Origin of the sequence: Paraburkholderia sp. CNPSo 3281 (assembly GCF_024206515.1) — a bacterium.
Lineage (GTDB): Bacteria > Pseudomonadota > Gammaproteobacteria > Burkholderiales > Burkholderiaceae > Paraburkholderia > Paraburkholderia nodosa.
Window position 1 is genome coordinate 1 of sequence record NZ_JAMBPS010000039.1, and the last position, 56,272, is coordinate 56,272.

General features: G+C 64.8%; 54 protein-coding genes and 1 tRNA gene (1 of these 55 cut by a window edge). 27 read left to right on the plus strand and 28 right to left on the minus strand.

Annotation, left to right across the window (positions count from 1 at the left end):
* From ilvA to queF, 3 genes are all read left to right on the plus strand, one after another.
* Positions 1-834: threonine ammonia-lyase, biosynthetic (ilvA, locus tag M3I56_RS28680; protein ID WP_254356842.1), on the plus strand; the 834-nt coding region annotated here is incomplete at its 5' end.
* A gap of 12 nt (positions 835-846) precedes the next feature.
* Positions 847-1,767 (plus strand): 5'-nucleotidase, encoded by a 921-nt coding sequence (locus M3I56_RS28685; protein WP_254356843.1) that lies wholly within the window; start codon positions 847-849, stop codon positions 1,765-1,767.
* On the plus strand, positions 1,764-2,588 hold the full coding sequence (gene queF, locus M3I56_RS28690) for an NADPH-dependent 7-cyano-7-deazaguanine reductase QueF (RefSeq protein ID WP_254356844.1): 825 nt from the start codon (positions 1,764-1,766) through the stop codon (positions 2,586-2,588). The genes M3I56_RS28685 and queF overlap by 4 nt, the downstream gene beginning before the upstream one ends.
* 99 nt (positions 2,589-2,687) lie before the next feature.
* Here the strand turns inward: queF and mtgA are convergent, their stop codons facing one another.
* From mtgA to mpl, 5 genes are all read right to left on the minus strand, one after another.
* Entirely contained in the window at positions 2,688-3,461 is a 774-nt protein-coding gene (gene mtgA, locus M3I56_RS28695; RefSeq protein WP_254356845.1) for a monofunctional biosynthetic peptidoglycan transglycosylase, read from the minus strand.
* A gap of 36 nt (positions 3,462-3,497) precedes the next feature.
* Positions 3,498-4,388 (minus strand): shikimate dehydrogenase, encoded by an 891-nt coding sequence (gene aroE, locus M3I56_RS28700; RefSeq protein WP_254356846.1) that lies wholly within the window; start codon positions 4,386-4,388, stop codon positions 3,498-3,500.
* On the minus strand, positions 4,385-6,499 hold the full coding sequence (locus tag M3I56_RS28705) for a ribonuclease catalytic domain-containing protein (RefSeq protein ID WP_254356847.1): 2,115 nt from the start codon (positions 6,497-6,499) through the stop codon (positions 4,385-4,387). The genes aroE and M3I56_RS28705 overlap by 4 nt, the downstream gene beginning before the upstream one ends.
* A gap of 80 nt (positions 6,500-6,579) precedes the next feature.
* Positions 6,580-7,155 carry a YqiA/YcfP family alpha/beta fold hydrolase gene (locus tag M3I56_RS28710; protein ID WP_254356848.1) on the minus strand — a complete coding sequence of 192 codons (576 nt, stop codon included), beginning with the start codon at positions 7,153-7,155 and terminating at the stop codon, positions 6,580-6,582.
* On the minus strand, positions 7,152-8,543 hold the full coding sequence (gene mpl, locus M3I56_RS28715; protein ID WP_254356849.1) for a UDP-N-acetylmuramate:L-alanyl-gamma-D-glutamyl-meso-diaminopimelate ligase: 1,392 nt from the start codon (positions 8,541-8,543) through the stop codon (positions 7,152-7,154). Before mpl ends, M3I56_RS28710 begins: the two co-directional genes overlap by 4 nt.
* Before the next feature lie 248 nt (positions 8,544-8,791).
* Here mpl and M3I56_RS28720 point away from each other — a divergent pair, with 248 nt between their 5' ends.
* From M3I56_RS28720 to M3I56_RS28765, 10 genes are all read left to right on the plus strand, one after another.
* Complete coding sequence (locus tag M3I56_RS28720; protein ID WP_254343917.1) at positions 8,792-9,436, plus strand: UDP-N-acetylmuramate--alanine ligase; 645 nt, start codon at positions 8,792-8,794, stop codon at positions 9,434-9,436.
* Between the two features lie 11 nt (positions 9,437-9,447).
* The gene (locus M3I56_RS28725) at positions 9,448-10,014 is read left to right on the plus strand and encodes a TlpA disulfide reductase family protein (RefSeq protein WP_028207833.1); all 567 of its coding nucleotides are present in this window, start codon (positions 9,448-9,450) and stop codon (positions 10,012-10,014) included.
* 194 nt (positions 10,015-10,208) lie between these two features.
* Entirely contained in the window at positions 10,209-10,661 is a 453-nt protein-coding gene (gene aroQ / locus M3I56_RS28730; RefSeq protein WP_042270394.1) for a type II 3-dehydroquinate dehydratase, read from the plus strand.
* 97 nt (positions 10,662-10,758) lie between these two features.
* The gene (gene accB / locus M3I56_RS28735; protein ID WP_254356850.1) at positions 10,759-11,226 is read left to right on the plus strand and encodes an acetyl-CoA carboxylase biotin carboxyl carrier protein; all 468 of its coding nucleotides are present in this window, start codon (positions 10,759-10,761) and stop codon (positions 11,224-11,226) included.
* A 147-nt stretch (positions 11,227-11,373) separates the two neighbouring features.
* A complete protein-coding gene (gene accC, locus M3I56_RS28740) occupies positions 11,374-12,741 on the plus strand; it encodes an acetyl-CoA carboxylase biotin carboxylase subunit (RefSeq protein WP_254356851.1) in 1,368 nt (455 codons plus the stop codon).
* A gap of 3 nt (positions 12,742-12,744) precedes the next feature.
* Positions 12,745-13,641, plus strand: a complete 897-nt coding sequence (gene prmA, locus M3I56_RS28745) for a 50S ribosomal protein L11 methyltransferase (protein WP_254356852.1) — start codon at positions 12,745-12,747, stop codon at positions 13,639-13,641.
* 136 nt (positions 13,642-13,777) lie between these two features.
* Entirely contained in the window at positions 13,778-15,163 is a 1,386-nt protein-coding gene (locus M3I56_RS28750; RefSeq protein ID WP_254319320.1) for a DUF3426 domain-containing protein, read from the plus strand.
* Between the two features lie 106 nt (positions 15,164-15,269).
* Positions 15,270-15,770 carry a thiol peroxidase gene (gene tpx, locus M3I56_RS28755; RefSeq protein ID WP_028207827.1) on the plus strand — a complete coding sequence of 167 codons (501 nt, stop codon included), beginning with the start codon at positions 15,270-15,272 and terminating at the stop codon, positions 15,768-15,770.
* A 102-nt stretch (positions 15,771-15,872) separates the two neighbouring features.
* Positions 15,873-16,814, plus strand: a complete 942-nt coding sequence (locus M3I56_RS28760; RefSeq protein WP_028207826.1) for a carbohydrate kinase family protein — start codon at positions 15,873-15,875, stop codon at positions 16,812-16,814.
* A gap of 43 nt (positions 16,815-16,857) precedes the next feature.
* On the plus strand, positions 16,858-17,334 hold the full coding sequence (locus tag M3I56_RS28765) for a glycine zipper 2TM domain-containing protein (RefSeq protein ID WP_028207825.1): 477 nt from the start codon (positions 16,858-16,860) through the stop codon (positions 17,332-17,334).
* 261 nt (positions 17,335-17,595) lie between these two features.
* On the opposite strand, the gene M3I56_RS28770 is transcribed toward M3I56_RS28765, so the two are convergent.
* The 7 genes from M3I56_RS28770 to M3I56_RS28800 form a co-directional block, all read right to left on the minus strand.
* A complete protein-coding gene (locus tag M3I56_RS28770) occupies positions 17,596-18,174 on the minus strand; it encodes a histone H1-like DNA-binding protein (RefSeq protein ID WP_254356853.1) in 579 nt (192 codons plus the stop codon).
* A 28-nt stretch (positions 18,175-18,202) separates the two neighbouring features.
* Positions 18,203-18,529, minus strand: a complete 327-nt coding sequence (locus M3I56_RS28775) for a hypothetical protein (protein ID WP_254319317.1) — start codon at positions 18,527-18,529, stop codon at positions 18,203-18,205.
* Positions 18,530-18,622: 93 nt separating this feature from the next.
* Positions 18,623-19,846 carry a ribonucleotide-diphosphate reductase subunit beta gene (locus M3I56_RS28780; RefSeq protein WP_028207823.1) on the minus strand — a complete coding sequence of 408 codons (1,224 nt, stop codon included), beginning with the start codon at positions 19,844-19,846 and terminating at the stop codon, positions 18,623-18,625.
* Between the two features lie 553 nt (positions 19,847-20,399).
* Positions 20,400-23,390 carry a ribonucleoside-diphosphate reductase subunit alpha gene (locus M3I56_RS28785; protein WP_254356854.1) on the minus strand — a complete coding sequence of 997 codons (2,991 nt, stop codon included), beginning with the start codon at positions 23,388-23,390 and terminating at the stop codon, positions 20,400-20,402.
* Between the two features lie 559 nt (positions 23,391-23,949).
* The gene (ampD, locus tag M3I56_RS28790) at positions 23,950-24,579 is read right to left on the minus strand and encodes a 1,6-anhydro-N-acetylmuramyl-L-alanine amidase AmpD (protein ID WP_254356855.1); all 630 of its coding nucleotides are present in this window, start codon (positions 24,577-24,579) and stop codon (positions 23,950-23,952) included.
* Positions 24,576-24,902, minus strand: coding sequence for a PP0621 family protein (locus M3I56_RS28795; RefSeq protein WP_254356856.1), 327 nt, complete (start codon positions 24,900-24,902; stop codon positions 24,576-24,578). Before M3I56_RS28795 ends, ampD begins: the two co-directional genes overlap by 4 nt.
* Before the next feature lie 22 nt (positions 24,903-24,924).
* Positions 24,925-25,854: an inner membrane protein YpjD gene (locus M3I56_RS28800; protein WP_254356857.1), complete on the minus strand. Its 930-nt coding sequence runs from the start codon at positions 25,852-25,854 to the stop codon at positions 24,925-24,927.
* Positions 25,855-25,970: 116 nt separating this feature from the next.
* On the opposite strand from M3I56_RS28800, the gene ffh reads away from it, so the two are divergent.
* A complete protein-coding gene (gene ffh / locus M3I56_RS28805; RefSeq protein ID WP_254356858.1) occupies positions 25,971-27,338 on the plus strand; it encodes a signal recognition particle protein in 1,368 nt (455 codons plus the stop codon).
* A 147-nt stretch (positions 27,339-27,485) separates the two neighbouring features.
* On the plus strand, positions 27,486-28,037 hold the full coding sequence (locus M3I56_RS28810; RefSeq protein ID WP_028207817.1) for a hypoxanthine-guanine phosphoribosyltransferase: 552 nt from the start codon (positions 27,486-27,488) through the stop codon (positions 28,035-28,037).
* Positions 28,038-28,125: 88 nt separating this feature from the next.
* Here M3I56_RS28810 and M3I56_RS28815 read toward each other — a convergent pair whose 3' ends face one another.
* Together M3I56_RS28815 and M3I56_RS28820 are read right to left on the minus strand one after the other, a co-directional pair.
* The gene (locus M3I56_RS28815) at positions 28,126-28,725 is read right to left on the minus strand and encodes a MarC family protein (RefSeq protein ID WP_254343881.1); all 600 of its coding nucleotides are present in this window, start codon (positions 28,723-28,725) and stop codon (positions 28,126-28,128) included.
* A 35-nt stretch (positions 28,726-28,760) separates the two neighbouring features.
* Positions 28,761-30,497, minus strand: coding sequence for a proline--tRNA ligase (locus M3I56_RS28820; RefSeq protein ID WP_254356859.1), 1,737 nt, complete (start codon positions 30,495-30,497; stop codon positions 28,761-28,763).
* Positions 30,498-30,748: 251 nt separating this feature from the next.
* Between M3I56_RS28820 and M3I56_RS28825 the strand changes: the two genes are divergently transcribed.
* Positions 30,749-31,429 carry an RNA pyrophosphohydrolase gene (locus M3I56_RS28825; protein WP_035514942.1) on the plus strand — a complete coding sequence of 227 codons (681 nt, stop codon included), beginning with the start codon at positions 30,749-30,751 and terminating at the stop codon, positions 31,427-31,429.
* Between the two features lie 118 nt (positions 31,430-31,547).
* The gene (locus tag M3I56_RS28830) at positions 31,548-32,117 is read left to right on the plus strand and encodes a CNP1-like family protein (RefSeq protein ID WP_254356860.1); all 570 of its coding nucleotides are present in this window, start codon (positions 31,548-31,550) and stop codon (positions 32,115-32,117) included.
* Positions 32,118-32,223: 106 nt separating this feature from the next.
* Here M3I56_RS28830 and proB read toward each other — a convergent pair whose 3' ends face one another.
* The 4 genes from proB to rplU form a co-directional block, all read right to left on the minus strand.
* The gene (gene proB / locus M3I56_RS28835) at positions 32,224-33,342 is read right to left on the minus strand and encodes a glutamate 5-kinase (protein WP_254356861.1); all 1,119 of its coding nucleotides are present in this window, start codon (positions 33,340-33,342) and stop codon (positions 32,224-32,226) included.
* 85 nt (positions 33,343-33,427) lie between these two features.
* A complete protein-coding gene (cgtA, locus tag M3I56_RS28840) occupies positions 33,428-34,531 on the minus strand; it encodes an Obg family GTPase CgtA (protein ID WP_254356862.1) in 1,104 nt (367 codons plus the stop codon).
* Between the two features lie 200 nt (positions 34,532-34,731).
* Positions 34,732-34,995 (minus strand): 50S ribosomal protein L27, encoded by a 264-nt coding sequence (gene rpmA / locus M3I56_RS28845; RefSeq protein ID WP_028207811.1) that lies wholly within the window; start codon positions 34,993-34,995, stop codon positions 34,732-34,734.
* Positions 34,996-35,021: 26 nt separating this feature from the next.
* On the minus strand, positions 35,022-35,333 hold the full coding sequence (gene rplU / locus M3I56_RS28850) for a 50S ribosomal protein L21 (RefSeq protein ID WP_007180329.1): 312 nt from the start codon (positions 35,331-35,333) through the stop codon (positions 35,022-35,024).
* A gap of 293 nt (positions 35,334-35,626) precedes the next feature.
* Here rplU and M3I56_RS28855 point away from each other — a divergent pair, with 293 nt between their 5' ends.
* The 9 genes from M3I56_RS28855 (at position 35,627) to M3I56_RS28895 (ending at position 43,539) form a co-directional block, all read left to right on the plus strand.
* Entirely contained in the window at positions 35,627-36,619 is a 993-nt protein-coding gene (locus M3I56_RS28855) for a polyprenyl synthetase family protein (RefSeq protein ID WP_254356863.1), read from the plus strand.
* A gap of 37 nt (positions 36,620-36,656) precedes the next feature.
* Positions 36,657-36,733: transfer RNA gene (locus M3I56_RS28860), tRNA-Pro, on the plus strand.
* Positions 36,734-36,932: 199 nt separating this feature from the next.
* On the plus strand, positions 36,933-38,252 hold the full coding sequence (locus M3I56_RS28865) for an HlyC/CorC family transporter (protein WP_254356864.1): 1,320 nt from the start codon (positions 36,933-36,935) through the stop codon (positions 38,250-38,252).
* Positions 38,253-38,393: 141 nt separating this feature from the next.
* Positions 38,394-39,623, plus strand: coding sequence for a GspE/PulE family protein (locus M3I56_RS28870; protein ID WP_254356888.1), 1,230 nt, complete (start codon positions 38,394-38,396; stop codon positions 39,621-39,623).
* Positions 39,620-40,840: a type II secretion system F family protein gene (locus tag M3I56_RS28875; protein WP_254356865.1), complete on the plus strand. Its 1,221-nt coding sequence runs from the start codon at positions 39,620-39,622 to the stop codon at positions 40,838-40,840. Before M3I56_RS28870 ends, M3I56_RS28875 begins: the two co-directional genes overlap by 4 nt.
* A gap of 28 nt (positions 40,841-40,868) precedes the next feature.
* Positions 40,869-41,786, plus strand: coding sequence for an A24 family peptidase (locus tag M3I56_RS28880; RefSeq protein WP_254356866.1), 918 nt, complete (start codon positions 40,869-40,871; stop codon positions 41,784-41,786).
* A gap of 4 nt (positions 41,787-41,790) precedes the next feature.
* Entirely contained in the window at positions 41,791-42,411 is a 621-nt protein-coding gene (gene coaE / locus M3I56_RS28885) for a dephospho-CoA kinase (protein WP_254356867.1), read from the plus strand.
* Positions 42,412-42,539: 128 nt separating this feature from the next.
* The gene (gene zapD / locus M3I56_RS28890; protein WP_254356868.1) at positions 42,540-43,295 is read left to right on the plus strand and encodes a cell division protein ZapD; all 756 of its coding nucleotides are present in this window, start codon (positions 42,540-42,542) and stop codon (positions 43,293-43,295) included.
* A gap of 49 nt (positions 43,296-43,344) precedes the next feature.
* Positions 43,345-43,539 (plus strand): DNA gyrase inhibitor YacG, encoded by a 195-nt coding sequence (locus M3I56_RS28895; protein ID WP_028207803.1) that lies wholly within the window; start codon positions 43,345-43,347, stop codon positions 43,537-43,539.
* A 91-nt stretch (positions 43,540-43,630) separates the two neighbouring features.
* Here the strand turns inward: M3I56_RS28895 and mutT are convergent, their stop codons facing one another.
* The 4 genes from mutT to secA all read right to left on the minus strand — a co-directional run bounded on the left by mutT (position 43,631) and on the right by secA (position 49,115).
* A complete protein-coding gene (gene mutT / locus M3I56_RS28900; protein ID WP_254356869.1) occupies positions 43,631-44,062 on the minus strand; it encodes an 8-oxo-dGTP diphosphatase MutT in 432 nt (143 codons plus the stop codon).
* On the minus strand, positions 44,059-44,931 hold the full coding sequence (locus M3I56_RS28905) for an ATP-binding protein (RefSeq protein ID WP_254356870.1): 873 nt from the start codon (positions 44,929-44,931) through the stop codon (positions 44,059-44,061). The genes mutT and M3I56_RS28905 overlap by 4 nt, the downstream gene beginning before the upstream one ends.
* A gap of 19 nt (positions 44,932-44,950) precedes the next feature.
* Positions 44,951-46,192 carry a bifunctional glutamate N-acetyltransferase/amino-acid acetyltransferase ArgJ gene (gene argJ, locus M3I56_RS28910; protein WP_254356871.1) on the minus strand — a complete coding sequence of 414 codons (1,242 nt, stop codon included), beginning with the start codon at positions 46,190-46,192 and terminating at the stop codon, positions 44,951-44,953.
* A 118-nt stretch (positions 46,193-46,310) separates the two neighbouring features.
* Positions 46,311-49,115, minus strand: coding sequence for a preprotein translocase subunit SecA (gene secA, locus M3I56_RS28920; RefSeq protein WP_302057047.1), 2,805 nt, complete (start codon positions 49,113-49,115; stop codon positions 46,311-46,313).
* Positions 49,116-49,499: 384 nt separating this feature from the next.
* On the opposite strand from secA, the gene M3I56_RS28925 reads away from it, so the two are divergent.
* Positions 49,500-49,973: a DUF721 domain-containing protein gene (locus M3I56_RS28925; RefSeq protein WP_254356872.1), complete on the plus strand. Its 474-nt coding sequence runs from the start codon at positions 49,500-49,502 to the stop codon at positions 49,971-49,973.
* Between the two features lie 101 nt (positions 49,974-50,074).
* Here the strand turns inward: M3I56_RS28925 and lpxC are convergent, their stop codons facing one another.
* From lpxC to M3I56_RS28955, 6 genes are all read right to left on the minus strand, one after another.
* On the minus strand, positions 50,075-50,992 hold the full coding sequence (lpxC, locus tag M3I56_RS28930; protein WP_028207797.1) for a UDP-3-O-acyl-N-acetylglucosamine deacetylase: 918 nt from the start codon (positions 50,990-50,992) through the stop codon (positions 50,075-50,077).
* A gap of 260 nt (positions 50,993-51,252) precedes the next feature.
* Positions 51,253-51,762: a peroxiredoxin gene (locus tag M3I56_RS28935; RefSeq protein WP_254356873.1), complete on the minus strand. Its 510-nt coding sequence runs from the start codon at positions 51,760-51,762 to the stop codon at positions 51,253-51,255.
* Between the two features lie 265 nt (positions 51,763-52,027).
* Positions 52,028-53,230: a cell division protein FtsZ gene (ftsZ, locus tag M3I56_RS28940; protein WP_028207795.1), complete on the minus strand. Its 1,203-nt coding sequence runs from the start codon at positions 53,228-53,230 to the stop codon at positions 52,028-52,030.
* 142 nt (positions 53,231-53,372) lie between these two features.
* On the minus strand, positions 53,373-54,605 hold the full coding sequence (gene ftsA / locus M3I56_RS28945; protein WP_042270315.1) for a cell division protein FtsA: 1,233 nt from the start codon (positions 54,603-54,605) through the stop codon (positions 53,373-53,375).
* A gap of 27 nt (positions 54,606-54,632) precedes the next feature.
* On the minus strand, positions 54,633-55,388 hold the full coding sequence (locus tag M3I56_RS28950) for a cell division protein FtsQ/DivIB (protein ID WP_254356874.1): 756 nt from the start codon (positions 55,386-55,388) through the stop codon (positions 54,633-54,635).
* Positions 55,389-55,448: 60 nt separating this feature from the next.
* On the minus strand, positions 55,449-56,272 hold the 3' portion of the coding sequence (locus M3I56_RS28955; RefSeq protein ID WP_254356875.1) for a D-alanine--D-alanine ligase. It continues 130 nt past the right edge of the window; only the last 824 of its 954 coding nucleotides appear in the window; its start codon lies off the right edge, out of view; it ends in the stop codon at positions 55,449-55,451.

Consider the following 56,272-nt stretch of genomic DNA (forward strand, 5'->3'; position numbering starts at 1 on the left):
CTGTTCTCGGACGGCACGGCCGTCAAGCTCGTGGGCGAGGAAACCTTCCGCCTGTGCCAGCACTATCTCGACGAAGTGCTCACCGTCGATACCGACGCGCTGTGCGCCGCGATCAAGGACGTCTTCCAGGACACGCGCAGCGTGCTCGAACCCGCCGGCGCACTGGCCGTGGCGGGCACGAAGCAGTACGCGGAGCGCGAGGGCATCGAAGGCCAGACGCTGGTGGCGATCACCTCGGGCGCGAACATGAACTTCGACCGCATGCGCTTCGTGGCCGAGCGCGCCGAGGTGGGTGAGGCGCGCGAAGCGGTGTTCGCCGTGACGATCCCCGAGGAACGCGGCAGCTTCAAGCGCTTCTGCGAGCTGGTCGGCACGCGCAGCGTGACCGAGTTCAACTACCGCATCGACGACGCCGAGCGCGCGCACATCTTCGTGGGCGTGCAGATCCGCAACCGCGGCGAGTCGCAGCAGATCGCGAAGACCTTCGTCGATCACGGCTTTCCGAGCGTCGATCTCACCGGCGACGAGCTGTCCAAGCAGCACATCCGCTACATGGTGGGCGGGCGCTCGCCGCTCGCGCACGACGAACGCCTGTTCCGCTTCGAGTTTCCGGAGCGCCCGGGCGCGCTCATGCGCTTTCTTTCGTCGATGGCGCCGAACTGGAACATCAGCCTGTTCCACTACCGCAACCAGGGCGCCGACTACAGCTCGATTCTGGTGGGCATCCAGGTGCCCGCCGCCGAAGACGCCGAGTTCCGCCGCTTCCTCGCCACGCTCGGTTATCCGCACTGGGAAGAGACGAGAAATCCGGCGTATCGGTTGTTCCTCGCGTAACGAGCCGCAATCGTGTCCGTTTCTCTTTCCGACAAGCTCGTCGTCGCCATTTCGTCGCGTGCGCTCTTCGATTTCGAGGAGGAAAACCACGTGTTCGAGGCCGGCGACCTGCAAGCCTACGAGGCGCTCCAGCGCGAGCGCCTGAACGTGCCCGCGCGGCCAGGCGTGGCGTTCGCGCTGATCCGCAAGCTGCTCGCGCTCAATGACGGGGCGCATCACGTGGAAGTCGTGATTCTCTCGCGCAGCGATCCCATCAGCGGTCTGCGCGCGTTCAGCTCGTGCCGCGAGCACGGGCTCGACATTCAGCGCGGCGTCTTCACGCGCGGGCGCGAGCCCTGGCATTACCTCAAGCCGCTCAATGCGTCGCTGTTTCTCTCCGCGAACCCGGCGGACGTGAAGAGCGCGCTCGACGCCGGTTTCCCCGCCGCACGCGTCTTTCCGGAATCGGCGACAATGGCGGAACGCAACGCGCACGAAATTCGCATCGCGTTCGACGGCGATGCGGTGCTCTTTTCCGACGAAGCCGAGCAGATTTTCCAGAGCAAGGGGCTTTCCGCGTTCGTGAGCCACGAGCGCGACAACCGCGAATTGCCGCTCGCGCAAGGCCCGCTGCAGCCGTTGCTGGCAGCGCTCAACCGTATGCAGAAGCTCGCCGACGCGAACGCGCAAATGCGCATCCGCACCGCCCTCGTCACCGCGCGCTCCGCGCCCGCGCACGAGCGTGCAATCCGGACGCTGATGGCCTGGAACATCGAGATCGACGAAGCGATGTTTCTTGGCGGACTCGACAAAGGCCCGTTCCTGCGCGAGTTCGAACCCGATTTTTTCTTCGACGACCAGATCCGCCACTGCGAATCCGCGCACTCGGTCACGGCCACCGGGCACGTGGCGAGCGGCGTGACCAATCTCGCAACCGAAGCCAACGCATCATGACTCCCGATCAATCTCCGCTCGGTAAGGCCTCCACCTACACCGAGCAATACGACGCTTCGCTCCTGTTCCCGATCCCGCGCGCGGGTGCGCGCGAACAGATCGGCATAGGCGCGCAACTGCCGTTCTTCGGCAGCGATATCTGGAACGCCTACGAGCTTTCGTGGCTCAACGCGCGCGGCAAGCCGCAGATCGCGATCGCCACGTTCTTCATTCCCGCCGACTCGCCGAACATCATCGAATCGAAGTCGTTCAAGCTCTATCTGGGCTCGTTCGCGCAAACGCCGTTTGAATCCGCCGACGTGGTGCGCGACACGATCAAGCGCGATGTGACGGCGGCTTGCGGTGCATCGGTTTCGGTGAAGTTCGATCAGCCGGGCGGATTCGGCAAGATTCCGTTCGAGGAATTCGACGGGCTCTCGCTCGACCGCCTCGATCTCGACACGGAAATCTATCACCCGGAGCCGACGCTTCTGAAGGCGGCCTTCGACGAAGCCCCGGTGGAAGAAACGCTGATCTCGAACCTGCTCAAGTCGAACTGCCCGGTGACGGGCCAGCCCGACTGGGGCAGCGTGCAGATCCACTACGTCGGGCCGCAGATCGATCAGGCGGGCCTCTTGCGCTACATCATCTCGTACCGCAATCACACGGGCTTTCACGAGCAGTGCGCCGAGCGCATCTTCATGGACATCCTGCGCGAGTGCAAACCGGACCGGCTCGCCGTCTACGCGCGCTACACGCGGCGCGGCGGCCTCGACATCAATCCGTTTCGCACCAACTTCAACATGCCGATGCCGGACAACGCGCGGCTCGCGCGCCAGTAAGGGCAAGATCGCCGCAATCTTTCGATCAGGCGAAACGCCAAAGCAAAACGCGCCGCAAAGACGGCGCGTTTTTCATGGGCGTGGCGATCCGCTGGCGCTTCAATGCGGCAACTCAGCCGCCCCCATGCGCCGCGCAATCACCGCGGTGCGCTGCGCGAGATACGCCGAGTTGCGATGCTCGTCGAAGTACTTGGGACGCGGCAGCATCACCGCGAGCCGCGCCGACTGCCACGGCGTGAGCTTCGCGGCACTCGTGCGGTAGTAGTAACGCGCGGCGGCTTGCGCGCCGTACACGCCGTTGCCCCACTCCACCGAATTCAGATAGACCTCGAAGATGCGCTCCTTGTCGAGCAGCGTCTGCAGCATCCACGTGATGATGAACTCCTGGCCCTTGCGGATGTAGCTCTGCTCGCGCGAGAGGAACAGGTTGCGCGCGAGCTGCTGCGTGATGGTCGAGCCGCCGCGCACGATATGGCCGCGCTGCTTGTTCTTTTCCCACGCCTGGAGGATGGCGTCGGTTTCGTAGCCGTTGTTGTTGACGAAGTTCGCGTCCTCGGACGCGATGATCGCGCGCTTCAGGTTGCGCGAGATCTGGTCGTACGGCACCCATTCGTGCTGGATCGTGAGACCGGGGCGGTCGGCGGACAGACGCGCGGCATCGGTGCGCATGAACGCCGTGGTTTGCGGATCGACGAAGTTCCAGGCCGCGATTTGCGCGAAGTAGAAGAGTTGCGTGGCGATCCACGCAATGGCGAACACCGAGACGATCCAGGTCAGCCAGCGCAGCGCGCCAGGACGCTTGCGCGTCTGCGCGCGCCGCCCACTGCCGCTCGCGACCGCCGCGGCCTGCGCACCGATGGCTTGCCTGCGCATGGCGTCGTCTCCGTTGTGTGCGGGAAGCGCCGAGCGTTACGCGGCCTGCGCGGCGAGTTGCGCGCGCAACGCCGCCAGCACCGGCGCGCCCTCGGGCCGCACGCCGCGCCACACGAAGAACGACTCGGCGGCCTGCTCGACCAGCATGCCGAGGCCGTCGGCCGCGCGCGCGCCAAGTGCCTGCGCGTGGCGCATGAACACGGTGGGCTGCGCGCCGTACATCATGTCGTAGGCGAGCGTGCCGGTGCAAAACGCACGCTCGTCACACTCGGGCAAAGCCGCATCGAGGCTGCCCGCCGTCGCGTTCACGATCACGTCGTAGGGCTCGGGATCGACCGGGTCGCGAGAGACCGCTTGCGGACCGCCGCCGTTGAGGAGGCAGCCGAACTCGCCCGCCGCGCCGGTGAACTGCTCGATGAGCGCGTACGCCTTGGGCGCCGTGCGGTTCACGATGGTGATCTCGCGCGGCCGGCGCTCGAGCATCGGCAGCACGACGCCGCGCGCCGCGCCGCCCGCGCCGAGCAGCAGCACGCGCGCGCCTTCGAGCGCAACGCCGAGGTTCACCTCGATGTCGCGCACGAGGCCGAAGCCGTCGGTGTTGTCGCCGAAGATGCCGTCTGCGTCGAAGCGCAGCGTGTTCACCGCGCCCGCCGCCGCCGCGCGCGGCGAGAGCTTGTGCGCGAGCGCGTGCGCTTCGAGCTTGAACGGCACGGTCACGTTCAGGCCGCGGCCGCCCGCTGCGTGAAACGCCTGCACGTGCTCGACGAAACCATCTAGCGGCGCGAGCAGGCGGTCGTATTCGACGCGCTCGCCCGTTTGCAGCGCGAACTGCGCGTGGATGTACGGCGACTTGCTGTGCGCCACCGGGTTGCCGACTACGGCGTAGCGGTCGGCGTGCACGACAGGCTTCGACTCGCTGACGCTCATTCGCGCGGCTCCGTAGCGTGCTGCTCGCTCGATTGTTCTTCCGCCGCGGGCGCATCGCCTTCGGCTTCGCCCGCTTCCGCAACGGCTTCCGCTTCGCTTTGCGCGGACTCGTCGGCGGTTTCGATCAGCTCTTCGTCTTCGCCCGCGTCCTCTTCGGCCTGCTCGCCGCTCGTCACGACGGGCGCATCGAGCACGCGCAGCATGCGCACCGAAGCCTCGATGGTCAACTCGTCGATCGACAGCACTTCCATCATCAGGCGCGTGCCGCGCGCATGCACGCCAAGCGCGAGTACGTGCATGAGCAGCGGCACTTCTTCGAAACGCACCAGGTCGTCCTTCACCACGCTCGCCGGGAATTCGCGGCGCGCCTCGCGCCCGCCCTCACCGCGCATTTCCTGCTGCAGCCAGCGCAGGCACCAGAAGTACTCCATGCGGCGCTGGTGATCGGCGTAAGCGGTATAGGTCTCGTCGAAGCCCTGCACGACGGCGAAAAGATCGGCGTCTTTCGGCTTGAACGGCGCGACGAGCTTGGCGGCCACGCCGTGCTCCACGCAAGCGAGCAACTGCCACTGGTTCACGAGGTCCACATAGCGGCGCAGCGGCGAGGTGCTCCACGCATACTGCGCGACGCCGAGTCCTTCGTGCGGCGCGGCGTTGGTTTGCATACGCGTGCGCTTGGGACCGGTCGGCGCGCCGAACGCGCGCTGCGAGCGATAGATGCCCGGCACGCCGTGATCGTGCAGGAAGGCGCCCCACGTGGAGTTCGCGAGAATCGCCAGTTCCGCGACGATCAGGTCGAGCGGCGAGCCGCGACGGCGCGGCGAGATGGTCACATGCTCGCCTTCCACGTAGAAGTTGAAGTCGGTGTTGCGCTGGACTTCGCGACGCAGGCCGTAACCGGCGCGCGCCTGCTGGCGCTTCTCGAACAGCGCCTGCGCGAACGGCCACAGTACGGCGATGTCGTCCTTGTGTGGATACTCGCCCGTGCCCGCTGCGAGCGTCGCTTCGGTGACGACTTCGTCGAGCGTGTTGTGACGCAGATTGCTCTTCACGAACACGCGCTCGGCGCGCGTTTCGGTCGCGACGATCTCCTGCGTCTCGCGGTTCACGATGCAGTAGAGCGAAAGCGCCGGGCGCAGACCGCCTTCCTTGAGCGTGAACGCGTCGACGAAATCGTCGGGCAGCATCGTGATCTTGTCGCCAGGCATGTAGACCGTCGAAAGGCGCGTGCGCGCGATCGTGTCCGCCGTGTCGCCGCGCTGGATGCCAAGCGCAGGCGCCGCGATGTGAATGCCGATGCGCACGCGGCCGTCGGCCAGGTGCTCGATCGAGAATGCGTCGTCGATTTCGGTCGTGGTGACGTCGTCGATCGAAAACGCCTGCACGTGCTCGGCGGCGTCAGGCAGATCCTCGGGCAGCGTGCCCACTTCGACGGGCGGGAAACCCGTGCCGTGCGGGAAGAAGTCCGCGAGGAAGCGTGCCTCGTGCAGCGCGCGCGGCGAAGCGATGCCACCGTTTTCGAGCATGAGGCGCGGCATCGAAATGCCGCGCGCGGCGGCCGCCGCTTCGAGCGCCTTGTACTCGATGGAATTCTTGTCGGGCTTCGTGAGGAGTCCGAGCGCTCGGCCCTTGAACGCCTCGGGCAGTTCACCCGCCTTCAGCTCCTCTTCGTAACCGGCCTGCACCAGAGCCTGCTGACGCTTGCGCTCGAGCGAGGCCAGCGCCATCTTGAGCTGCTCTTCAGGCGCGCGCTGATACTGGCCGCGCCCCTTGCGGCGAAAGTACACGGGGGAGCCATGCAGGCGCAGCACGAGCGCGGCGCGCTCGACCGGGCCGTAGGTTTCGCCGAAATACTCGCTCGCAAGCGCCGTGTAGGCGAATTCATCGGCGGGCGCGCACTCCCACAGGAAATCCAGATCGATCTCCTGGGCGGCGGCGTCCGCCTGCTCCAGCAGCTCGCCCGCAGCCGGCTTCTCGAACTCGATCAACACGTCTTTGGCGCGCACCTTGGCGCGCCGCCCGCCCGGCAGCTCGACCTGAAACGCATCGCCCTGGCGCGACAGCACGCTGCCGGCCTTGAAACTGCCCGATTCCTCAAAGAAAACGTTCACTCAATACTCTCGTTCAGACTTGCTTCGACCGCCGGCGCGGCGCGCGGGCGGTGCTGTATACATATAGGCGTTCGCACGCATCAAGCGGCATCGCAGAAACGGATCACTTCGTCGACGTAATCTGCGAACTCGCTGATGCCATGATCGCTGCCTTCGATCAGGTGTGTGGGCACACCCGCATAGTGCGCGAGCATCTCGCGGTAATCGAGCACTTCGTCGCCGGTCGCCGCGATCAGATAGTAGCGCGCGGGTTGCGTCACCTTCGTAACGGCCAGCGCGCGCAATTCTTCCAGATGACGCGGTTCGACGACGATGCTGCCGCCGCCGTGCCAGAGCGGCTGCTCGCCGAGATACTTCGACAGATCGCGGTCAGGCACCACGGCGGGGTTCAAGAGCGCAGCGCGCCAGCCATGCTTTTGCGCGAGATGCGTGGCAAAGTAGCCGCCGAGCGAACTGCCGATGAGCGTGACGCGCTCGCCCGGCTTCAATTGCGCGCCGATCTCCTGCTCGGCGAGCGCAATGGCCTCCTGCGGCGACACCGGCAGCGTCGGGCACAGCCATTCGCCGCTGCGTCCCAGCTCGGCCATGCGCGCCGCCAGCAGGCGCGCCTTGAACGACTGGGGCGACGAGCGAAAGCCGTGCAGATAGACGATCACGCCGCGCTCCGTGCCGAGAGCGCGTCGAGCAGCTTTTGATGCACGCCGCCGAAACCGCCGTTGCTCATCACGAGCACCTGGTCGCCGGGGCGTGCGGCTGCGGCGACCGCCTTCACGAGCGCTTCGAGATCGTGGAAAGCGCGAGCCTTTTCGCCGAGCGGGGCCAGTGCGCCAACGAGGTCCCAGCCGAGCGCATCCTTGCCGCTCGGTGCGCCGTAGCCGAACACGAGGTCGGCGTCGGCGAGACTCGCGGGCAGCTGCGCCTTCATCACGCCGAGCTTCATCGTGTTCGAGCGCGGCTCCAGCACGGCGAGGATGCGCGTGTTTTCGTGGCCGACGCGCGTGCGCAGGCCGGCGATCGTCGTTTCGATGGCCGTGGGATGGTGCGCGAAGTCGTCGTAGACGGTCACGCCGTCAACGCTCCCGCGCACTTCCATGCGGCGCTTCACGTTGCGGAACGTGGCGAGCGAGGCGGCGGCCTGCGCGGGCGGCACGCCCACGCTGCGCGCGGCGGCAATCGCCGCGAGCGCATTCAGGCGGTTGTGTTCGCCCTGGATCTGCCAGTCCACCACGCCTGCACGTTCGCTGTTGTGATAGACGGCGAAGCGCTCGTCCACCGGCACGCCGTCTTCAGCGGGCAGCGCCTGCCAGCCGCCATCCACGCCGAAGCGCTCCACGTCGCTCCATACGCCGCGCGTGAGCACGCGTTCGAGCGCGTCCGAGCGGCCGTTCGTGACGATGCGGCCAACGCCCGGAATCGTGCGCACGAGATGATGAAACTGCGTTTCGATCGCCGCGAGATCGGGGAAGATGTCGGCGTGATCGAATTCGAGGTTGTTGAGCAGCGCCGTGCGCGTACGGTAATGAACGAACTTCGAGCGCTTGTCGAAGAACGCCGTGTCGTACTCGTCGGCTTCGATCACGAAGAAGCTCGAATCGGTCAGGCGCGCCGACACGCCGAAATTGAGCGGCACGCCGCCGATCAGGAAGCCGGGATTCAGGCCCGCGTCTTCGAGCAGCCACGTGAGCATCGAGCTCGTGGTGGTTTTGCCGTGCGTGCCCGCCACCGCGAGCACCCACTTGTCGCGCAGCACGTGTTCGCCGAGCCACTGCGGACCCGACGTGTACGGCAAGCCGCGATTGAGGATCTCCTCCATCAGCGGGTTGCCGCGCGTGACCACGTTGCCGATCACGTAGAGATCGGGCTTGAGTTCAGTCTGGCTCGCATCGTAACCCTCGATGAGGCGGATGCCCTGCGCTTCGAGCTGGGTGCTCATCGGCGGGTACACGCCGGCGTCGCAGCCGGTCACCGTGTGGCCCGCGCTGCGCGCGAGCACCGCGAGTCCGCCCATGAACGTGCCGCAGATGCCGAGGATATGGATGTGCATAAGCCTGTCGCGCCGCGCGGGCGTCGTGAACGCGTTGATCGGATTGATCGGTTGAAAAGGATGGAGAAGCTGGAACGACGGCAGCCCTGCGCCGCCGCAGCAAAGACGGGTATTGTACCCGAGGCCCCGAGCCCTATTGGCTCGACCAAGGCTCTCACGGCGACGGAAAATCCCTGACCACCCCGGCGGCGGGTGCGGCGCAGTGGCCGCCTGCGGGAGCCCAGGGCGATCTCTAGTATCATTAAAGGATGGTTCGCAGATCACATTTCGATCCCCAGCGCGTGCGCGAGGAAATCGCCATCGCGGCAGCAAGGATGATCGCCGAGGACGGCCTCGACTACGCCACCGCCAAACGCAAGGCGGCCCGGCAGGTCGTGGGGGAGACGCGTATCGAAGGCACCTGGCTGCCCGACAACGATCAGATCGAGGAAGAGATCCGCGAATATCAGGCCCTCTTTCAGAGCGACAGCCAGCCGGCCGTGCTGCGCCGCCTGCGCGAGATCGCGCTCGAATGGATGCAGCGGCTCGAGGCGTTCAATCCGTTCCTGACCGGCGCGGTGCTCAACGGCACGGCGGGCGAGCACTCCGACATCCATCTGCAGATTTTTTGTGACAACGCGAAGGATGTCGCGATCTGGCTCCTGAACGCGAACGTGCAGTACGACGTGTCGGAAACGCGCCATTTCGCGGCGCGCGGCCTCGTGGAGACACTCAGCTTCATGTGGCGTCCGTCGCGCGCCGAGGAGCCGGTGGGCATACACGTTGCACTCTACAATACGGACGACTTGCGCGGCGCCGTGCGCGCCGACGCGCGTGGCAGGCTGCCGCGCGCCAATGCGCAGGCCCTCCAGGCGCTGATCGACGAGAGCGGCGCCACTTCTTCTACAACCTGAAAACGGCAGCGATGAATACGAAGCGGATTCTGGCCGGCGTCGCAGTGGCGGCAATCGCCGCAGGCGGCGGCATACTGGCTGGGCACTGGGCCACGAGCGGCAGCGCCGGCGTGGCCGACGCGGCCTCGGTAAGCGCGGCCTCGGCGAGCGGCAAGCAGAATGCGGTCGGCCAGCTCTGGTCGGCGGCGGTCACGAACCCGGACGGCAAGGCGCAATCGCTCGCCATCTACAAGGGCCGGCCGATCGTGGTCAACTTCTGGGCCTCCTGGTGCGGCCCGTGTGTCGAGGAAATGCCGGAGCTTTCGGCGCTCCAGCGTGAATACGCGAAGAAGGGGATTCAGTTCGTCGGCGTAGGCGTGGACTCGGCCGCGAACATCAAGACGTTCCTCAAGAAGGTGCCAGTCGATTACCCGATCTACATCGCCGGCTTCGGCGGCGCGGACGTCGCGCGCGCATTCGGCAACAACGCAGGCGGCTTACCTTACACGGTGGTAATCGACGCGAACGGCGCCGTTCGTTCGACAAAATTAGGGCAAATCAAGCCGGACGAGCTTCGACGCACGCTCGACGCGCTTTGACGCAGCGGAATATTTGGCACAATCTTAAGCGCCGTAGCGCAGATTTTGCCGTGTGAATCCTGTCATTTGACTGAAGATCGGCCCGGACCCTCGCCGCAAGGCATGGTCGGGGCCATATCGTCTTATCGGAAAACTAGACAAAATTCTCTAATCGGCGCTAAAGTTCGCGCAATTCCACGGAAAAAGAAGCGACCATGACGCGACTGCTGGTTCTGCACGGCCCCAACCTCAATCTTCTCGGCACCCGGGAACCGGAGGTGTACGGGCGCGTGACGCTGCCGCAGATCGATCAGGCGCTCTCGGACCGCGCGGCGGACGCCGGCGTCGAGCTCGCGACCTTCCAGAGCAACCACGAAGGCGCGCTGGTCGACCGCATTCAGTCGGCCCGCACCGAGCAGACCGACTTCATCCTGATCAACCCGGCCGCGTACACGCATACGAGCGTCGCGATCCGTGATGCGCTGGCAGGTGTCGGCATCCCATTCGTCGAGATTCACCTGTCGAACGTGCATCGCCGCGAGTCCTTCCGGCACCATTCGTATTTTTCCGACCAGGCCGAAGGTGTGATTTGCGGCCTCGGCTGGAAGGGTTATCTCTACGCGCTCGAATACGCGCTCGACCGGCTCGCTGCCCGGTCGGCGGCCTGATTCCTGCGCCGGATGACCGTCAATACCTGAACAACAACCCGTGTCGGGACGCGCGCGCCCCGGCACTTCACGTATTCAAAGTAAAAGGGGCTGCACCATGGATCTACGTAAGCTGAAGACTCTGATCGACCTCGTCTCCGAATCGGGCATCTCGGAGCTCGAAGTGACCGAGGGTGAAGGCAAGGTGCGCATCGTCAAGAACGCGCCGCCCGTTTACGTGCAGCCGGGCCCCGCGCAATACGGGGCGCCGATGATGGGCGCTCCGCTCGCAGCGCCCGCCCATGTCGGCGACGCTGCCGCAGCCGCCCCCGCAGCGCCCGCTGTGCCGCAAGGCCATATCGTGACCTCGCCGATGGTGGGCACGTTCTACCGCGCGCCGTCGCCGGGCGCCGACCCGTTCGTCCAGGTTGGCGACACGGTCAAGGAAGGCCAGACGCTTTGCATCATCGAAGCGATGAAGTTGCTCAACGAGATCGAGTCGGACACGTCCGGCGTGGTCAAGGAAATCCTCGTCGAGAACGGCCAGGCAGTTGAATACGGCCAGCCGCTCTACGTGATCGCCTAAGCTTTTCTGCGCGCGGCGGCGGCCTTCTTTTCTGGCCGCGCCGCGTTTGTCGCGTTTGGCGCCCCATGACGGCGACGCACGCGACCGATCCTCTGAGGCGTACGCACATACGACTTGCGACGCCCTTTGATGAGTCGAATACCCACCATGTTTGAAAAAATCCTCATTGCCAATCGTGGCGAAATCGCGCTCCGCATCCAGCGCGCGTGCCGCGAACTCGGCGTCAAGACGGTCGTCGTCTATTCGGAAGCCGACAAGGAAGCCAAGTACGTGAAGCTCGCGGACGAGGCGGTCTGTATCGGCCCGGCGCCTTCGAACCTGAGCTACCTGAACATGCCGGCGCTCATCAGCGCGGCCGAAGTCACCGACGCAGAAGCGATCCACCCAGGCTACGGCTTCCTCTCCGAGAACGCCGACTTCGCCGAGCGTGTCGAGCAGTCGGGCTTCACCTTCATCGGCCCGCGCCCGGAAACGATCCGCATGATGGGCGACAAGGTCACGGCGAAGCAGACCATGATCAAGACCGGCGTGCCCTGCGTGCCGGGCTCGGAAGGCGCACTGCCCGACGATCCGAAGGAAATCGTGAAGATCGCCCGCGCGATCGGCTACCCCGTCATCATCAAGGCGGCGGGCGGCGGCGGCGGCCGCGGCATGCGTGTCGTGCACACGGAAGCGGCGCTCGTGAACGCGGTCAACATGACCCGCGAGGAAGCTGGCCGTGCGTTCGGCAATCCGCAGGTCTACATGGAGAAGTACCTCGAGAACCCGCGTCACATCGAGATCCAGATTCTCGCGGACTCGTTCAAGAACGCCGTGTGGCTCGGCGAGCGCGACTGCTCCATGCAGCGCCGCCACCAGAAGGTGATCGAGGAAGCGCCGGCGCCGGGCATCGCGCGCCGCCTGCTCGATCGCATCGGCGATCGTTGCGCCGACGCGTGCAAAAAGATGGGCTACCTCGGCGCGGGCACGTTCGAGTTCCTGTATGAAAACGGCGAGTTCTACTTCATCGAGATGAACACGCGCGTGCAGGTCGAGCACCCGGTCACCGAGCTGATCACGGGCATCGACATCGTGCAGGAGCAGATCCGCATCGCCGCGGGCGAGAAGCTCTCGTTCCGCCAGCGCGACATCCAGCTGAAGGGCCACGCGATCGAGTGCCGTATCAACGCGGAAGATCCGTTCAAGTTCACGCCGTCGCCGGGCCGTCTCACGTCGTGGCACATGCCGGGCGGTCCTGGCGTGCGCGTCGACTCGCATGCCTACAATGGCTATTTTGTGCCGCCGAACTATGATTCGATGATCGGCAAGCTGATCACCTACGGCGCCACGCGCGAGCAGGCCATTCAGCGCATGCGCATCGCGCTCTCGGAAATGGTGGTCGAAGGCATCTCGACCAACATCCCGCTGCATCGCGAGCTGATGCTCGATGCGAAGTTCGTCGAAGGCGGCACGAGCATTCACTACCTCGAAAGCCGTCTGGCCGAGCGTCAGGCAGTGAAGAAGGACGAAGCGTAATTCATGAGCTATCGGGAACTGATCGTCGAGCTCGAGCGTGACCGCGCGGAAGAACTTTCCGACGCGCTGATCGAGCTTGGCGCCCTCTCGGTGTCGGTGGAAGACGCCGACGCCGACACGCCCGACGAGCAGCCGCTCTTCGGCGAACCGGGCTTAACACCCGATCGCACCGCGTGGCAGCATTCGCGCGTGATTGCGCTGATCGGCGCCGATCAGGATCCCGCTCTGCTGCTCGCCGCCGCTTCGAACGAGCTGGGTCTCGCCGAAACGCCGAAGTTCTCGCTGCGCGAAGTCGAGGAGCAGGACTGGGTGCGTTTGACGCAATCGCAGTTCGACCCGATCCAGATCGGCGAGCGCATCTGGGTCGTGCCGTCGTGGCACGATGCCCCGGACCCGAACGCGCTCGTGCTCGAACTGGACCCGGGCCTCGCGTTCGGCACGGGCAGCCATCCCACCACGCGTTTGTGCATGGAATGGCTCGAACAGCACGTGCAGCCCGGCAATTCGCTGCTCGACTACGGCTGCGGCTCGGGCATCCTCGCGATCCTCGCGCAGAAGTGCGGTGCGAATCCGGTGATCGGCATCGACATCGACCCGCAGGCGGTCGAGTCGGCGCGTCACAACAGCGAGCGCAATCGCGCGGAAGTCACCTACGGCCTGCCCGACGATTGCCCCGCCGGCGAGTTCGACATCGTCGTCGCCAACATTCTTTCGAATCCGCTCAAGCTGATGGCCTCGATGCTCTCCTCGCGCGTGAAGCCGGGCGGACGCATCGCACTTTCGGGCATCCTCGCGCGCCAGGCCGAGGAAGTCGCGCAGGTGTACGCGCAGTGGATCGACATCTCGGTCTGGCGCGAACACGAAGGCTGGGTCTGCCTCGCGGGCACGCGGCGCGCATAATTCCTCCCCGCTCCGATCGGGCTCGCGCGAGCCTGATCGCGCCCCAAGCGGCAAGGCCGAAGTCGTAGACTGCGGTGGATTGCCAGTAGAATGCGGGTATCACCAATCCTCCGGTCTACCCAGATCCTCGGCCCACATGCTTCTGGCAACGCGCTGCCCCTTCTGTGAAACCGTATTTCGCATCCAGCCCACGCAGCTCGCCGTGCGCCGCGGCCTCGTGCGTTGCGGACATTGTCAGGAAGCGTTCGATGCGTCGGGCAGTTTGTACGAGATGCCCGAAGGCGGCGACTTCACGCGCGCGGTACCCGTTGCTGCCGAAATTGCGGCCAGCCTGACCTCGCCGCCATCGGAGCCCGCTTCACGTTTTGCTGCGCAGCCCGCTTCGGAACCCGCTTCACAGTTCGAATCGCAGTTCGAATCGCAGTCCGCTTCACAGCCCACTCCGCAGCAGCCCGAGGTTCAGCCTGATCAGGCGAATCAGCCTGCAACAGCGCCATCGCAAGAGCCGCCCCCAACGCTGGGCGCCACTCCCAATTTCACGAATCGCACGTGGGACCCGTGGGCGCCGCCGCAGGACAGCCAGCGTGATCCCCGCCTGAAATACGACGCCGATAAGCTACCAGGGGCAAGCGTTGCCCGAGGCGCCTCGCCTGGCCTTACGCCCGAGCACGAGTCGCGGGTCGCCTTCGACGACGAACCGACGCTCGGGCGCCCACCACAAGATGCGCCGCACGCGCCAGCGGCACCTGCAGCAGCCCCGGTGCCGCCGCCGCAGCAGTCCGCAGCCGCCGAACCCTTCCCGCCCGCCGCGCGCTGGACGCGCAGCGAGCCGAACCTGGGCACGAGCGGCCCGACCGAGCCGACCTTTTCGGCCAACGAAGCATCGGCTGCGGCTCACATGCACGACCCCGAGCCCGCGCTCGGCCCCCGCACCCGCGAAGCCGCACCGGAGCCCGCGTTCAGCGCGCTCTCGCCCAACGACGGCGCCTCACCGTTCGCCGTCACGCGCGAAGCGCCGGCCCGCCCGCGCGGTTCGCGCGGCCTCGTCTGGCGCATTCTCGGCACGCTCATCGCCATTCTGCTGCTCGCGCTGCTCGTCGTGCAACTCGCGTGGTGGCAACGGGAAACGGTCATGGTCTACTGGCCCGACTCGCAGTCGCTCTATCAGCAGGCGTGCGAGCAGCTCGGCTGCCGCGTGCTGCCGCCGCGCGACATCGACGGCCTGCTGGTCGAGCCGTCCGATCTGCGCCAGGTCGACAACGAGCCGCATCACCTCGAACTGAAGGTGCCGCTGCGCAACCGCTTCAACGTGGCGCTCGCGTACCCCGCCATCGAGCTGTCGCTGCTCGACCGGCAAAACAACATCGTCGTGCGGCGCGTGCTGTGGCCGCAGGACTACGTCACGCCCGGCACCTCCATTGAAGCCGGTCTGCCCGCACGCACCACGCAGACCATGATCGTGCGGCTCGACACGGGCGACGTGGTGGCGTCGAACTTCCGCATCGAGATTTTCTACCCCTGATTTGCCGTCTGTGCGCGGGTGCACTGGCGTGCCCCGCGCGTTTCCCGGCGTCCCGCATCGCGCGGGCGCGCCATTCACCACAACATGCATTCCCGGAGAGCACATCATGAGTCAAGTCACGCTAGGCGGTAACCCGATCGACGTCGCCGGCACCTTCCCGAGCGTCGGCCAGAAGGCCCCGGCGTTCTCGCTCGTCGGCAAGGATCTGAAGCCTGTCTCGCTCGCCGATTTCGCCGGCAAGCGCAAGGTGCTGAACATCGTGCCGAGCCTCGACACGCCGACCTGCGCGACCTCCACGCGCAAGTTCAACGAAGCCGCTGCCGGTCTCAACAACACGGCTGTCGTCGTGATCTCGGGCGACCTGCCGTTCGCCGCTGCGCGCTTCTGCACGACCGAAGGCATCGCCAACGTCGTCACGGCCTCGACCTTCCGCGGCCATGAATTCGCGCAAGCCTATGGTGTGGACGTGACGAGCGGCCCGCTCACCGGCCTGACCGCGCGCGCCGTCGTCGTGCTCGACGAAAACGACAACGTCCTGCACGCCGAGCGCGTGAGCGAAATCAAGAACGAACCGAACTACGACGCCGCACTCGCCGCGCTGAAGTAATCCGGCGGCGGCGCACACGCGCCTCGCGCCTGCACTGCCAGATCGACGCGCAGGCCGGTGCGCCGCCCCCTTCCCCTACCACGCCCTACAGGAATTTCCGCCTTGGCTACGCTGATCTGCGGCTCGCTCGCCTACGACAACATCATGACCTTCGAAGGTCGCTTTCGGGAGCACATCCTGCCCGAGCAGGTGCACATCCTGAACGTGAGCTTTCTGGTGCCGACGATGCGCCGCGAGTTCGGCGGCTGTGCCGGCAACATCGCGTATTCGCTGCATCTGCTCGGCGGCGACGCCCGCATCATGGCGACGCTCGGCGCCGCCGACGCGCGCCCCTACCTCGAACGCCTCGACGCGCTCGGCCTGTCGAAGGCGCACGTGCGCGTGCTGGAGGATACGTGGTCCGCGCAGGCGATGATCACGACCGACCTCGAGAACAACCAGATCACCGCGTTCCACCCGGGCGCGATGATGCAATCGCATTTGAACCGCGCCGACGAAGCGCCCGGCATCAAGCTCGGCATCGTCGCACCGGACGGCTTCGACGGCATGGTCCAGCACGTCGAGCAGTTCGCGAAGGCCGGCGTGCCGTTTATCTTCGATCCGGGCCAGGGTCTGCCGCTCTTCGACGGGGCTTCTTTGCGCCGCGCGATTGAACTTGCGACCTACGTAGCGGTCAACGACTACGAAGCCAACCTTGTCAGCCATCGCACCGGCTGGTCGTTCGACGAAATCGCCAGCCATGTCGACGCGCTGATCATCACGCGCGGCGAGCACGGCTCGCAGATCTACCACAGCGGCAAGATCGAGGAGATTCCTCCGGTCAAGGCCGCTCAGGTGCTCGACCCGACCGGCTGCGGCGACGCTTTCCGCGGCGGCCTGCTCTACGGCATCGAGAACGGCCTCGACTGGGCAACCACGGGGCGTCTCGCGAGCCTGATGGGCGCGCTCAAGATCGAGCATCTCGGTCCGCAAAACTATGCGCCTACGCGAGCGCAGATCAACGAACGGTTCAAGGAGGCATTCGGCTACGAACTGCCGAACTGAACGCGGGAGCCGCACACGAACGGCGCCCATTGGAGCTACGGGAATGAAAATAACAAGTCGTCTGATTGTTGCAGCCATGCTCGCGGGGTCGCTCGCGATGTCGGGTTGCGCCTATAACAGCAGTTCCGCCGATGTGTACACGGCCTCGCAGGCGCAGCGAGAGCAATCGGTGCGTATGGCCACGGTCGAAAGCGTGCGCGCGGTGAAGATCAGTTCGAACAACGGCCAGCCTAGCGGCCTTGGCGCGATCGGTGGCGGCGCGCTCGGCGCGGTGGCCGGCAGCCAGATCGGCGGCGGCACGGGCTCGATCGTCACCGGCATCATCGGCGGCATTGCGGGCGCCGTGGCCGGCAACGCGGTCGAGAACGGCGTGGCCATGCGCGACGGCCTCGAGATCACGGTGCGCCTCGACAACGGCGACTACCGCGCCATCACGCAAACCGCGACCGGCGAAGTCTTCAACGCGGGCGACCGCGTGCGACTGCTCTCGAGCGGCGGCGTGACGCGCGTCACGCACTAACGGTTTCCCCTGTACCGCAGCGGCGCCTCGCGCCGGATGCGGAACCTCAGGCGCATGTGCTCCCCTGTGCATGCGCCTTTTTTCATGCCCGCGCGCGGCATGCGCGTGACCTCACCCCAACTATTACGAACTCCAGACGAAAAAAATCCCGTCGCGGACAACCCAGCGACGGGATCGGGATCGAGCCTTGCGCATCATGCCGCCCGGCCCGGCCAACGAAGCGCGCGTACGACGTAGCCTGCGCGCTTCGTCTCGGACTGCTTACGGACGGCTGCCGGTCGGGAACGGCCATGCCGCGGCCGGATTCAGGGCAGTCTTGACCGTTGCTGCGGGCGCGGACGGTTGCGCAGCAGGGGCAGCAGGTGCGGCAGCGGCCTTCGCAGGTGCCTTCTTGGCAGCCTTCTTGGCGGCAGCTTTCTTCGCAGGCGCAGCCTTCTTGGCAGCAGCCTTCTTCGCAGGCGCCTTCTTGGCTGCAACCTTCTTCGCAGCAACCTTCTTGGCTGCGGCCTTCTTCGCCGGCGCTGCCTTCTTCGCAGCAACCTTCTTCACGGCGACTTTCTTGGCTGCAACCTTCTTCGCTGCGGCCTTCTTCGCCGGTGCTGCCTTCTTCGCAGCAACCTTCTTCACGGCGACTTTCTTGGCTGCAACCTTCTTCGCTGCGGCCTTCTTCGCCGGTGCTGCCTTCTTCGCAGCAACCTTCTTCACGGCGACTTTCTTGGCTGCGACCTTCTTGACCGCGACCTTCTTCGCTGCGGCCTTCTTCGCCGGAGCCGCCTTCTTCGCTGCAACCTTCTTCACTGCGACCTTCTTAGCCGCCGGTTTCTTCTTGGCAGTAGCCATTTTTTTCTCCTTCAGGTTCAGATGAGAGTCAGTTCAAACTACACCCTTCGTCAAAACCCGCTTCCCGCGAACGCTTCTCACGGCGCACGCTGCGAAGCGGGCTATTCATCGGCGTACGCTGATCCCGCGCGCTTACGCTAATGAATGCGGTAAGGCGCGCCGTGCCACGAGGCACAGCGCGCCGAGTCATTCCGGCGTCGGCTACCGACACCGGGCAACGTTCGTTGAAAGCGGCGGCCTCACGACACGCGAAGCCTGCGCGCTTTTCCGGGGGGAAGTTTGCCCATCCCTCTGAAGGGTTCGCAAAGTGCCTGTCACGTCGGTGAGCCAACCTGGCTCCGGGCATGCTTTGCATCAGGCGTTCCTGCTCCTAATCATCATGCCAGTCGAGGCGCCTGCACGGCGCCTCGCGGCAACCCCAAAAGACTTGCACCGCAGTGCGCCCGGGTTATTCCCAGGACAGCGCACCGCCCGTCTGATATTCGATCACGCGCGTCTCGAAGAAGTTGCGTTCCTTCTTCAAGTCGATCATCTCGCTCATCCACGGGAACGGATTTTCTTCGTTCGGGAACAGCTGATCAAGACCGATCTGCTGGCAACGGCGGTTGCAGATGAAGCGCAGATAGCTCTTGAACATCGATGCGTTCAGACCGAGCACGCCGCGAGGCATGGTGTCCTCGGCGTAGCGGTACTCGAGGTCGACCGCATGCTTGAACAGTTCGGTGATCTCCGCACGGAACGCCGGGGTCCACAGGTGCGGGTTTTCAAGCTTGATCTGGTTGATCAGGTCGATGCCGAAGTTGCAGTGCATCGACTCGTCACGCAGGATGTACTGGTATTGCTCCGCTGCGCCGGTCATCTTGTTCTGGCGGCCGAGCGCGAGAATTTGCGTGAAGCCGACATAGAAGAACAGGCCTTCCATGATGCAGGCGAACACGATGAGCGACTTGAGCAGATTCTGGTCGGCTTCGAGCGTGCCGGTCTTGAAAGACGGATCAGTCAGCGTCTGGATGAACGGGATCAGGAACTCGTCCTTGTCGCGGATCGACTTGACCTCGTGGTACGCGTTGAAGATCTCGCTCTCGTCCAAGCCCAGCGACTCGACGATGTACTGATAGGCGTGCGTGTGGATCGCTTCTTCGAACGCCTGGCGCAGCAGGAACTGGCGGCATTCGGGCGCCGTGATGTGCCGGTAGGTGCCGAGCACGATGTTGTTCGCGGCGAGCGAGTCGGCGGTCACGAAGAAGCCGAGGTTGCGCTTGACGATGCGGCGCTCGTCCTCGGTCAGACCGTTCGGGTCCTTCCACAGGGCGATGTCGCGGGACATGTTGATTTCCTGCGGCATCCAGTGGTTCGCGCAGCCCGCCAGGTATTTTTCCCAAGCCCACTTGTACTTGAACGGGACCAACTGATTCACGTCGGTCTGGCCGTTGATGATGCGCTTGTCGGCGACATTCACGCGCGCTTCGGTCGAGACCGGCGCTTGCGGCGGCGGTGCAACGGCGAAGTCGCTGGCGAAGATGTTGGTCGCCGTGGAAGCCTGAGGAGCGGAACGCAGACCAAACTGCACCTCGGCAGCCTGGACAGCCTGACCCGCGGGGTTGCGCATTGCGTTTTGCTGCGCACCGCTCGACGGAGTTACGGCCGTGATCTCGTCATCCCAGTTGAGCATAAATGTCACCATCAATTTAGATCGGTTTGTACCATCTTTTCGTGAGCGATAAAAGGGTTCGCACACGAAAAATCCTGTTTTCGATTCGCGTTGCGACCTCGATACAACACTTTGTTATCGCATCGTGTCGATTGCATCGCGTGAGCACTGTGTAGAGAACACTGATTCGTCGTGCTCACTTCGCATGTGCGATGTGCTTCGAAGGTCTTCGCGACATCGAGAGCGTGTGTGAAAGACGGGGTTCGCCGCGCGCTTTTCGCTCGCGCTGCGAGTGCGTTTTCACTCGCCGCTCACTGCTTGCCGCGCGCGGCGCTGGAAGCTCGCGCGGCCTGAGTCTTGTCCCTGCGAGAAACTCCAGGGATTCCTTCCTGTTGCCTCTTTCGCGTACTGCAGCGCGCGCGGTGCGCGTTGCCGGGAGAGTCGGCGCGCATTGCGCGCGCCTCGTTCGCTGTTACATCTCGCTACGGCTACTTCGACTACTGTTTACTACTGATGCTTCGGTCCTCGCATGATGCGAGCGGCGTTGCACCGCACGCATCATGCGCAGCCAGCTTTACTGGCAAGCCTCGCACTCTTCGAAGCCGGGGTCGCCCGGACGCATCATGCACACCGGACCATCTGCTTCCGGCGCCGCTTCAACCGCGGCTTGCGGTGCGGCCTGCATCGTGGTCGACCCTGCTGCACCGCCGAATGCGCCGCCCGTTGCGCCGCCAAACGCGCCGCCTGCATTGCCGCCACCTTCGCCGCCCGTCGGCACGGCGTTGAGCGCGCCGTGCGCAACCGTCGACTTCTCGACGTGCGTAGCCCCCATCGTGCGCAGGTAGTACGTGGTCTTCAGGCCGCGCACCCATGCGAGCTTGTAGATCTCGTCGAGCTTCTTGCCCGATGCGCCCGCCATGAAGATGTTCAGCGACTGCGCCTGGTCGATCCACTTCTGACGACGCGATGCGGCTTCGACGAGCCACGTCGGGTCGACTTCGAACGCCGTTGCATACACAGCGCGTAGATCGGCCGGCACGCGGTCGATGCGCGAGAGCATGCCGTCGAAGTACTTCAGGTCGGCGACCATGACTTCGTCCCACAGGCCGCGCGCCTTCAGGTCGCGCACCAGGTAGTCGTTCACCACCGTGAATTCGCCCGAGAGGTTCGACTTCACGTAGAGGTTCTGGAACGTCGGCTCGATGCAAGGCGACACGCCGATGATGTTCGAGATGGTCGCGGTCGGTGCGATCGCGATGCAGTTCGAATTGCGCATGCCGTGCGTCGCGATGCGCTCGCGCAGCGACGTCCAGTCCATCGACTCGCTCGAGTCGACTTCGACGTAGCCGCCGCGTGCTTCGGCGAGCAGCTTGAGCGTGTCCTGCGGGAGGATGCCGCGATCCCACAGCGAGCCGCGGTAGGTCGAGTAGCGGCCGCGCTCGGCTGCCAGCTCCGTCGACGCCCAGTACGCGTAGTAGCAGACGGCTTCCATCGAGCGGTCGGCGAACTCCACGGCTTCCTGCGAAGCAAACGGCGTGCGCAGAACGTGCAGGCAGTCCTGGAAGCCCATGATGCCCATGCCCACCGGACGGTGCTTCAGGTTCGAGTTGCGCGCCTTCGACACCGCGTAGTAGTTGATGTCGATGACGTTGTCGAGCATGCGCATCGCCACGCTGATGGTGCGCTTGAGCTTGTCGTGGTCGAGCGCGAACGTGCCGTCGGCCTGTTCGACCATGTGCGCGACCAGGTTCACCGAGCCCAGGTTACACACGGCGATTTCGCTGTCGCTGGTGTTCAGCGTGATTTCCGTGCACAGGTTCGACGAGTGGACGACGCCCACGTGCTGCTGCGGCGAACGGATGTTGCACGGATCCTTGAACGTGATCCACGGATGGCCGGTTTCAAACAGCATGCCGAGCATCTTGCGCCACAGTTGCGCGGCCGGCAGCTTCTTGAACAGCTTGATCTCGCCGCGCGCGACCTTCTCTTCGTAAGCCGTGTAAGCCTGCTCGAACTCGGCGCCGAACTTGTCGTGCAGATCCGGGCAGGTCGAGGGCGAGAAGAGCGTCCAGTCGCCGCCTTCCATCACGCGCTTCATGAACAGGTCGGGAATCCAGTTCGCCGTGTTCATGTCGTGGGTGCGGCGGCGGTCGTCGCCCGTGTTCTTGCGCAGCTCGAGGAATTCTTCGATGTCGAGGTGCCACGATTCCAGGTAGGCGCACACCGCGCCCTTGCGCTTGCCGCCCTGGTTCACTGCGACAGCCGTGTCGTTCACGACCTTCAGGAAGGGAACTACGCCTTGCGACTTGCCGTTGGTGCCCTTGATGTGCGAGCCGAGCGCGCGCACGCGCGTCCAGTCGTTGCCCAGACCGCCGGCAAACTTCGAGAGCAGCGCGTTGTCCTTGAGCGCTTCGTAGATGCCGTCGAGGTCGTCGGCAACCGTCGTGAGGTAGCACGACGAGAGCTGCGAGCGGTGCGTGCCCGAGTTGAACAGCGTGGGCGTGGACGACATGAAGTCGAACGACGAGAGCACGTTGTAGAACTCGATCGCGCGCGCTTCGCGGTCGATCTCGTTGAGCGAGAGGCCCATCGCGACGCGCATGAAGAATGCTTGGGGCATTTCGATGCGCGTGCCGCCGACGTGCAGGAAGTAGCGGTCGTACAGCGTCTGCAGGCCGAGGTAGCCGAACTGCAGGTCGCGGCTCGCGTCGAGCGCGTTGCCGAGACGCTTGAGGTCGAACTGCTGGAGCTTGTCGTCGAGCAGGCCGGCTTCCACGCCGCGCTTGATGAACTGCGGGAAGTAGTCGGCGTAGCGCACGGCCATTTCGGCTTGCGTCACTTCCTCTTCGAGAATTTCGCGACGGATCGTGTGCAGCAGGATGCGCGAGGTCGCCTGGCTATACGCCGGGTCCTTTTCGATCATGGTGCGCGCAGCGAGGATGGCCGAGTCGTAGACCTGGGTCATCGGCACGCCGTCGTACAGATTCTTCACCGTTTCCGCGACGATCGGGTCAGCGTTGACCGCGTCGCCGAGACCGTCGCACGACGAGGCGATCAGCGCGCGCAGTGCCTGCATGTCTAGCGGGCGCGTCACGCCGTTGTCCGTGACGTTGATGCCGGGCGCTGCGCTCGCTGCCGTTTCCGGCGCTTGCGCGCGCTCCTGGTTGCGCTTCTCGCGATACAGCACGTAGGCGCGCGCGACGTTGTGCTCGCCACCGCGCATCAGCGCGAGTTCGACCTGATCCTGGATGTCTTCGATATGGAACGTGCCGCCGTTCGGACGGCTGCGCACGAGTGCGCGCACGACGTTCTGCGTGAGCTGCTCGACGAGCTCGCGCACGCGCGCCGAAGCCGCGCCCTGGCCGCCGTTCACGGCGAGGAAGGCCTTCGTCATCGCGATCGCGACTTTCGAAGGTTCGAACGACACCACGCTACCGTTGCGGCGAATCACCTTGTGGTCGGCGAACTGCTGCGCGCTCGTCTGGCCGTCTTGCGGTTGGCCACCCAGTGCGTGCGCGGCGGGCGCGCCTTCATACCGGGTCGAGACGTTATCGGTCGTTTGCATGTGCAAAGCTCCTGGGTCCTGGAAAGGTGCGAAGAGAGTTCGCGGATTAAGACGGACGCCGACGTCGTGCCCCCGTGTGCACGCTCGATCGGGCAGAGAAAAAAGTCCAGCCTGGCGAGGCTGCCGGATGCGACAAGGCAGATGAATCACAGACTGCTTCGGTCTTCATCGTGGATGTCGCGATCATTGGCTGTACCTTCTCTCTCGATTACAGCCGGTGCGCCGGTTCTCTCGGCCGACGGCACCGTACAAAGTTTCTGTTTTTTCTATGCTGGTAACGCGCGCGGCGCCTCGCGCGTGAAGCGGGGCGCCGCGGTACAACACAACATATGGTGTGAAGCCTTGTTTCAGGTACAAAGTATAGTGGAAGAAACTGTACGATCAAATGGCTTTTTTTGCTGGTCCTATCTTGACAAGACCACAAGCCAAGCAGCGCGGGCCTTGGCGGCAAATGCCCCTTCGAGTGGTCTGCGAGGCGCGCGCGAAGACCCTGCGTTTGCGCGCAAGAGGTGCTTATTCCTTGTGCAGCTGGAGAGGGTTCAGCAGGCGCTCGAGCGTGTCATGACGCCGCGTTCTGCTCGCCGTGCCCCTGGATATAGGGGAAGCTGGCATCGGCGAGCTGCGTATCGTGTTTGAGGCGTGCCCAGTCGAAGTGCGGGCCGGGATCGGTCTTGCGCCCGGGCGCGATGTCCGAATGGCCCGCCAGCGCCTCGATCGGATAGTGCGCGACGAGCGCCTTCACGAGCGCCGCGAGCGTCGCGTATTGCGGCGCCTCGAAGGCCGTCGTGTCGCTGCCTTCCAGTTCGATGCCGATGGCGAAATCGTTGCAGCGCTCGCGCCCGAAGAAGCTCGACGCGCCCGCGTGCCACGCGCGCTCGTCGCACGAGACGAATTGCTCGAGCGCGCCATCGCGATGAATGACGAAGTGCGCCGAGACGCGCACGCCGCGCAGGTTGGCGTCGAAGTACGGATGCGCGTCGCAGTCAAGGCGGTTGAGAAAGAGATCGGCGATCTCGGGGCCGCCGAATACGTTGGGCGGCAGGCTGATGTTGTGGACGACGATGAGCGTCGGTACGGCGCCTTGCGGGCGGGCCTCGAAGTTAGGCGAAGGCAGGTGACGCGCGCCGGGCACCCAGCCCTGCGCATCGACTGAGTACGCGCGCGATCCTGGCGATGCGGCAGCGCTCATCGTGCGGGGCGATCCTGGGCCGTGGTGCGCGCGTCCCAGGCGCGCGCGTGCTCGGAACTGCAGAACGAGCGCGCGCCGACATTCACCGATTCACTGCGCGGCGCATGCACGCCGCACTCGGCGCAGCGCACCATCGGCTCGGGCAGCGCAGCCTTGCCGCTCGCGCTCGCGCCGCCATTGGCGTTGCGTGCGGCGCCCTGCCCCGGCTGCGCGCCCTGCTCCGGCTGCGCACCGGCACGCGTTTGCGTCTGCGCACGGCGCAGCGCCTTGACGAACCACTGTCCGACCACGAACAGCAGTACGAGGAGAAGAATCTGTCTCATCGGAACACGCGACTCACACGACTCAAACCACAGGGCGGTGCAGCAGCACCTCGAAGACGAAACGGCTGCCCACATAAGCGAGCAGCAATGCGATGAACGATGCGATCACCCAGCGCAGCGCAGCGCGGCCGCGCCAGCCGGAAACCTTGCGAGCGGTGAGCAACGCGCCGAACATCAGCCACGAAAGAATCGCGAAGACGGTCTTGTGATCGAGCGAAAGCGGCCGGTCGATCAACTGCTCGCTGAACACGATGCCCGAGACGAGCGTGGCCGTGAGCAGCACGAAGCCCGCGCCGATCAGGCGGAACAGCAGCTTTTCCATCGTGAGGAGCGGCGGCAGCGTCTCGATCCAGTTCGACAGCCAGCCGCCGCCGCGATTGCTCGCGTTGCGCTGGAAGCCGGCGCCCTTGAGCGCATGCAGCCGGCGCTCGACGGCGAGCATCAGCACCGCGTGCAGCGCGGCGATCGCAAAGAGCCCATAGGCGATGTTCGCGATGACGAAGTGCAGCTTGAACATCGGCGCGGCCGCGTAGGGCAGCACGCGCACCCCGCCGAACACGAGCGGCAGCATCGACGCGACGGCCGCCAACGGCAGCAGCAAAAGACGCAGGCCGTCGAGCGCAAAGAAAAAGCTCTCGATCCAGTAGATGCCCGCGCCGAGCCAGAACATGGCCGACAACGCGAAGGCGAAGCCGAACACCATTTCGTTGGCGGGGAAGATCGTCATGTGCAGCAGCACGCCGTGCGCGGCGAGCGCGACGAAGAGCAGCGCACGGGAAAGCGGGCCGAAGGTCCGGGCGCGCAGGGCGTCGCCGCCCGCGCCGAGCGTCACCGGAACGGGCGGCACGCTGCCTAGCAGCGGCGCGGTGCCAGCGCGGCGCAGCGCGCGCCAGTCGGCGGCGCACAATCCGCCGTACAGGAGCACGGTGAGGGCATACAGTACAATATCCATGTTCGAAGTTTACTATAGGCCCCCTGGCCGCGCGCTCACGTAACGAATCGGCGACGAAACGCGGCGCGTTCCCGTTTAGCGCGCGCGGGCCGGGCCGCACTGCTCACCGCCTCCCCATGCTCGACAATCTCACTCAACGGATGGCGCGCGTCGTCAAGACGCTGCGCGGCGAAGCCCGGCTGACCGAAGCCAATACGCAGGAAATGCTGCGCGAGGTGCGTCTCGCCCTGCTCGAAGCGGACGTGGCGCTGCCCGTCGTGCGCGAATTCATCGCCAAGGTGAAAGAGAAGGCGCTCGGCGAGGAAGTGATCTCCAGCCTCTCGCCAGGCCAGGCGCTCGTCGGCGTAGTGCAGCGCGAGCTGACCGCCGTAATCGGCGGCGACTACGAAGGCCGTGCTGCCGAGCTCGATCTCGCCGTCACGCCGCCTGCCGTCATCCTCATGGCGGGTCTGCAGGGTGCCGGTAAAACCACCACCACCGGTAAGCTCGCCAAGCTCCTGCGCGAGAAGTACAAGAAGAAGGTCCTCACCGTATCGTGCGACGTCTACCGCCCTGCCGCTATCGCGCAGTTGAAGACGGTGACGGAACAGGTCGGCGCCGACTTCTTCCCCTCGCAGCCGGACCAGAAGCCCGTCGAGATCGCCGCCGCAGCGGTCGACTGGGCCAGGCGCCACTATCACGACGTGCTGCTCGTCGACACGGCCGGCCGCCTCGGTATCGACGAGGCGATGATGAACGAGATCACCGCGCTGCACGGCTTGCTCAAGCCCGCCGAAACGCTCTTCGTGGTCGACGCCATGCTCGGCCAGGACGCCGTCAACACCGCGAAGGCGTTCAACGACGCCCTGCCGCTCACCGGCGTCGTGCTCACCAAGCTCGACGGCGACTCGCGCGGCGGCGCGGCGCTCTCCGTGCGCCACATCACGGGCAAGCCGATCAAGTTCGTCGGCGTCGCGGAAAAGCTCGACGGCCTCGAGGTGTTCCACCCGGACCGCATGGCGAACCGTATTCTCGGCATGGGCGACATTCTCGCGCTCGTTGAGGAAGCGCAGCGCGGCGTGGACGTCCAGGCCGCGCAAAAGCTCGCCGACAAGGTCAAGAAAGGCGGCGACTTCGACCTCAACGACTTCCGCGCGCAGCTCTCGCAAATGAAGAGCATGGGCGGCCTGTCGTCGCTCATGGACAAGCTGCCCGCGCAGTTCCAGCAGGCCGCTTCGGGCGCCAACATGGGCCAGGCCGAGAAGCAGATGCGCCGCATGGAAGGCATCATCAACTCGATGACGCCCGCCGAGCGCGCCAAGCCCGAACTCATCAAGGCCACGCGCAAGCGCCGCATTGCGGCGGGCGCGGGCGTGCAGGTTCAGGAAGTGAACCGCATGCTCAACCAGTACGAGCAGATGCGCACCATGATGAAGAAGCTCAAGGGTGGCAATCTGCAAAAGATGATGCGCGGCATGAAGGGCATGATGCCCGGCATGCGCTGATCCTGCGGGCCGCGCGGCGCATATCGCGCGCACGGCGGCCCCACTCGACGCGGCACGCGACGGACCAAATGCGCGGGTTTATGCTGTAGCGCGCGCCGCCGTTATTTTCCACACTTCAATAGCTACAGCTACCTTCCCGCCAGAGTCATGAATCGCGAAGAAGCCCTCCACATTTTCCGCCACTCCGAAGAGATCGTTTCGGAGGGCGACGTCAATGCGTCGATCGGCCGGATGGCCGAAGCCATCCGCGCCGAAATCAGCGAGGACTTCCCGCTCGTGCTATCGGTGATGGGCGGCGCCGCCGTGTTCACCGGCATGCTGCTGCCGCACCTCGACTTCCCGCTCGAGTTCGACTACATCCACCTCACGCGCTACCGCAACGCGATCAAGGGCAGCGCCGAGATGCAGTGGCGTGTGGCGCCGCGCGAGTCGGTGAAGGACCGTGTGGTGCTCGTGCTCGACGACATCCTCGATGAAGGCGAGACGATGGCCGCGATACGCGATCGCATCATGGACATGGGCGCAAAGCGTTTCCTTTCGGCCGTCCTGTGCGAGAAGACCCTCACCAAGGCCAAGCCGCTGCATCCCGACTACTGCGGTTTTTCGGTGCCGGACCGCTACGTGTTCGGCTGCGGCATGGACGCCAAGGGTTACTGGCGCAATCTGCCGACCATCCGCGCGCTGACCGAAGGCGCGTGAAGCGCGCATCGGCTTTCTGACGCACCATGAAAAAAAAGCAGCCCGCGGGCTGCTTTTTTGTTGCCTGCGACGCCCGCTGCACGCGACGTCAGAGGTGATGCACGAAGTTGGCGATTCCCGCGAGGATCATCTCCACCGATATCGCCACGAGAACGAGACCCATCAGCCGCTCGAAGGCCGTCACCACGCGCTCGCCCAGCAACTGCTGGATGCGCTCCGCCATCACCAGCACGATCGCGCAGATCACCATCGTCACGACGAGCGCCGTCATCCATTCATAGAGTTTGCCAGGCGCCTGCGAGGTGAGCAGCATGACCGTAGCAAGCGCCGAAGGCCCTGCCAGCGCGGGAATGGCGAGCGGCACGATGAGCGGCTCGCCGCCCTTGTCGCCGCCGCCGAACGGGCCGCCCGGATGCGGAAAGATCATGCGCAGCGCGATGAGGAACAGCACGATGCCGCCGCCGATGCGCAGCGAAGTATCTGTGAGGCCCATCATGCGCAGGAAGCTGTTGCCGGCGACCATGAAGATGAGCAGGATCACGAACGCAATCGCGACCTCGCGCAGGATCACGATCGCCCGGCGCTGCTTGGCAACGCCGCGCAAGCAGCTGATGAAGAGCGGAATATTACCGAGCGGGTCGGTGATAAGGAGCAGCAGGACCGTAGCGGACAGAAAACTGTACTCCACGCTCGCAGCGCTCCTATAACCGTGATGGATCGTCGTTAAGCCGCGAGCGCCGCGCGGATCTTCTGCGCCACCGTCTGCGCGGCCTCATCGGCCGGCAGCAGCGTCGCTTCGGTATCGCGGCGGCCCTGGTACTCGATCTTGCCGTCCTTCAGGCCGCGCTCGCCGATCACGAGACGATGCGGCACGCCGATCAGCTCCCAGTCGGCGAACATCACGCCCGGGCGCTCGCCGCGGTCGTCGAGAATCACGTCCACGCCCGCCTCGACGAGTTCGTTGTAGACGCGCTCGGCGTGCTCGCGTACGAGCTCGCTGCGGTCCATGCCCATCGGACACACGACGATCTGGAACGGAGCGATCGACTCAGGCCAGATAATGCCCTTCTCGTCGAAGTTCTGCTCAATGGCTGCACCGAGAATGCGCGTGACGCCAATGCCGTAGCAGCCCATCTGCATGGGCGCCGGCTTGCCGTTCTCGGCGAGGAACGTGGCGTTCAACGCTTCCGAGTACTTCGTGCCGAGCTGGAACACATGGCCCACTTCGATGCCGCGGCAAATGTCGATCACACCCTTGCCGTCCGGCGAGGGATCGCCCTTCTTCACGTTACGGATGTCGGCGACGACCGGCTCGGGCAAGTCGCGGCCCCAGTTCACGCCCGTGGTGTGGAAATCGACTTCGTTCGTGCCGACCACGAAATCGCTCATGTTCGCGACCGTGCGATCGGCGATCACCTTGACCGGCTTCTTCGTGTTGAGCGGACCGAGGTAGCCCGGCGGCGTGCCGAACCACTCGACGATTTCCGCTTCGGTAGCGAAGCGGAAGCCGCTCAGGCCTTCGAGCTTGCCGACCTTGATCTCGTTCAGGTCGTGGTCGCCGCGCAGCATCAGCAGCCAGATGGTGGGCTCGGCGCCCTCGTTGTCCGTCGCGAGGATGATCGACTTGATGGTGCTTTCGAGCGCAATGCCGAGTAGTTCGGCGACTGCCTCGCACTTGGCCGCGCCCGGCGTGGGCGTTTTCGTGAGCGCCTGCGTGGGGGCGCCGCGCTGCGCGATGAGCGGCAGCGCTTCGGCGGCTTCGACGTTGGCCGCGAAGTCCGAGGTCGGGCAGTAGGCGATGTCGTCCTCGCCCGTTTCCGCGATCACGTGGAATTCGTGCGAGCCGCTGCCGCCGATCGAGCCGTTGTCGGCCGCGACTGCGCGGAACTGCAGGCCGAGACGCGTGAAGATGCGCACGTAAGCGTCGTACATCTTCTGGTACGAGAGCTTGAGACCTTCGACGTCCTTATCGAACGAGTACGCGTCCTTCATGATGAATTCGCGCCCGCGCATCACGCCGAAACGGGGACGGATTTCGTCGCGGAACTTCGTTTGCACCTGGTAGAAGTTCACCGGCAGTTGGCGATAGCTCTTGATCTGGCCACGCGCGATGTCGGTGACGACCTCTTCGTGCGTCGGGCCCATCACGAAGTCGCTCTGCTTGCGATCCTTGAAGCGCAGCAGTTCCGGCCCGTATTGTTCCCAGCGACCCGATTCCTGCCACAGCTCGGCCGGCTGCACGGCCGGCATGAGCAGCTCGATGGCGCCGGCGCGGTTCATTTCCTCGCGCACGATCTGCTCGACCTTGCGGATCGAACGCAGGCCGATCGGCAAATAGTTGTAAATGCCGCCAGCGATGCGACGGATCATGCCCGCGCGAACCATCAGCTTGTGGCTGACGATTTCCGCGTCAGCGGGCGCTTCCTTCAGGGTGCCGATAAAGAAACGGGAGGCTTTCATTCAAATTATCCAAAAGCGGCGGCCCGGTGCAGACCGCCCGAAGAAGTGACCAACGGAGGAGTTCACGAACCCGCCATTATGACAACGTGCCGGGTCCCGCGCCGATGACGCCGGCCAGATTCGAAGCCGATCGCGCCCCGAGACCGTTTTGCGCGGTCGCGGCCATTCGCTCAACTTTCCGGACCGCGGGTGCGTGAGGACCGTTATCTGTTTATAATCAAAGCAATTTTAAAGGATTCGAAGGTGGTTGTATGCTGGATCGTGAGGGGTTTCGCCCGAACGTCGGCATCATCCTCTTGAACGCGCGAAACGAGGTGTTTTGGGGCAAGCGGGTTCGCGAACATTCCTGGCAGTTTCCGCAAGGGGGCATCAAGTATGGTGAAACCCCCATGCAGGCAATGTTTCGGGAGTTGCACGAAGAAACCGGTTTGCATCCGGAGCACGTCAAGATCGTCGGTCGCACACGCGACTGGTTGCGTTATGAGGTGCCGGACAAGTTCATCAAGCGCGAAGTGCGCGGCCATTATCGCGGTCAGAAACAGATCTGGTTTCTGCTGCGTATGGTCGGGCGCGACTGCGATATCTGCCTGCGGGCAACGGAGCATCCCGAGTTCGATGCGTGGCGCTGGAACGAATACTGGGTACCGCTCGAAGCGGTAATCGAGTTCAAGCGTGATGTCTATCAGCTCGCGCTGACCGAGCTCTCGCGCTTCCTGCGTCGGCCCGCGCCGCGTCAGGAGCGCCTGGGCGTGCAGGCTCACGAGGTGCGCTACCCGCGCATCGTGACGTCGGCGCACGCAGACGCGGTGCACGCCGAGCCGTACGAGGTCGCGGCAGAAAGCGTGCCCGAACGTACGCCTATCGAAAGCGATTGCGCGTCGGCGCAGAGTATCATCGAGCCTGCGCAGGACGAGCAGGATCAAGGGGCTTGAGCCAACGCAAAGAACGCCCGAACCGGCGGGCCCGGGCGCATCACGCGCCGGGGCCCGCCGGTTCGCATTCGCGGCGCAGTTCGTTCGTCACTCGCGCCGTGCTTCGAGGAAAACCAATTTGAAACGATTTGCTCTTGCTGCGGCATGCGCCGCAGGCGCTGTGCTGCTTGTGTCGGGACTGGCCGCGTGCTCCAGTTCCGGTCCCACGAACAAGGACGACAGCACGTTCGTCTACCTTCTGGACCGCAAGGGCGAATGGCAGGAGAACAAGCTCGAGGGCCTGCCGCCGCTGCCGCAGGCCGATGCGACGCTGCTGCCGTTCGACGTCTCGAACAATTCGCCGCTCAAGTTCGCCGTCGACCCCGCATCGCTCACGGTCGGCACGGACGGCGTCGTGCGCTACACGATCGTCATCACGAGCCCGACTGGCGCCCGTAACGTGAACTACGAAGGGATTCGCTGCGACACCTACGAGTGGCGCCTCTACGCGAGCCTCGATGCCGATCACAACGGCTGGGACCAGACCGTCGCGAACAACTGGTCGCGCATCGAGAACGGCACGCTCAACGCGTACCAGTCGAGGCTTTATCAGGACTACTTCTGCGCCAACAAGATGCCGATCGCGAAGGCGTCGACCCTCATCGAAAATCTTCGCTACGGCCGCACGCAGTCGACGCTGGTGCGTTAACGGCCAAGCCACGGCATGCTGTGATGGGCATGAAAAAAGCCGCTGCGGCCTTTGGCCACAGCGGCTTTTTAACTTTTGGCGATGCGCGGCTGGCTGGGAATGGCCGTCAAACCAGCACTAGATTGTCGCGGTGGATCAACTCCGGCTCGAGCATATAGCCGAGGATGCCCTCGATCTCGCCGCTCGGATGACGCTGGATCAGCTTCGTTTCCGCGCTGCTGTAGTTGGTGAGCCCGCGCGCGACTTCCACGCCCGCGCCGTTCAGGCAAGCGATCACTTCACCGCGGGCGAACGCACCTTGCACGCCGGTCACGCCAATGGGCAGCAGACTCTTGCCGTCCGCCGTGAGCTTCTGCACCGCGCCGTCGTCGATCACGACGTGGCCGCGCACCTGCAGGTGGTCGGCCATCCACTGCTTGCGCGCCGCCATGCGCGCCGTGCGTGCGATGAGCTGCGTGCCGATCGCCTCACCCGCAGCCAGACGCACGAGTACTTGCGCTTCGCGCCCGCTCGCGATCACCGTGTTCGCGCCGCTATGCGCGGCGCGCTTGGCCGCGAGGATCTTGGTGAGCATGCCGCCGCGGCCGATGCTCGACCCCGCGCCGCCCGCCATTGCCTCGAGCTCCGGCTTGCCTGCATCGGCTTCCTGCACGAGCATCGCGCTCGGGTCCTTGCGCGGATCGGCCGTATAAAGGCCGCTCTGGTCGGTGAGGATGATGAGCGCATCGCCTTCGATCAGGTTCGCGACGAGCGCGCCGAGCGTGTCGTTGTCGCCGAACTTGATTTCATCGGTGATCACGGTGTCGTTTTCGTTGATGATCGGCACGACGCGAAGGCGCAGCAGCGTGAGCAACGTGGAGCGCGCATTGAGATAGCGTTCGCGGTCAGCCAGGTCGGCATGCGTGAGCAGGATCTGCGCAGTGCGGATGTCGTGCTCGGCAAAGCGGCTCTCGTAGACCTGCGCGAGCCCCATCTGGCCGACTGCCGCGGCAGCCTGAAGCTCGTCGATCTCGCGCGGCCGCTTGGTCCAGCCGAGTCTCTGCATGCCTTCGGCGATGGCGCCCGAACTCACGAGCACGACCTCCTTGCCCTGCGCACGCAGCGCCGCAATCTGCTCGGCCCAGCGGCCGATTGCCGCATGATCGAGCCCGCGGCCGTCGTTGGTGACGAGGCTCGAACCGACTTTCACTACCAGACGCCGCGAATCGGCGATGACGGAACGCATGCTGCGCGGTCTCCCAAATGACTGATGACGCGTGAAGTTTCCTTGGCGCGGCCAGCGCGGCTCGCGCGCCGGCCGGTGCGACGAATTACTCCTGCGGCTGCTGCGCGTTCCCGCCTTGCCCCTCGCGGAAGCGCACGTCCGATGCGAGGTCTTCGGCTTCGGCTGCACGGCGCGCGTCGGAGTGCGCGGAGACGTAGTCGTACACCGCGTAACACAGGTTTTCGCAGCCCTGTCCCGTGAGCGCGGAAATCTCGAACACGGGACCGTCCCACTCGAAGCGCTTCACGAAGTCGGCAATGCGCTCGGCGCGCTCGTCCTCCGGCACCATGTCGAGCTTGTTCAGCACGAGCCAGCGCGGCTTGTCATAGAGCGTCTCGTCGTACTTGCGCAGCTCGCCGACGATCGCCTTGGCCTCCACAACCGGATCGACGTTTTCGTCGAACGGCGCGAGGTCGACCAGATGCAGCAGCAGGTTCGTGCGCTGCAGGTGGCGCAGGAACTGGTGACCGAGGCCCGCACCTTCCGCCGCGCCTTCGATCAGGCCCGGAATGTCGGCGATCACGAAGCTCTTGCTCGGCCCCACGCGCACCACGCCCAGATTCGGCGCGAGTGTCGTGAACGGGTAGTCGGCAATCTTGGGCTTCGCGTTCGACACCGAGGAGATGAACGTGGACTTGCCCGCGTTCGGCATGCCGAGCAGGCCGACGTCGGCCAGCACTTTCAGTTCCAGCTTGAGCATGCGGCGCTCGCCCGGCTTGCCGTCGGTCTTCTGACGCGGCGCGCGGTTCGTGGACGACTTGAAATGCAGGTTGCCGAGGCCACCCGCGCCGCCCTGCGCGACCATGACTTGCTGATCGTGCTCGGTCAGGTCTGCGATCAACTCGCCCGTGTCCTGGTCGGTGATGACCGTGCCCACCGGCATGCGCAGCGTGATGTCGTCGCCGCCCTTGCCGTAGCAGTCGGAGCCGCGGCCGTTCTCGCCGTTGCGCGCCTGGTGCTTCTTCGTGTAGCGGTAGTCGATGAGGGTGTTGATGTTACGGTCCCCGACTGCGTAGACGCTGCCGCCGCGCCCGCCGTCACCGCCGTCCGGCCCGCCGAACGGGACGAACTTCTCGCGTCGCATCGACGCGCTGCCATCGCCCCCATCGCCGGCGATGACTTCGATCTTCGCTTCGTCAATGAACTTCATGAGTTACTCCGTCCCGTGGATATCGATATTTTGCCCGCCATGGCCGAAACTGGCCAACCCGGGCGAACGGCCAACGACGCTCCGCAAGCCAACGGAAGCCCGTTACGACCCCGAAAGACTGCGGATAAATAAAAAGGCCCCGCAAACTTCGCGGGGCCTTCTTTGCGTCGCGTGTAGCCCGCTCGCGAGCGGTCTAAAGCTCAGGCCGCTGCCGGGACGACGTTGACCAGTTGCTTGTTGGCTGCGCCCTTGATCGTGAACGCGACGTGGCCGTCGACCAGCGCGTAGAGCGTGTGGTCCTTGCCGATGCCGACGTTCAGGCCAGGATGCATGCGCGTGCCGCGCTGGCGAACGATGATGCCGCCTGCAAGGATCGCCTGGCCGCCGTACACCTTCACGCCAAGTCGTTTCGACTCTGAGTCGCGGCCGTTACGTGACGACCCGCCTGCCTTTTTGTGTGCCATTTGTTTGCTCCTTTACCTGCGTGCGCTTACGCGTTGATCGCGTCGATGCGCAGTTCGGTGTAGTTCTGGCGGTGGCCGCCATGCTTCTGGTAGTGCTTCCGGCGACGCATCTTGAAGATGGTCACTTTGGCGTGTCGGCCTTGCGACACAACGGTGGCCTTGACGGAAGCCCCACTGACCAGCGGCGTACCGAACTTAATCGATTCGCCTTCGCCCACTGCGAGAACCTGGTCGAGCGTGATTTCTGCGTCAATGTCAGCCGGTATCTGTTCTACTTTAAGTTTTTCGCCAACGGCAACTTTGTACTGCTTGCCGCCGGTTTTTATGACCGCGTACATTGAGAACCTCACTCTGAGTAATCTTTTCAGGCACACTGCGCGCCCGAAACCTTAGATTATACATAGAGTTAGCTGCGCGGTCAAAAGACATGCAAGTGCGTTGCGCGACGGCTAGCGAGGGGTTGGGGGCCCGTCAGACAGGCTCCAGGGCTATCCGCACGGCATAGCGCCAGCATCCATGCGGCCGCCCGGGCCGCGCAAAAATAGAGGGAGCCATCGGCAGGGCGGCAGCGGAGCGTCCGGCATGCAGTCGATTCGCCTTATAATCCGCGGCACTACCCCTATTTGCCATCATGTCGTCCACCGCCACTCCATCCCCTAGCGCAGCCACCCTGCTTGCCCCCATCGCCAGTGACATGGAGCAGGTGAATCGTGTCATCCGGCAGAGCCTGGCGTCCGAGGTGATGCTGATCAACCAGATCTCCGAGTACATCATCGGCGCGGGCGGCAAGCGGCTGCGTCCGGCGCTCCTGCTGATGGTGGCCGGCGCGCTCGGCGACCACGGCACGGAGCGCCATGTGCTCGCGGCGGTCGTCGAGTTCATTCACACGGCGACGCTCCTGCACGACGACGTCGTCGACGAATCGGACCTGCGGCGCGGCCGCCAGACGGCCAACGCGCTGTTCGGCAACGCCGCCAGCGTGCTGGTGGGCGATTACCTGTATTCGCGCTCGTTCGAGATGATGGTGGGCGTCGGCAAGATGCGCGTGATGGAAATTCTCTCCGCCGCCACGACGATCATCTCCGAGGGCGAAGTCCTGCAGCTGCTGAACATGCACGACGCCGACGTGGACACCGACCGCTACATGCAGGTGATCCGCTACAAGACCGCCAAGCTTTTCGAAGCCGCAGCGCAACTCGGCGCGGTGCTTTCGGGGGCGGATGCGCACACCGAGGAAGCCGCGGCCGAATACGGACGGCGCATCGGCACGGCATTCCAGATCATGGACGACTGGCTCGACTACACGGGCACGCCTGAATCGATGGGCAAGAACGCAGGCGATGACCTGCGCGAAGGCAAACCCACGCTGCCGCTGATCTGGCTGATCGAGCACGGCACGGCGGCGGAAGCCGCGCTTGCGCGCGAAGCGATCGAGCAAGGCGGCACGACGCGCTTCGACGAAATCTTCGCGGCGATTACGTGCTCGGGCGCGCTCGAGCACACGCTGCAATGCGCGCGCACCGAGGCGCTGGCCGCTGCCGACGCGATTTCAGCGTTCCCCCCTTCCATTTACAAAGATAGCCTGCTAGAATTATGTTCTTACTCGACGACGCGCCAGTCTTGAAACAGACGAAGCGGGTTGTGGAGTCCAGCAGTCAATTCGGGGTGTAGCTTAGCCTGGTAGAGCGCTACGTTCGGGACGTAGAGGCCGGAGGTTCGAATCCTCTCACCCCGACCAGAATTCGAAAAAAAACCGCGCATGCATTGCGCGGTTTTTTTTCGTCTGTACCTTTTGTACTGCGTCCTGTCCCGGCAACTCGCTGCGCACCGCCCCTCGCGCAGCCGGCAGCGGCCTTGTCCGTTCGGCCAGTCGCCCTGGAACTGCGGTACCCCTCTGTTATAGTTTCCCCATCCGCCCCCCCTCATTTTCTCGACGCGTGGACCACCTTCCCTTATGGGCGCAGATTGGCGCCGTCTTCGTCCTGCTCATCTGCTCCAGCTTCTTCTCCATCTCCGAAACGGCGATGATGGCGCTCAATCGCCATCGGCTCAAATACCTCGCCAATCACGGCACGCTCGGCGCGAAGACCACCCAGAAGCTGCTCGCGCGCACCGACCTGCTGCTTTCGGTGATCCTGATCGGCAACAATCTCTTCAACACCATCATTCCGGTCCTCACGACCTCGATCGCGCTCCATACCTTCGGCCGCAACAACCTCGTGCTGTCGATCGCTACGGGCATCGTCGCGTTTCTCATCATCGTGTTCGCGGAAATCACGCCGAAGATTGTGGGCGCAACGTTTCCGGAGAAAATCGCGCTGCCCGCGAGCCTCTTGATCGCGCCGCTCATGCGTGTGACGAAGCCACTGATCTGGTTCGTCAACATGTTTGCGAACACCATTCTGCGCATCCTGCACATCAATACGCACAAGGCGCATGACCAGCGGCTCTCGACCGAGGAGTTGCGCACCATCGTGCTCGAGTCGGGCAGTTTCATGCCGACCAAGCACCGCAGCATCCTCCTCAACCTGTTCGATCTGGAGAACATCACCGTCGACGACGTGATGATTCCGCGCCGGCGCATCGAGGCGCTCGATTACGACGCCCCGCTCGAAGACATCCTGCATCAACTCGAGACCTGCTATCACAACAAGCTGATCGTCTATCAAGGCGACATCGACCGCGTGCTTGGCGTGCTGCATGTGCGCAAGACGCTGGCTGCGCTGCACAACCAGGAGTTCGAGCGCGAGACGCTGCGCGAACTGCTCGCCGAGCCGTACTTCGTGCCCACGGGCACGCCCGGGTTCCAGCAACTTCAGTACTTCCAGGAAAGCCGCCATCGCATCGCGCTCGTCGTGAACGAGTACGGCGAGATGGAAGGGCTCGTGACGCCTGAAGACATCATCGAGGAACTGATCGGCGAATTCACCACGTCGATGCCGCGCAGCGGCACCGGACGCGGCGGCTGGAACGACGAAGGCGAGTGTATCGTGCCGGGCAGCATGCCTTTGCGCGAACTCAATCGCTGGCTCCATATCAAGCTGCCCACGGACGGTCCCAAGACGCTCAACGGCCTGATCCTCGAAGTGCTCGAAGAGATTCCGGAAGGCGACGTGTGCCTGCAGATCGGCGACGTGAAGCTCGAAGTGCTGCGCAGCGACGACCAGGCCGTACGCACGGTCAAGCTCTTCAAGCCTGGCGCCAAGCCGCGCCAGGGCACGCTGCAAAAGGCGAAGAAGCTGCTGCCGGGACGTTAGCCGTCCGGCCAGGTGGCGGCGCCGTGCGCCGCACGCCATGATGAAGGCGTCATCTGTTCGAGGCGGCTTCGCGCCGGCATGCCGATGCTTTCTACTCCTTATCGTGCGCGCCCTTTCGCCGCCGTGGCTTCCGAAGGCGGTATGGGCGGCGGAGCAACATCGCGCCCCCCTGCGCCTGTCTCTGCACCGCAGCTCGACGACGCACCCGCCGTTCGCCTGCTCTCCGAAACGCTGCACGAAGCCGCGCGGCGCAACGCCTCCGATCTACACGTCGAGCCGATGGAACACGGCTGGCGCGTGCGTCTGCGCATCGACGGCGTCCTGCACGAAATGGCGCGACCGCCTGCGCATCTGCGCGATGCGTTCGTCACGCGCATCAAGGTGCTCGCGCGCATGGACATCGCCGAGCGGCGCATTCCGCAGGACGGCAGGCTGCGGCTTGCGCCCTCGGCTGCGTCCCGCGCCGCCGAGGACTATCGCGTGAATTCGCTGCCGACGCTTCACGGCGAAAAGCTCGTGTTGCGCAGGCTCGAAGCACTTCCGGCCGATCTGTCGCTTGCCGAACTCGGGCTCGATGAAGCGCAACGGCGCACAGTAGCCGAAGCGATCAGCGCGCCGCATGGTCTTGTCCTTGTCACGGGCCCCACCGGCAGCGGCAAGACGCTCTCGCTCTACTGTTTCCTGCAAAGGCTCAACGGCACGGCGCGCAATCTCTGCTCGGTGGAAGATCCCGCCGAAATCCAGCTCGCGGGCATCAATCAGGTCAACGTGCGCGAGAAGGCTGGGCTCACCTTTGCGGTGGCACTGCGTGCGCTGCTGCGCCAGGACCCGGACGTCATCATGATCGGCGAAATTCGCGACGAAGAAACCGCCAGCGTGGCCGTCAAGGCCGCGCAGACCGGCCATCTCGTCCTCTCGACCGTGCACACGAACGACGCCAGCGCGGCCTGCGCACGGCTCGTCGACATCGGCGTCGAACCGTACAACCTGGCGGGCTCGCTGCGGCTCGTCACGGCGCAACGTCTCGTGCGGCGGCTATGTCCGCAATGCCGCGTGCGCGGCGAAGCTTCGCCGGCGGCGCTCGTCGCGGCGGGCCTGCACACGCACGACGGTGACATGACGCAGCCTTATGTCGCGCGTGGCTGCGACGCTTGCCACGGCATTGGCTATCGCGGCCGCGTGGGGATACACGAGGTCTTGCCGATCTCGGAGACCCTACGCGACCTGATCGTCACGGGGCGCGGCGCGCACGAAATCGCTCGCGAAGCTCGCAGATGCGGTGTGGCAACCTTGCGCGACGCCGCGCTCGCACGCGTGCGCGACGGCACCACGAGTCTCGCCGAAGCGCTTGCCGCAACGGAGGCGCCATGAGCACCGGGCGCGCCCATCGCGGCCCATCCGAGTGGCGCTTCGCGTGGCGCGGTCTCGACGCATCGGGCGCGACGAAGCGTGGCACGGTGATCGCGCTCGACGCCACGGCTGTGCGCGTCGCGCTCAAGCGCGAGCGCATCACCGTGCTCGCCATCGAGCGCAGATCGAACGCGGGCGCGCCCAGGGCGAGCCACACGGACGTCACGCGTTTTACACGTCAGCTCGCGAGCCTCCTGCGTGCCGGCCTGCCGCTTGCGAACGCGCTCGAACTGCTCGCGCTCTCGCCGGGGCCGAACGGCATGCCGCGCATTGCCTCGGCGCTCGCGCGCGACATCGCCGGCGGCCTGCACTTTGCCGACTCGCTTGCGCAACATCCGGCGCGCTTCAACGCGCTGTATTGCCAGCTCGTCGCCGTTGGCGAAGCCTCGGGTGCGCTCGCCGCCGTACTCGGGCGCCTCGCCGACGACCGCGAGCGTGCCGCGGCGCAGCGCGCCAAAGTGCGCGCTGCGCTCACCTACCCTGTCGCGGTGCTGCTGCTCGCGTTCGTCATTACGGCGGCGTTGCTGGTCTGGGTCGTGCCCACGTTCAAACAGATCTTCGAAGGCTTCGGCGCCGCACTGCCCGCGCCCACGCAGTTCGTGCTGATGCTCTCGGCGGGCGCCGCGCGCTGGAGCGTGCCGGCCGCCGTAGCCGCAGCCACCGGCACGCTCGCCCTGCAAGCGGCTTTGCGCCGCTCGGAAGCCGCACGCATCGCGTTCGGACGCACGCTGCTGAAGCTCCCGCTTTGCGGCGCGCTGCTCACCACGCTGTGCGCCGCCCGCTGGAGCCGCGCGCTCGGCACGCTGCTCGCCGCCGGCACGCCACTCGCCGACGCCTTCGATTCGCTCGCGCACGCAAGCGGCAACGCATTCTTCGATCGCGCGAGCGCAGGCATTAGCGAGCGCCTGCGGCACGGCGAGCGGCTCGCCGCAGCCATGCGCGCGGCGGGATGCTTTCCGGCCGATGTGGTTCAGCCCGTTGCGGTCGCGGAAGAATCGGGCGCGCTCGACGAGATGTTGCTCGATGTGGCCTCGCTCGCCGACCGTCAGGTCGACGAAAAGATCGCGCTCGTGTCGAGCCTGTGCGAGCCGCTCGTGATCGTCGTACTCGGTGCGCTGGTCGGCGGCCTCGTTGTTGCGATGTATCTTCCCATCATTCAACTGGGCAACGTGGTGTAGCATCACTGCCAGATTCCGGTTCCGTCTCATGCCCGTCCAACTTCTTTCCGCCCCCGACACCGCAACGCCGCTCGCAGCCGCTCTCGCCGGTCTGCCCTTCGGCGTGCTCATGATCTTCACCATTGTGTTCGGGCTCGTCATCGGCAGCTTTCTGAACGTCGTCGTGCACCGGCTGCCGATCATGCTGGAGCGCGCGTGGCGCGCCGATGTGGCCGACGCGATTGGCACGCCCGGTCCACTGTTCGAACAAGACGGGCTGCCCGCGCGCTACAACCTCTGGCTCCCACGCAGCGCGTGCCCGCACTGCGGCCACGTCTTGCGCGCCCGGGAAAACATTCCGCTGCTCAGTTGGGTCGCGCTGCGCGGGCGTTGCTCGCACTGTCATGCGCACGTGAGCGTGCGCTACCCGCTCATCGAAATCGCGAGCGCGGCTTGCGCGGCCGGCGCATTGCTCGCCTTCGGGCCCACCGGCAAGGCGCTCGCCGCCTTCGTGCTGTGCACCGCGCTCATCGCCGCGAGCGCTATCGACCTCGAACACCAGATGCTGCATGACGAAATTACGCAGCCGCTACTGTGGGCCGGGTTGCTGGTCAATTTTGCCGGCACCTTCGTCACGCTGCGCGAAGCGGTGATCGGTGCGGTCGCGGGTTATCTGGCGCTCTGGTGCGTCTATTGGGTCTTCAAGCTATTGCGTGGCGTAGAAGGCATGGGCCACGGCGACTTCAAACTGCTCGCCGCGCTCGGCGCGTGGCTCGGGTGGAGCGCGCTGCCGCAGATCGTCGTAATCGCCGCAGTGGCCGGCGCGCTCGTCGGCATCGTCGCTACGTTGACGGGACGCATGCGTTTCGAAGAGCCGCTGCCGTTCGGCCCGTATCTGGCCGCTGGCGCACTCGTCACCTTGTTTGCGGGCACACCGCTGTATGGCGTATTTGCGTGGGGGAACTGATCAAATGTTCGCGGTCGGATTGACGGGTGGCATCGGCAGCGGCAAGTCAACGGTCGCGGATGGCTTTGCCGCACGCGGCGTGACGATCGTCGACACCGATCTCATCGCGCATCGCATTACCGCGCCGCACGGCGTCGCGATGGCGCAGATCGCCGCGGAATTCGGCCCTGAATTCGTCGCGCCGGACGGCTCGATGGACCGCGCGCGCATGCGCACACTCGTGTTCGGGGACGAGTCCGCGCGCAAGCGGCTCGAGGCCATCACGCACCCCCTGATCCGCTCCGAGACCGAACGCGAAACGCGAGAGGCCAGTGGGCCTTACGTGATCGTGGTCGTGCCCTTGCTCGTGGAGTCGGGCACCTGGAAGACGCGCGTCGATCGCGTGCTCACCGTCGATTGCAGCGTGGAAACGCAGATCAACCGCGTCATGCGCCGCAATGGCTTCACACGCGAGCAGGTGCTCGCGATCATCGCGCGGCAGGCCACGCGCGAGGCGCGCCTCACGGCCGCCGACAACGTGGTGGTGAACGACAACGGTGCGACGCTCGAAACGCTCGACCGGGACGTCGACGCATTGCATCAGACGTATCTCAAGCTCGCTGCCGCAAAGGCCAGCCACGCGTAAAACGCGCGATGCGCGCGCGATTAGCGGGTCACATCGGCAAAGCCCCGGGCCAGCGCGATTGCGACCGTAGTCGCACGGCATTAGAATGTCCTGCAATCCGTCACCTACCACGCCCGAGGCGAGCGCGCTTGATTCTTTACGAGTATCCCTTCAACGAGCGAATCCGGACGCTGCTGCGCCTCGAAGACCTGTTCGAGCGCTTCACGTTTTTCCTGACCCAGGAGGATCCGAGGGAACATCACGTCGCGCTCACGACGCTCTTCGAAATCGCCGAAGTCGCAGGCCGCGCCGACCTGAAGTCGGATCTCATGAAGGAACTCGAGCGGCAGCGCCAAACGCTCGCGCCGTTCCGCGGCAATCCAGGCATCGAGCAAAATGCGCTCGAAACCGTGCTGGGCGAAATCGAGCAAACGCTCGCCGGCCTCACGCAGATGCAAGGCAAGACGGGCCAGCATCTGATGGATAACGAGTGGCTCACGAGCATCCGCAGCCGCGCGATCATTCCCGGCGGCACCTGCAAGTTCGATCTGCCGTCGTATTACGCGTGGCAGCAGTTGCACGCCGATCAGCGCCGTCAGGACATCGCGAAATGGGTCACACCGCTGCTGCCGCTGCGCGACGCCGCCGCCATCGTGCTGCGCCTCGCGCGCGAGTCGGGCCAGGCGTCGAAGGTGATGGCGATGCAGGGCAGCTATCAGCAAATGCTGTCGGGCCGCGCCTATCAGCTCATGCAAGTACGCGTGGCACCGGAATTGCGCATGATTCCCGAAGCGAGCGCGAACAAGTACATGCTGTGGGTGCGCTTCACCGTGCAGGATGGCGATTTGCGTCCGCGAGCCGTCGATCAGGACGTGCCGTTCCAGCTCACACTCTGCAGCCTGTAAAACCGAACCCGTCGCCACGCCAGACTCAACGCAACCAAAGTTCTACTGCATGACCACTGTCGTCAAATGTCCGACCTGCGGCAAGGAAGTCCGCTGGGTCCCGGAAAACCGTTTTCGGCCGTTCTGCTCCGAGCGTTGCAAGCAAATGGATCTCGGCGCATGGGCAGCCGAAAAGTACCGCATTGGCGGCGCCGACGACGAAACGCCGCCGGAAGACGCGCCGCCCACGGATACGCGCCAGTAAGCGAGCGCCGCGACGCGCTCGCGCCAGACGAAAAAAAGACCGCTGTGCATCACGCACAGCGGTCTTTTGCGTCGTGGTGTCCCGTAGGGTGTCACTCCGCGGCGAGCCACTCCAGCACAGGAATCGTCGCGGGCAAGAGCGGCTCGACGCTCGCCGGCAGCGACTGCCAGACAAACGCCTGACCTTCGCGGCCATGCGGCTCGCCGGTCCACTCGGTCACCTTGCAGAAGTAGAGCCTCACATAGGCGTGCGGGTAATCGTGTTCGAGCGTGTGCCACAGGTGACACGCCTTCACGTCGATGCCCAGTTCCTCGTGCAATTCGCGCGCGAGCGCCGCTTCGACGGTCTCGCCCGCTTCCAGCTTGCCGCCCGGAAATTCCCAGTAGCCCGCATACGGCTTGCCTTCGGGGCGCTGCGCGAGCAGGTAGCGGCCATCGGGCTGCACCAGCACGCCCACCGCGACTTCCGTCACGGGGCGTGTCTTTCCAGAAGCATCGTTTGCGGCGTTGGCCTCGGCGCTCATGCCTCTTGCGCCTTCTTGCCCGACCAGTCGCGTGCAAACTGCCACGCCACGCGGCCAGAACGCGAGCCGCGCTCCAGCGCCCACACAAGTGCCTCGCCGCGCGCCGATTCGACTTCGGCCTCGTCGCAGCCGAAATGGCGCAGCCAGTGGCCGACGATCGTCAGATAGTCGTCCTGCTTGAACGGGTAGAAGCTCACCCAAAGGCCGAAGCGCTCGGACAGCGAGATCTTCTCTTCCACCACTTCGCCCGGATGAATCTCGCCGTCGGGCATGTGCTTGTACGTCTCGTTGTCGCTCATGTACTCGGGCAGCAGATGGCGCCGGTTCGAGGTCGCGTAGATCAGGACGTTGTCCGACTGCGCGGCCACCGAACCGTCCAGCGCCACCTTCAGCGCCTTGTAGCCCGATTCGCCTTCCTCGAACGAGAGGTCGTCGCAGAACACGATGAAGCGCTCGGGGCGCGCCGAGATGAGATCGACGATATCGCCGAGGTCATGCAGATCGTCCTTGTCGACTTCGATCAGGCGCAGGCCCTCTTGCGCGTACGCGTTCAGGCAGGCCTTGATCAGCGACGACTTGCCGGTGCCGCGCGCACCGGTGAGCAGCACGTTGTTCGCGGGCTTCTTCTGCACGAACTGGCGCGTGTTGCGGTCGATGAGATCTTTCTGCCGGTCGATGTTCTGCAGGTCGTCGAGCGAGATCAGCGAAATTGCGGGCACCGGCTGCAGGAAGCCGCGCCCCTGGCGCTTGCGCCAGCGAAACGCAACGGCCGCGTTCCAGTCGATATCAGGTGCCGAGGGCGGCAGCACGGCTTCGAGGCGGCCGAGCAGCGCTTCGGCGCGGGTCAGAAACTGTTCGAGCTTGTCCATGTGGTGAAGGCGCTTGAAATCAGGAACGGTAATCGGCGTTGATGCTCACGTAGTCGTGCGAGAGGTCGCAGGTCCAGATCGTGGCCTGCGCGTCGCCGCGGCCGAGCAGCACGCGAATCAGGATCTCGCTCTTCTTCATGACGCGCTGACCGTCTTCTTCGCGGTAAGCCGGGTTGCGTCCGCCCGCTTTCGCCACGAGCACATCGTCGAGATACAGGTCGATCTTGTCGACGTCGAGGTCCGTCACGCCGGCATAGCCGATCGCGGCGAGGATACGGCCGAGGTTGGGGTCCGATGCGTAGAACGCCGTCTTCACGAGCGGCGAATGGCCGATCGCATAGGCGATCTGGCGGCACTCGGCCACATCCTTGCCGCCTTCCACCTGCACGGTCATGAACTTGGTCGCGCCTTCGCCGTCGCGCACGATGAGCTGCGAGAGTTCCTGGGCGACGGCCGTCACGGCGTCGCGCAGCGCGGCGTAGGCAGGCGTGTCAGTCGAGGTGATCGCGGGCAGGCTCGACTTGCCCGAGGCGATCATGATGAACGAGTCGTTGGTCGAGGTGTCGCCGTCGATGGTGACGCAATTGAACGAGCGGTCGGCCACGTACTTCACGAGCTCGTCGAGCACGGGCTGAGCAACGTTCGCGTCGAAGGCCAGGAAGCCGAGCATGGTTGCCATGTTCGGCTTGATCATGCCCGCGCCCTTGCTGATACCCGTGAACGTGATGGTGTGGCCGTCGAGCGTGACCTGACGCGACACGGCCTTCGGCAGCGTGTCGGTCGTCATGATGGCCTGCGCGGCGTCATACCAGTTCGCGGTCTTGCGGTTCTCCAGCGCGGCGGGAAGGCCCGCCTTCAGGCGGTCGATGGGCAGCGGCTCGAGAATCACGCCGGTCGAGAACGGCAGCACCTGCGAGGACTCGAGGCCGGCAAGGCGCGCGAGTTCATCGCAGGTCTCGCGTGCGTGTTTCATGCCCGGCTCGCCGGTGCCCGCGTTCGCGTTGCCGGTGTTCACCACCAGCGCGCGAATACCCTTGCCGCCCGCGCGCACCTTCGCGAGATGTTCGCGGCACACCGTCACCGGCGCAGCACAGAAGCGGTTCAACGTGAATACGCCGGCCACGCTCGCGCCTTCGTCGACGGAAATCACCAGGACGTCCTTGCGATTGGGCTTGCGGATGTTGGCTTCCGCCCAGCCGAGCGTCACGCCGGCGACCGAATGAAGTTGAGCGGGATCAATCGAGGGGAAATTGACAGCCATGGTGGCGACCTGTCGAAAAGGCAATGCCGGCGAGGGCTGGAGCCTGGCCGGCATCGGGATTCAAAACGCAAGGCCCGCCTGGAAAAGCGGGCCACCGGAATCTACGTTCAAGCCTGCGTCACGCGATCTTGCCGTGACACTGCTTGTACTTCTTGCCGCTGCCGCACGGGCACGGATCGTTGCGGCCCACCTTCGGCAGCTCGCTGCCCACCGGCGGCGTATGGCTCATGGCCGCGCCCACCATCGCGGCGGCGGCGTCGGCGGCCACCGGTGCGGCAGCCGCGGGAGCCGGCGCTGCGTCGGCTTCGGCGAACTCGGCATGGCGGAACTCGACGTTCTCGACATGATGGCCCTGCTCTTCGATCTGCTCGGCCGCCTGTTCGAGCTGCTCCGGCGACTGGATCTGCACGTTCATCACGATACGCGTGACTTCGAGCTTCACGGCTTCGAGCATCGCGGCGAACAGTTCGAACGCCTCGCGCTTGTACTCCTGCTTCGGGTTCTTCTGCGCATAACCGCGCAGATGGATGCCCTGGCGCAGATGGTCGAGCGCCGCGAGGTGCTCGCGCCAGCTGCGGTCGAGCGTTTGCAGCATGACCGAGCGCTCGAACGCGCTGAACGATTCACGGCCCACGAGCGCGACCTTCTGCTCGTACGCTTCGTCGCCGGCGGCGAGCACGGCTTCGAGAATTTCATCGGCGTCGATCGACGACGACTCGTTGATCATCTCCTGGATCGCGAGGTCGAGCTGCCATTCGTTGCGCAGCACTTCTTCGAGCTCGGGCACGTCCCACTGCTCTTCGATACTGCCGTGCGCCACGAACTGACGCACGATGTCGGTGATCACGCCATGACGCATCGCGCCGATCGTTTCGGTGATGTCATGCGCTTCGAGCAGTTCGTTGCGCTGCTGGTAGATCACCTTGCGCTGGTCGTTCGAGACGTCGTCGTACTCGAGCAGCTGCTTGCGGATGTCGAAGTTGCGCGCTTCGACCTTGCGCTGCGCCGACTCGATCGAACGCGTGACGATACCCGCCTCGATCGCCTCGCCTTCCGGCATCTTCAGGCGGTCCATGATCGCGCGCACGCGGTCGCCCGCGAAAATGCGCAGGAGCGGGTCTTCGAGCGAGAGATAGAAACGCGACGAGCCCGGGTCGCCCTGACGGCCCGCACGGCCGCGCAGCTGGTTGTCGATCCGGCGCGACTCGTGACGCTCGGTGCCGATGATGTGCAGACCGCCAGCGGCCTTCACCCGATCGTGCAGCGTCTGCCACTCGTCGCTCAGTTGCTGGATGCGGCGCGCCTTTTCATCGGCGGGGATGGCGTCGTCGGCCTCGATGAACGCCGACTGCTTTTCGACGTTGCCGCCCAGCACGATGTCGGTACCGCGGCCCGCCATGTTGGTGGCGATGGTGACGCGCTGCGGACGACCGGCTTCGGCAACGATCGCGGCTTCACGCGCGTGCTGCTTCGCGTTGAGCACTTCGTGCGGCAAACCGGTCTTCGTGAGCAGGTCCGAGAGAAGCTCGGAGTTTTCGATCGAGGTCGTGCCGACCAGCACCGGCTGACCACGCTCGTAGCAGTCGCGGATGTCGCGAATCACGGCGTCGTAGCGTTCCTTCGCCGTCTTGTAGATCTGGTCCTGCTTGTCGATCCGCTTGGGCGGGCGGTTCGTCGGGACCACGACCGTTTCGAGACCGTAGATCTCGTTGAATTCGTACGCTTCGGTGTCGGCCGTACCCGTCATGCCCGAGAGCTTCGCGTACATGCGGAAATAGTTCTGGAACGTGATCGAGGCGAGCGTCTGGTTCTCGCTCTGAATCTTCACGTGCTCCTTCGCTTCCACGGCCTGGTGCAGGCCGTCCGACCAACGGCGCCCGGCCATCAGACGGCCGGTGAATTCGTCGACGATGATGACTTCGCCGTTCTGCACCACGTAATGCTGATCCTTGTAGAACAGCGTGTGGGCGCGCAGCGCGGCATACACGTGGTGCATCAGCGTGATGTTCTGCGGTGCGTAGAGGCTTTCGCCCGGTCCGATCAGCCCCCACTCGGCGAGCATGCGCTCGGCTTTCTCGTGGCCCGATTCCGTGAGGAACACCTGGCGCGCCTTTTCGTCGAGCGTGTAGTCGCCCGGCTTTTCCACGCCCGTCCCGTCGGCCTTCTCTTCGCCGATCTGCTGCTCGAGCAGCGGCGGCAACGCGTTCATGCGCACGTAGAGTTCGGTGTGGTCTTCGGCCTGGCCCGAGATGATGAGCGGCGTACGCGCTTCGTCGATCAGGATCGAGTCCACCTCGTCGACCACGGCGAAGTTCAGCGCACGCTGCACGCGCGCCTCGGTCTCGTAGACCATGTTGTCGCGCAGGTAGTCGAAGCCGAACTCGTTGTTCGTGCCGTAGGTGATGTCCGCCGCGTACGCTTCCTGCTTCATCGCATGGTCCATCTGCGACAGGTTGATGCCGACGGACAGACCCAGGAAGTTGTAGAGGCGCGCCATCCATTCGGCGTCGCGCTGCGCGAGGTAGTCGTTCACCGTCACGACGTGCACACCGCGCCCCGACAGCGCATTCAGGTACACGGGCAGCGTGGCGACGAGCGTCTTGCCTTCGCCGGTGCGCATTTCAGCGATCTTGCCGTAATGCAGCACCATGCCGCCGATCAGCTGCACGTCGAAGTGGCGCATCTTCAGCACGCGCTTGCTCGCCTCGCGGCAAACGGCGAACGCCTCGGGCAGCAGCTCGTCGAGCGACGTGCCATTGGCCACGCGCTCGCGGAACTCGACCGTCTTCGCGCGCAGCTGCTCGTCGGTGTACTGCTCGATCTTCGGTTCGAGCGCGTTGATCGCCGCGACCGTCTTCTGATATTGCTTGATCAGGCGCTGATTGCGGCTGCCAAAGATTTTCTGTAAGAAACCGGTGGTCATCGGATCGGTGTCTGCGTCGCGGCTTCGGCCGGGATTCCTGAGGGTGGGTTCAGCGGGTTGTGCAGGGTGTGCACTACGCATCCGGACCGGAGGGACCTCGGCGGCTTTAGCCCAAAATGGTGGATTCGAATCGGGCATTTTAGCACGCGCCCTCTCACCCGCCTGTGTCAGCGCGAAGACGGCTCTGGCGTGCGCGGTGCCCGCACGGACGCCTTCCCACCGTGCGGCGAAGGGCCGCGATGCGGCCCTGGCCGAATGGCCTGAAGGCGCTTGGATGAGCGGTGCGCAGGCTACAATGACGGCATCGCAGTCCCGTAGTGCGTCGGGCTTCCCGCGTTCAGCAACGAGACGCCGCCCCTGCGCGCTAGCCCATCCTTACGCCACATGAGCCGTTTCTCGCCGTTTTCAAGGTCCAGGGGACCACGCGCCCCCCAGCCGCTCGCCGAAGTGCTGAGCCGCACGGACGCGTTCGCGCCGCTGCGCGCCGGCGTCGAGCAGATCGCGGCGATCCAGCGCGACCTGAACGCACTGTTGCCCGACTATCTCGCGGCTAGCGTCGAGCCCGGCTTCATCAAGGACGGCACGTTGGCCCTTTTCACTGCGCACAACGCGCTCGCCGCGCGGTTGCGGCATCTGGAGCCGCGCCTCGTGGCCGACCTTCAGGCGCGCGGCTGGGCGTTGAACAGCGTGCGCATCCGCGTGCGCCCCCAAGCCGTGAAAGATCCCGCGCCGCCCAAGCAGGCGCGCATGACGCCGGCTGGCGCGGCAGCGCTCCAGGCGCTGAGCGAAACGCTGGAGGCCTCGCCGCTGCAGGCAGCCCTCGCGAAGATGGCGGCGCGCCACACGAAAAAGCGCTAATCCGGCGCGCCCAAATCTCACGAAACTGCGCAACGAAACCGCGCAAAAAGAAAAAAGGCAGCTTGAGGCTGCCCTTTTTACTGGCGTATCGCGCTCGAAACTCAGGCGAATGCCGTCTGCGCCTCGTAGCCGAAGCCGCGCGGCGCCTTCTGCGGATCGTCGAACGTGACGATCTCGTAAGCGTCCTCATTCGCGAGCAGCTCGCGCAGCAGCGCGTTGTTCAGGCCGTGGCCCGACTTGTAGGCGTCGTACGCCGCCAGCAGCGGATGGCCGACCACGTAGAGGTCGCCGATCGCATCGAGCATCTTGTGCTTCACGAACTCGTCGTCGTAGCGCAGGCCGTCGTTGTTCAGAATGCGGTACTCGTCCAGCACGATGGCGTTGTCCATGCTGCCGCCGCGCGCGAGGCCCAGCTCACGCATCATCTCGACTTCGTGTGCGAAGCCGAACGTGCGGGCGCGCGCGATTTCGCGCACGTACGAGGTATTCGCGAAGTCCACTTCGAGCGCCTGGCCCGTCTTGTCGACGGCCGGGTGGCGGAAGTCGATCGTGAACTTGAGCTTGAAGCCGAAATAAGGCTCGAGACGTGCGAACTTGTCGCCGTCGCGGATCTCCACCGGCTTCTTGACCTTGATGAATTTCTTCGGAGCGTTCTGCTCCTCAATACCCGCCGACTGGATCAGGAACACAAACGAAGCCGCGCTGCCGTCCATGATCGGAATTTCCTCGGCGGTCACATCCACATAGAGGTTGTCGATGCCAAGGCCTGCGCAGGCGGACATGAGGTGCTCGATCGTCGAGACACGTGCGCCGTCTTTCTGCAGCACCGAGGCCAGGCGGGTATCGCCAATCGCCATCGCCGATGCGGGGATATCCACCGGCGTCGGCAAATCCACGCGCGAAAACACGATGCCCGTGTTCGGCGCCGCCGGACGGAGCGTCAGGTCGACCTTGCGCCCCGAGTGCAGGCCAATGCCGACTGTCTTCACGATTGATTTGATGGTTCGCTGCTTCAACATGGTCTTCTTGCTCATTGAAAATCCCAATCGGGACTTTTTAATTCATAGCACGAATTATACTCCAGTTGCGCCGACTCCGTCGTTTTCACCAGCGTGACAAACTGTTTCCCCGTGTTACCCACCAGGGATGAAGCGCGGGCCGATGCCCGGAACGGAGGCGTTCCCGGGGTGATCGGCCCGCTTGGCTCACGTAATCACCTGTCACATTTATGTCGCAGGTGCGCGTTGCATCAGGGCAACGCCGCGCCCGCGAACGCGCTTCATGCGTGGGTCAACGTGGCAAGTATGCTCGCAGCATCGCTTACTTCGAACTTGCCGGGTGCTTCGACGTGCAGCGTCTTGACCACGCCGTCGTCGACCACCATCGCATAGCGCTGGGAGCGGATTCCCATGCCACGCGCCGACAAATCCTGCTCCAGTCCGAGTGCTCGAGTCAACGCTGCGCTGCCGTCGGCCATCATGCGTACCTTGCCCGAGGTACGCTGATCGCGTCCCCACGCGCCCATGACGAACGCGTCGTTGACGGACACGCACCAGACCTCGTCGACACCGGCCGCGCGCAGCGCGTCGAAGTGTTCGACGTAACCCGGCACGTGCTTCGCGGAGCACGTGGGCGTGAATGCGCCCGGCAATCCGAAGATCACCACGCGCTTGCCCGCCGCTTCCTTTTGCACGTCGAAGCTGTTAGGCCCCAGCGTGCAACCCTCGCGCGCGTCTTCGACGAACTCGAAGAGGGTCGCTTCGGGCAGCGTTTCACCCTGTTTGATCATGACTCGTCCTTCGCAACGATGCGCAAGCGTGTCGCGCTGGCGTCGTGCAATGTTGGGCAACGATGTACTCCAAGGTTACACAGGTTCGTTGGGCGACACCGCGCCTGTCCCCCACGCTCGACGCGTGGCGGGCAACCGTCCCTGCCGCGCATCCTCGCGGATGCGGCCTTGCTGGTCCTGCTCGCCTTCATTGCTACGCAGCGCGCGCGCTCTGTCTGCGGGCGAGGGCAACGCGTGCCCTGCCGCAGTCAGATCGGCTCGCGCGTCAGTCCGCCTGCTTGCGCAGGAACGCCGGGATATCGTACGTGTCGACGCCCTTCTCCTGCAGCGCCTGCACATGCGAAGCCGCGGTGTCGCGCGACGTGCGCCACACTGCCGGCGTGTCGAGCGCGCCGTAGTCGGCCGTATTGCCGTGGCCGCTGTGCTGCGGTGCGTACGAACCCGCCGGAGCCGGGATCGGCTGGTTGTCCGTGCCCGTGCGCAGCAGTTGCATCGGCGCGGCTTGCTGCTTCTTCGCAGCACGGCCGAGGCCCGTTGCCACCACCGTCACGCGCAGCGCGTCGCCCATCGCGTCGTCGTACACCGCACCGAAGATCACCGTCGCATCTTCCGCAGCATAGCTCTTGATGGTGTTCATCACTTCGCGCGTTTCCGACAGACGCAGCGAACGGCTCGACGTGATGTTGACCAGCACGCCGCGCGCCCCCGACAGATCGACGCCTTCGAGCAGCGGGCTCGCCACGGCCTGTTCTGCCGCGAGGCGTGCGCGATCGACGCCGGCAACCGTCGCCGTGCCCATCATCGCCTTGCCCTGCTCGCCCATCACCGTCTTCACGTCTTCAAAGTCGACGTTCACGAGACCGTCGACGTTGATGATTTCGGCGATGCCTGCAACGGCGTTGTTCAGAACGTCGTCCGCGCACTGGAAGCACTTGTCCATCTCGGCGTCATCGCCCATCACGTCGAACAGCTTGTCGTTCAGGACGACGATCAGCGAGTCGACGTGATCCTCCAGTTGCTGCGAGCCGGCTTCCGCCACGCGCATACGCTTGCCGCCTTCGAACTCGAACGGCTTGCTCACCACGCCAACGGTGAGAATGCCCATTTCCTTGGCGATCTGCGCGACGACCGGGGCTGCACCCGTGCCGGTGCCGCCGCCCATGCCGGCAGTGATGAACACCATGTGCGCGCCGCGCAGTGCGTCGGCGATGCGCTCACGGGCTTCTTCAGCCGCCGCGCGGCCCATCTCCGGCTTCGCACCGGCGCCAAGGCCCGTGTTGCCGAGCTGAATCACGGCCGATGCACGCGAGCGCGAGAGCGCCTGTGCGTCCGTGTTCATCACGATGAAATCGACGCCTTGCACGCCGCGGTTAATCATGTGCTGCACGGCATTGCCGCCCGCACCACCAACGCCTACCACCTTGATGATGGTGCCGTTGGTTTCCGTTTCCAGCATCTGGAATTCCATGTTGCCTCCGTCAAGAAAAAGATTCCGCTCCTCGGCCGTTATCCAGTGGAAGATCGGGCAACCTTCCACTGCGCGCTAGCCGCCGTCACCAGCGCGATTTTTCGAAGCTTGTACTTCGCCTTCTGTCCTGCGACTTCTGTCGTTAGAAGTTGCCGAGGAACCAGTCCTTCATGCGTGAAAAGACCTGGCCCATCGACCCCGACTGCACTGCAACCTTGCGCCCGCGCATGCGCTGCGAGCGGCCTTCGACGAGCAGGCCCATCGCCGTCGAGTAGCGCGGATTGCGCACCACGTCGGCCAGACCGCCCGCGTATTCCGGCACGCCGATGCGCACCGGCTTCAGGAAGATGTCCTCGCCCAGTTCCACCATGCCCGGCATCATCGCGGCGCCACCCGTGAGCACGACGCCCGAGCTCAGCAGTTCTTCGTAGCCCGACTCGCGCACCACCTGCTGCACGAGCGAGAAAAGCTCTTCCACGCGCGGCTCGATCACGGCGGCAAGTGCCTGGCGCGACAGCGTGCGCGGACCGCGCTCGCCCAGACCCGGCACTTCGATCATCTCGTCCGGATCGGCGAGGGCCTGCTTCGCGATGCCGTAGCTCACCTTGATGTCTTCCGCGTCGGGCGTGGGCGTGCGCAGCGCCATGGCGATGTCGCTCGTCACCTGGTCGCCCGCGATCGGAATCACCGCGGTATGGCGAATCGCGCCTTCGCTGAAGATCGCGATGTCGGTCGTGCCGCCGCCGACATCGACGAGCACCACGCCCAGTTCCTTTTCGTCCTCGGTCAGCACCGCCAGCGACGAAGCGAGCGGCTGCAGAATAAGGTCGTTCACTTCGAGGCCGCAGCGGCGCACGCACTTCACGATGTTCTGCGCCGCGCTCACCGCGCCCGTCACGATATGCACCTTTACTTCCAGACGGATGCCGCTCATACCGATCGGCTCGCGCACATCTTCCTGACCGTCGATGATGAATTCCTGCGTGAGGATATGCAGCACCTGCTGGTCGGTCGGGATGTTGATCGCCTTCGCCGTTTCGATCACGCGCGCGACGTCTGCCTGCGTGACTTCCTTCTCCTTGATGGCGACCATGCCGCTCGAGTTGAAGCTGCGAATGTGGCTGCCCGCAATGCCGGTGAATACGTTAGTGATCTTGCAGTCGGCCATGAGTTCCGCTTCTTCGAGCGCTCTCTGGATAGACTGCACCGTGGCCTCGATGTTCACCACCACGCCTTTCTTGAGACCTTTCGATTCGCTCTGGCCGAGACCGATCACTTCGTAGTGGCCCTCGCCCTTCAATTCGGCGACGACGGCCACCACCTTCGACGTCCCGATGTCGAGGCTGACCAGCAGATCCTTATAGTCTTTACTCATATCGCGCTCGTTGCGTGTGATGTTCTGTTACTTCTTGCCCGGAGCGGGCGTGTCACTGATGAAGCGCATGCCGGCCGCCCTTATCGCAAACCCGTTCGGATAACGCAAGTCCGCGTATTCGATCTCTTTGCCCCAACGTTGCGTCACCGCCGACCATGCCGCGATGAGGCGGTGCGATCGCTCGCTCATTGTGTCGGCGTTACGCTCGCGGCCCAGCTCCACCTGCATGCCGTTCGAGAGCTTCACCGTCCACGCGTAACGCGGCGAGAGCGTCACCTCGTCGGGCGTGAGCCCGAGCGGCGCGAACCACTTCTCCAGGTCGCGGTAGCGCGCGACCACTTCGGGCGCGGTGCCGTCGGGGCCATCGAACGCGGGCAACTCTTCGTCGAGTTCGCCCTGATTCGCCGTGAACAGTTCGCCGTCCGTGCTCACGAGCTGATCGCTGCCCCACGTGCCCAGCGGTTTGTACTCCTCGAGCGTGACAGCCAGTGCGTTGGGCCACACGCGGCGCACGCTCGCGTGACGCACCCACGGCATCTGCTCGAACGCGGCGCGCGCCGTATCGAGATCGACCGTGAAGAAGTTGCCCTTCAGCCGCCCGACCACGCTTGCACGCACGGTGGGCGAATTGATGTGCTCGATGTCGCCCTCGATGCGGATCTCTCTCAGCGCGAAGTTCGGGCGCTGCACGAGCCAGTAGCAGCCGGCCGCCAGCAGCGCGAGCACGAGCAGCGCGTGCAACGCGTTGGCGGCAAGGTTGAGCTGGCGTACGTTATTCCACATTTCGAGATTGTCGGTTCAATTCCGGTTTGGCAATTCGTCGGTCAGAGATTAATCAGGGGTTCAATCTTTTAGCGTGAGTGCCAGCACGCGCACCACGAGATCGCGATACTCGATGCCTACCGAGCGCGCGGCCTTCGGCGGCAGCGAGTGATCGGTCATGCCCGGCGCCGTGTTCACTTCGAGGAAGTACGCGTTGCCTGCCCGGTCCATCATGAAATCGGCGCGGCCCCAGTCGGTGCAGCCGAGCACGTCGAACGCGCGGCGCGCGAGCTTCTTCAGTTCCGCTTCCTTCTCCGGCGCGACGCCACAGGGAATCAGATACTGCGTCGTGTCGAGGATGTACTTCGCGTCGTAGTCGTAGAACTCACCCGCCGGCACGATCTTGATGATCGGCAGATCGAGGTCGCCAGCGATACACGCGGTGTACTCGCCGCCGCCTTCGATGCTTTTTTCCACCAGCACGATCTTGTCGAACTTCGCGGCTTCTTCGAGCGCCGGCACGAGTTGGCTTTCCGCCTTCACCTTGATCACGGCCACGCTCGAGCCTTCGCTCGCGGGCTTGACGAAAAGCGGCAAGCCTAGCTTCGCGAGGATCTGCGGCGCGCGCGCCGCGTAGTCGTCGCCGCGCAGCACCGCTTCGAACGGCGGCGTGGGAATGCCGAGCTGCTGCCACACGAGCTTGCTGCGGAACTTGTCGAGCCCGAGCGCGGAGCCGAGGACGCCCGTGCCCGTATAGCGAATGCCGTAGAAGTCGAGCGCGCCCTGGATCTGGCCGTTCTCGCCGTAGCCGCCGTGCAGCGCGTTGAACGCGCGCACGAAACCTTCGTCCTTGAGCGCCGAAAGCGGGCGTTCTGACGGGTCGAACGGATGCGCGTCGATGCCGG

Excerpts from the sequence above, each read along its gene's own strand:
- M3I56_RS28800 (WP_254356857.1), bottom strand. The coding sequence starts at position 25,854 with ATGGATATTGTACTGTATGCCCTCACCGTGCTCCTGTACGGCGGATTG.
- rplU (WP_007180329.1), bottom strand. The coding sequence starts at position 35,333 with ATGTACGCGGTCATAAAAACCGGCGGCAAGCAGTACAAAGTTGCCGTT.
- ffh (WP_254356858.1), top strand. The coding sequence starts at position 25,971 with ATGCTCGACAATCTCACTCAACGGATGGCGCGCGTCGTCAAGACGCTG.
- M3I56_RS28770 (WP_254356853.1), bottom strand. The coding sequence starts at position 18,174 with ATGGCTACTGCCAAGAAGAAACCGGCGGCTAAGAAGGTCGCAGTGAAG.
- ftsA (WP_042270315.1), bottom strand. The coding sequence starts at position 54,605 with ATGAGTAAAGACTATAAGGATCTGCTGGTCAGCCTCGACATCGGGACG.
- M3I56_RS28880 (WP_254356866.1), top strand. The coding sequence starts at position 40,869 with ATGCCCGTCCAACTTCTTTCCGCCCCCGACACCGCAACGCCGCTCGCA.
- M3I56_RS28795 (WP_254356856.1), bottom strand. The coding sequence starts at position 24,902 with ATGAGACAGATTCTTCTCCTCGTACTGCTGTTCGTGGTCGGACAGTGG.
- M3I56_RS28935 (WP_254356873.1), bottom strand. The coding sequence starts at position 51,762 with ATGATCAAACAGGGTGAAACGCTGCCCGAAGCGACCCTCTTCGAGTTC.
- mtgA (WP_254356845.1), bottom strand. The coding sequence starts at position 3,461 with ATGCGCAGGCAAGCCATCGGTGCGCAGGCCGCGGCGGTCGCGAGCGGC.
- proB (WP_254356861.1), bottom strand. The coding sequence starts at position 33,342 with ATGCGTTCCGTCATCGCCGATTCGCGGCGTCTGGTAGTGAAAGTCGGT.
- M3I56_RS28750 (WP_254319320.1), top strand. The coding sequence starts at position 13,778 with ATGCTTCTGGCAACGCGCTGCCCCTTCTGTGAAACCGTATTTCGCATC.
- argJ (WP_254356871.1), bottom strand. The coding sequence starts at position 46,192 with ATGGCTGTCAATTTCCCCTCGATTGATCCCGCTCAACTTCATTCGGTC.
- accC (WP_254356851.1), top strand. The coding sequence starts at position 11,374 with ATGTTTGAAAAAATCCTCATTGCCAATCGTGGCGAAATCGCGCTCCGC.
- aroE (WP_254356846.1), bottom strand. The coding sequence starts at position 4,388 with ATGAGCGTCAGCGAGTCGAAGCCTGTCGTGCACGCCGACCGCTACGCC.
- coaE (WP_254356867.1), top strand. The coding sequence starts at position 41,791 with ATGTTCGCGGTCGGATTGACGGGTGGCATCGGCAGCGGCAAGTCAACG.
- M3I56_RS28855 (WP_254356863.1), top strand. The coding sequence starts at position 35,627 with ATGTCGTCCACCGCCACTCCATCCCCTAGCGCAGCCACCCTGCTTGCC.
- ftsZ (WP_028207795.1), bottom strand. The coding sequence starts at position 53,230 with ATGGAATTCCAGATGCTGGAAACGGAAACCAACGGCACCATCATCAAG.
- M3I56_RS28925 (WP_254356872.1), top strand. The coding sequence starts at position 49,500 with ATGAGCCGTTTCTCGCCGTTTTCAAGGTCCAGGGGACCACGCGCCCCC.
- M3I56_RS28950 (WP_254356874.1), bottom strand. The coding sequence starts at position 55,388 with ATGTGGAATAACGTACGCCAGCTCAACCTTGCCGCCAACGCGTTGCAC.
- M3I56_RS28895 (WP_028207803.1), top strand. The coding sequence starts at position 43,345 with ATGACCACTGTCGTCAAATGTCCGACCTGCGGCAAGGAAGTCCGCTGG.
- tpx (WP_028207827.1), top strand. The coding sequence starts at position 15,270 with ATGAGTCAAGTCACGCTAGGCGGTAACCCGATCGACGTCGCCGGCACC.
- M3I56_RS28810 (WP_028207817.1), top strand. The coding sequence starts at position 27,486 with ATGAATCGCGAAGAAGCCCTCCACATTTTCCGCCACTCCGAAGAGATC.
- M3I56_RS28720 (WP_254343917.1), top strand. The coding sequence starts at position 8,792 with ATGGTTCGCAGATCACATTTCGATCCCCAGCGCGTGCGCGAGGAAATC.
- M3I56_RS28875 (WP_254356865.1), top strand. The coding sequence starts at position 39,620 with ATGAGCACCGGGCGCGCCCATCGCGGCCCATCCGAGTGGCGCTTCGCG.
- M3I56_RS28725 (WP_028207833.1), top strand. The coding sequence starts at position 9,448 with ATGAATACGAAGCGGATTCTGGCCGGCGTCGCAGTGGCGGCAATCGCC.
- rpmA (WP_028207811.1), bottom strand. The coding sequence starts at position 34,995 with ATGGCACACAAAAAGGCAGGCGGGTCGTCACGTAACGGCCGCGACTCA.
- M3I56_RS28905 (WP_254356870.1), bottom strand. The coding sequence starts at position 44,931 with ATGGACAAGCTCGAACAGTTTCTGACCCGCGCCGAAGCGCTGCTCGGC.
- mpl (WP_254356849.1), bottom strand. The coding sequence starts at position 8,543 with ATGCACATCCATATCCTCGGCATCTGCGGCACGTTCATGGGCGGACTC.
- prmA (WP_254356852.1), top strand. The coding sequence starts at position 12,745 with ATGAGCTATCGGGAACTGATCGTCGAGCTCGAGCGTGACCGCGCGGAA.
- mutT (WP_254356869.1), bottom strand. The coding sequence starts at position 44,062 with ATGAGCGCCGAGGCCAACGCCGCAAACGATGCTTCTGGAAAGACACGC.
- M3I56_RS28820 (WP_254356859.1), bottom strand. The coding sequence starts at position 30,497 with ATGAAAGCCTCCCGTTTCTTTATCGGCACCCTGAAGGAAGCGCCCGCT.
- M3I56_RS28785 (WP_254356854.1), bottom strand. The coding sequence starts at position 23,390 with ATGCAAACGACCGATAACGTCTCGACCCGGTATGAAGGCGCGCCCGCC.
- M3I56_RS28775 (WP_254319317.1), bottom strand. The coding sequence starts at position 18,529 with ATGCAAAGCATGCCCGGAGCCAGGTTGGCTCACCGACGTGACAGGCAC.
- lpxC (WP_028207797.1), bottom strand. The coding sequence starts at position 50,992 with ATGTTGAAGCAGCGAACCATCAAATCAATCGTGAAGACAGTCGGCATT.
- cgtA (WP_254356862.1), bottom strand. The coding sequence starts at position 34,531 with ATGAAGTTCATTGACGAAGCGAAGATCGAAGTCATCGCCGGCGATGGG.
- aroQ (WP_042270394.1), top strand. The coding sequence starts at position 10,209 with ATGACGCGACTGCTGGTTCTGCACGGCCCCAACCTCAATCTTCTCGGC.
- M3I56_RS28780 (WP_028207823.1), bottom strand. The coding sequence starts at position 19,846 with ATGCTCAACTGGGATGACGAGATCACGGCCGTAACTCCGTCGAGCGGT.
- queF (WP_254356844.1), top strand. The coding sequence starts at position 1,764 with ATGACTCCCGATCAATCTCCGCTCGGTAAGGCCTCCACCTACACCGAG.
- M3I56_RS28825 (WP_035514942.1), top strand. The coding sequence starts at position 30,749 with ATGCTGGATCGTGAGGGGTTTCGCCCGAACGTCGGCATCATCCTCTTG.
- secA (WP_302057047.1), bottom strand. The coding sequence starts at position 49,115 with ATGACCACCGGTTTCTTACAGAAAATCTTTGGCAGCCGCAATCAGCGC.
- accB (WP_254356850.1), top strand. The coding sequence starts at position 10,759 with ATGGATCTACGTAAGCTGAAGACTCTGATCGACCTCGTCTCCGAATCG.
- M3I56_RS28765 (WP_028207825.1), top strand. The coding sequence starts at position 16,858 with ATGAAAATAACAAGTCGTCTGATTGTTGCAGCCATGCTCGCGGGGTCG.
- ampD (WP_254356855.1), bottom strand. The coding sequence starts at position 24,579 with ATGAGCGCTGCCGCATCGCCAGGATCGCGCGCGTACTCAGTCGATGCG.
- M3I56_RS28870 (WP_254356888.1), top strand. The coding sequence starts at position 38,394 with ATGGGCGGCGGAGCAACATCGCGCCCCCCTGCGCCTGTCTCTGCACCG.